The following is a 55666-nucleotide window of genomic DNA, read 5'->3' as shown; positions in this document are numbered from 1 at the left end:
GCACCCTCGGCGTGCGGCAGGCGGGGGCGAGCCATCGCTGGATCGCCGAGCGCTCCTTCGAGACCGCGACGCTCTCGATCGACGGGGTCGACCACGCGGTGTCGGTGAAGGTGGCCGCGACCGCCGACGGCGACGTCTACGACGTGAGCGCCGAGTACGACGAGGCGGCGGCGGTCGCCGCCGAGACGGACCTCCCGACCCGTGAGGTGCTCCGTCGGGCGGAGACGAGCGTTCACGACGGACTCGGCGACGGCGGCGACTGAAGCGGACGGGTCGACCGCGAGCCCCTCGTGGCCCGCGAGGGACGCCCCGGATCCACGAGTAGATCGGTTCATCGGCACGAAGAGCCGGGCCGCCGACGCGAAGACGACAGGCCTATGACCGACGCCCGGCCACTCGGAGGTAAGCTAACCTATGATCGAGCGTATCCACACGTCGGAGGTCGACCCGGACGCGGACGAGGTCGCGATCGCGGGCCACGTCCACGAGATCCGGGACCTCGGCGGGCTGGTGTTCCTCATCGTGCGCGACCGAGAGGGACTCATCCAGGTCGTCTTCAAGGAGGAGCGAGAGCCGGAGCTGTTCGAGGCCGTCGGGGACGCGAACTCCGAGGACGTCGTCCGGGTCGTCGGCGAGCCGCTCGAGAGCGACCAGGCCCCTGGCGGGGTCGAACTCGCGCCGACGGCCTACGAGGTGCTCGACGAGGCGGACTCGCCGCTCCCGCTCGAGATCTCGAAGGACGTCGACGTCGACCTCTCGACGCGTCTCGACAACCGGGCACTCGACCTCCGCAAGCCCGAGACGCTCGCGGTGTTCTCGCTGCGCTCGAAGCTGATGACCGCGATGGAGGAGTGGTTCGATGACGAGGGCTTCGTCGACATCAAGACGCCGCTGATCTCGAAGGGCGGTGCCGAGGGCGGCGCGGAGCTGTTCCCGATCCTCTACTACGACCGGGACGCGTTCCTCTCACAGAGCCCGCAGCTGTACAAACAGATCCTGATGGCGGCCGGCTACGAGGCCGTCTACGAGACCGGCACCGCGTTCCGCGCCGAGGACTTCGCGACCTCCCGACACGTCTCCGAGATCGCGATGTTCGACGTCGAGTTGGCCTACATCGAGGACCACCACGACGTGATGGACGTCCAGGAGGAGTCGCTTCGGCACGCGATCCGGACGGTCGCCGAGGAGGCCGAACGCGAGCTCGGCCTGCTCGACGTCGACCTGACGGTCCCCGAGGAGGACTTCCCGCGGATCACCTTCGAGGAGGCGCTCGACCTCCTCGAGACCGAGTTCGGCCACTTCCCGGAGGACCCGACGGACCTCGACACCAAAGGCGAGAAGCTGCTCGGCGAGCACTTCGCCGAGCAGGGCCACCCCGCGTTCTTCGTCGTCGGCTACCCCGACGAGAAGTTCTACTACATGCAGGACGTCGAGGGCGACGAGATCGCCTCCCGGAAGTTCGACCTCATCTACGAGGGTCAGGAACTCTCCTCGGGCGGCCAGCGCGAACACGACGTCGACCGCATGGTCGAGGTCATGGAGGCGGAGGGCGTCGAGCAGGCGAACTTCGAGTTCTACATCGAGGCGCTGAGCTTCGGGACGCCCCCGCACGGCGGGTACGGGCTCGGGATCGATCGGCTCGTCCAGCAGGTCGCCGACCTCGACAACATCAAGGAGGCGATCATGTTCCCGCGCGACCCGAACCGGCTGGAGCCGTAGGAGTCGGCCTCCCCGCGATCCGCGTTATTATTCAGTTCACACCGATACCGCGTCGAGGAGCGCCCCGTACGCCGGCTCGTATCGGTCCGCGACGAGCGTCGGGTCGCCGCGTTCCTCGCCGGACAGCGCGGGCAACCGCGTCGTCGAGAGCGGATCGATCATCTCCGTCATCCTCTCGGTGTGCTCCTCGAGGCTCCCCTCCCGAGGGCTCCCGGAGGCGACCGCGCGGGCCTTGCGGTAGCGGTCGCCGGCGTAGATCCGGGCTCTCCCCGGCTCGACGACGGCCACCGCGTCGTACTCGGCGGACAGCGGCGCGGCGACGTCCCCGTAGGACTCGACGACGACCGGGACGGTCGCGGCGTCGACGCGGTCCGCGAGCGCCTCGAACGCGGGAAGGTACGTCTCGGCGGTCACCTCGTCGAGTTCGCTCACGTCGTCGACGCGGACCGCGTCGGAGAGCGGAAGGTGATCGCGGAGCGCCTCCGGGACCAGCCCGGCGTCCGCGGCCGCGCCGTTGAGCACGAACCGCGAGCCGACCCCGTCGGCGACGGCCGGAGACGTGATACGGTCACAGAGGAAGGTTCGATCGGATTCCCCGAGCATACCGGTCCGGCCGGGCGTCGGTCGCCACAGCCGGTGGAGGGGGTTGATCGACTCCGGCGTGACCGCCCCGCGGGCTGTCGCAGGATCGTCGTCCGACGCGTCACCCGACGCGTCCAGCGGGCGCGTGCTCGCGGCCGCCAGTTTCCGGGCGTCCTTCCCGTACAGCCGTCCGGAACCGGCGGCGATCCGGAAGTCGTCGTGGTCGAACCAGTAGTCGTTGCCGGCGCGGGGTTTCACGCCGACCGCGTCGCCGGTCCGTCGAGCGAGCGTCGCGAGCAACCCCGTCGAGAACGTCGTCTTCCCGGCGTCGACGCGTGTGCCGCCGGCGACGAGCAGGGTCGGCGGATCCGACGGGCCCTCGCCGCGTGCGTTCGCGCTCACCGTTCGTCGGCGTCGGCGTCGTCGCCAGCGGCGGTATCGTCGACTGCGTCCTCCGCCAGTCCGTAGTAGCCGGGGCTGTCGTCGGTCGGCGGCTCGGCGACGACCATGTCGTCGGCGTGGACCATCACCCACGGGATCGCCCAGTCGATCAGCACGGCCTCGGTGTCGGCGTCGATCTCGGCGTCGGGCTCGAGCCCCTGGAGCAGCCGCCCGATCTCCGGGATCGTGTACAGCAGGTCGGGCTCGAACAGCTCGGCCGGCTCGTAGAAGTCACACGGGAACGTCTCCTCGAAGGCGGATCTCGGTTCGGGCATGTCAGTCGGCTACGCCCGCGGTTCCGTAAACGCTGGCGATTTCGGCGCAGTCGGCGATCGGGAGGTCGACCGGACGGTCGTCGCTGGCGGATGCGACGGTGCGAAAAACGTCGGGATTCGACGCGCGAACTTCGCGCGATCCGAGTCGTTACTCGAACAGCTCGACGGCCTGCTCGTAGCGGGTGGACGGCTCCTCCCAGTCGACGACCTCGAAGAAGTTGTCGACGAACTCGCCGCGGGCCGGGCCGTAGTCGTGGTAGTAGGAGTGCTCCCAGACGTCCAGCGCGAGGATCGGGTGGCCGCCCCAGATCGCTCCCTGGTCGTGTTTGTCGACCACGACGTTGCGGAGCTGGTTCGAGAACGTGTCGTAGACGAGGAGCGCCCAGCCGCCCGCCGCGGAGGCCGCGGCCTCGAACTCGCCCTTCCAGGCGTCATACGAGCCGAAGTCCTCCTCGATGCGGTCGGCGAGGTCGCCCTCGGGCTCGTCGCCGCCCTCCGGCGACATGTTCTGCCAGAACAGGTCGTGGAGGATGTGACCCGAGGAGTTGTGGGTCACGTTGCGGATCGCGCCGCCCGACGAGGAGAAGTCGCCCTCCTCGCGGTTGGCCTCGAGCGTCTCCTCGGCCGAGTTCCAGCCGTTTACGTAGCCCTGGTGGTGGGTGTCGTGGTGCCATTCGAGCACCTGTTCGGAGATGTGGGGTTCAAGCGCGTCGTAGTCGTACGGAAGCGGATCGAGTTCGTAGCTCATGACTGTATCACCTATCACGGTAATGGGTCGGATTCCTGTTAAAGATAATGCGGCACGTGATACCACGGGCCACCGGACCCGAGCGTCACCGAACTCGGCCGAACGGAAACGGTGTGTTCGCGGTTCAGGTCGAAACGGCCGATCGACGGACGATGGCGGGTCGGCAGGTTCACCCCGACGGAAGTAATCACGATCGGTTACGCCGGATCTCCACGACGACGGTACCGCGGAACGACACCGCGCGCTCACGGTGGGGCTGGGATTCGAACCACGGTCGCTCCCGTTCGCTCGCCGAGGCTCGCTCACCTCTCGCTCTCTGATTCGAATCCACGTCACGAGACGCGCACGACGCGAACTGCGTCGCGCGCTCACGGTGGGGCTGGGATTCGAACCCAGGAAGCCGTGAGGCTACCGGTTTTCAAGACCGGCGCAATGGGCCGCTCTGCCACCCCACCTCGAGTTCACGTGTCGTGACCCCCCGACTAAGGGATGTCGGTGTGGCTCGGTCCCGTCGGGACGTTCACCGGAAGAGCCGGAACGACCCCTGCCCGACGACGACCTCCGAGGAACCGTTCTCGGTCGTACTCGTCACCGACATCTCGCTGACGCCGATGGATCCCCCCGACCGGACGACGGTCGCCTCCGCCTCGAGGTCGCCGTTCGCGGGTCGGAGGTAGTTCGTGTTGAGGTTCACCGTCGCCACCCCGCCGGAGAGCGGGTCCTCGAAGGCGGTCCGCTGGGCGAGCCCGCCCGCCGTGTCGATGAGCGTCGCCGCGACGCCGCCGTGGATCGTCCGTCCGTCCGCGTTCGTCAGCTTCCGATCGAACGGGATCGACAGCACCATTCGCCCGCGCTCGACGACGTCGACCGACGTGTTCAGCCACGAGAGGTACTCGTGGTCCTCCTCTATCCGGCGTTCGATGAGCGACACCGCCTCCTCTGGAAGCGGTTCCATCTCCGAGATGTCCTCCTCGTCCATGTCCCGAGGTCGCCCCCGACCCGTTTGTATCCCGGGGATCCACGAGACCGATCCGTGGGTTCATACGCCATCCCGAAGCAGCCTCCCCGTGACCTGACGAGCCGCCCGCGGCGGTCGAGGCGGGTGCCCGGCACACCGCCGCGGAGCACGACTGCGCACGCCGGCTGTTCGCCAGACGCGTCCGATCGAAACCGCCCTACGTCACCGGACGCTCAGCCGACGCCGAGTCGGATCGGATCGTCGCTCGGTTCGACTCCGACGGAGACCACGTCCCCGACCGCGAGGTCGTGATCCGGGGTGACGATCTTCGCGCCGTAGTCGCCGTCGCGGGCCGCGAACAGCGACAGTCCGGTGACGCGCTCCCCGTTCGCGGTCACGTCGATCGGCTCCCACTCGATCCCTCGATCGCGAGCGATCCCGACGCGCGTTCCCCACAACGAAACGGTTTCACCGGCGTCGAGCGTCGCGAACGCGCCGCCGCCCGCGTAGTGCGCGAGCCCGCCGTCGATCGGGACGCCGTCGTCGCTCGCGATCGCCGCGAACCGCTCGCCCGGATCCGGATGGGTCGGTGCGTCCAGCGTGACGTGGCTCGGCCCGCACTCGATGACCGTCCCGGTGCCGTCCCAGGGAACGCTCGCGACGTTCACGTCCACGCCGACCGGAAGCGATCCGCTCGCTCGGAGCGCGTTCGTCCCGGACGACCGGAATCCGAGGTGGACGTGATCGTCGACCCACCGGCCGAAGAAGCCGGAGCGCGTCGTGGGTCCGAGGGAGTCCCCGACTGCGACCCGATCGCCCGGCTCCACGGTCGGGATCACGTGGAGCACCCGCGCGACCGTTCCCGGGGCCGCTCCCGCTCGGCGACACCACTCCTCGTCGAGTTCGACGACGATCAGGTGGTCCTCCGAGGCAGCGTACGGTCGGTTGGGACAGCCGACGGTGTGCGTCTCGCGCACGACCCCTGAGACGGGCGAGATCCCGTCTCCGTCGGACGGATAGAGATCGATCGCATGGCCGGCGTCGTGTGCGGGGTACGGGGAGTTGAATCGCGAGAACCGACGGTATCGCGAGACGATCTCGGAGGGGAGATCGACTGACACGGTCACTCCGCTACGACCTCGATCCCATCGATCTCGAAACACGCGCCGCCGTCCGGGCCGTCGACGGCCCGCACGGACCAGCCGTGCGCCTCGGCGACGTCGCCGACGATCGCGAGCCCGAGCCCGGTCCCGTCATCGAGTGAAACGCCGCGCTCGAAGACGCGGGCCCGCTCTTCCTCCGGGATCCCGGGACCGTCGTCGGCGATCCGAAGCGTGACTTCTCCGTCCGTCCGCTCGCTCTCGACGGTGACGGTCACGTCCGACCCGGCGTGTTCGACGCTGTCGTCGGCCGCGGGCCGACTGCTCGTGGAACCGTGTTCCACGCTGTTCCGGAACAGGTTCGCGACGAGCTGCTGGAGCCGGTCGCCGTCCGCCAACACCGTCTCGTCGGCGTCCTCGATGACCAGCGTCGCCGATCCGGTCTCGAGCCGGGACCAGACGGTCCGAACCGCCGCCTCGATCGAGACCGGTTCGACCGCGTCGACCGCCCGTCCCGCGGTGGCGAGCGAGAGGAGTCCCTCGATCAGCTCGTCCATCCGTTCGTGAGCGTCCGCGGCCCGATCCAACGCGTCGTCGTCGCCGTCGCCGTGACGCGCCAGCTCGACGGCCGCGGTCGCGGCCGCGAGGGGATTCCGGAGGTCGTGGCTGACGACGCCCGCGAAGTCCTCGAGCCGCTCGTTTTGCCGTTCGAGCTGCCTCTCCCGGCGCTGTAACGCCGCCCGTCGGCGCTCCCGTGCCGTGACGTCCCGGAGGAGGAAGACGTGGCCGCGGTCCGTCCCGCGGGGGTCGGTGATCGGGTCCTCCTGGATGTCGAACTGGCGACCGTCGATGGTGACCGGGTGCTCGTCGCCGGATTCCAAGCCGGGAAACGCCGTCGACAGCGACTCCCCGACCGCGTCGTCGGGGAGGATCCGCTCCGCCGCGGGGTTGAGGTCCCGGATCCGTCCGTCCGACCCTGCGACGATCACGGGGTCCTGCATGACCTCGACCGCCGTGTCCCTCGCGACGACCGCGGCGTCGAGGGTCCCGAGCCAGAACACCACGCCGTACAGGAACACGCCGTGGACGACGAACGCCGCCGGGGTCCAGTCGACCGCCGAGTAGCTTCCGAAGTCGACGACCGTCGCGACGCCCGCGAGAAGCGGGAACAGCGTTCCGAGGAGGGCGACGAACGTCTGGAGCCGATAGCGGTTCCCGGTCCGGCGATAGAGGTCGACGATCACGAGGAGTCCCGCGACGTACAGCCCGTAGGCGTACAGGAGGAACGCGATCCCCGCCGGTCCGATCCCGCCCTCGAGGAGCGTGAACGGTCCCTCGACCACGGGATCGAAGGACAGCCGCGCCAGTCCGTGCGTCCGGCTCGACCACGCCAGAAGGACCCAGAGGAACCCCGGCGTCGCGAGCGCGACGAGTCGTCGCTCGGTCCGCCACTCGTCTCGGCCGGCGTACGCGAACGCGAAGGCGATCCAGAGCACGGGCATGGCGGCGAGGAAGGGCGTCGCGGTCTGGAGCGCCCCGACCATCACGAGGGGGTCGGCGCTCGCGACTCTGACCGCGTACAGGATCGCGATGGCGCCCGCACAGACCAAGTAGAGCGAGACCTCGAGGCCGCCCGGCTCGTCGCGCTCCGTCCACGCGACGCGACCGAGCAGGAGCCCGACGGCTCCGGAGAGCAGGCAGGCGAGGAGATACGCCTGTACCGGCAGCGCGCTCGGGTCACTCATCGATACCGGAACCAACCGAAGGACCGGCAAAACCTTTGCGCCATTCCCACAGCGGCCGTCTCCGGGCACAAACCGTTTCTCCGTCCGCCCCGTCGCGAACCCATGCAGGTCCTCCGTGGACGGGGAAGTTCCCCGCGGCGCGATCACGATCACACTGCCCGTCTCCTCGCGGACGCGGCCGACGGTACCTCCGGCGTCCGGGTCTGGACTCCGCCTCGACAGGTCGCGTTCGGCCGGCGCGACACGCGGGAGCCGGGGTACGATCGGGCGCGCCGCGTCGCCGAGACGGCGGGATTCCCTCCGATCGCGCGCGACGTCGGCGGACGGGCGGTCGCGTACTCCGGGGACACCCTCGCGTTCGCGCTCGCGGTTCCGACGAGGGACCTCCGCGGGAGCATCGACGGACGCTACGCGACGGTCACTCGTGCGGTCCGATCGGCGCTCGAAGGGGTCGGGGCCGACGTCTCGGCCGGCGAACCGCACGGATCGTTCTGTCCGGGCGAACGCTCGCTCCGCGTCGTCGACGGCGGGAAGCTGGCGGGGATCGCCCAGCGGGTCCGTGCCGACGCCGCGCTCGTCGCGGGCTGTCTCGTGGTCTCCCGGAACGACGCGGCCGAGTTGGCGGCCGTCCTCGAAGGGGTGTACGACGCGCTCGACGTCCCGTTCGATCCGGACTCGGTCGGGAGCGTCGCTGCCGCCGGGGGCTCGAACGACGCCGGACGGATCGCTCGAGCCGTCGAGAACGCGCTCTCCGACGCCGGAGACGACGGCTCGTGGCGCATCGAGCGCGTCGGTCCCGAGTCGCGGTGACGCGCCGTGGTTGACGCGTGTCCGGTGACGTGGTATCGGAGGGAGCGCGGCGACGGCTCCCCGGGATCCGGCGTGTCGCGCTTTCGACGTGCTTTTTATTCGCGGGCGTCTCGGTCCGCGCATGGCCGAATTCAAAGTCGTCGTCGCCGATCCCGAGACCGGCGAGACGTTCCAGCGAGAGATCGACGGACAGGACGCGAACCGATTCCTCGGTCGAGACGTGGGCGACGAGATCGGCGGCGACGCCGTCGGGCTCCCGGATCACACCGTCGAGGTCACCGGCGGCTCCGACGAGACCGGTCGCCCGATGCGGGAGGACGTCTCCGGCACGCGCCTGAAGGAGCTGCTCTTGGAGGGCGGCGTCGGCTTCAAGCCGTCCCGCGAGGGCGAGCGCAAGCGGATCACCGTCCGCGGTCGCGAGATCGCCGACGACGTGGCCCAGATCAACGTCTCCGTCGTCGACGGCGAGGGCGACGTCGCCGCCGCGTTCGAAGACGACGAGTAATCCGACCTTCATGCCTCGCGTTCCCTCCGACGACGAGAGCGTCGCGTCCGTCCGCGTCACGCTCGCCCGCAGCGGCGGTACCCGCCAGCCGTGCGTCCGGCTCCCCGACGACGCCGACCTCGAAGGGCGCGTCGAGTCGGGGTCGTGTGCGTCCCTCTCGCTCGCGGACGGGGACCTCGTCCGGGTCGTCATCGACCGCGAGGAGTACCACGCGCGAGTCGTCGCCGACGCGACCGGACGGCTGATCCGCGGGGCGTTCGACTCCCGCCGGTTAGCGCGGACGCCCGGCGAGGGGGAGAACCGACTGACCGAGTGGCTCGCCGAACACGACCGCGAGCCGGGCGACGGCGTCGTCCTCGACGTGGTGGTTCCCGGCGACCAGTACGGACTCCGGATCCCGGGCGAGCGCGCGGTCTACGACACCCGTCGCGGCCCCCGGTCCTCGCTCGCGGACATCGCCGAGGACCTCGACGGCTGAGTGCGGGCCGGATCCCTTATTCTCTCGCGACCCCGATCCTCCCGCATGAAGGAGGTCGACGCGGACCTGACGGCGCTCGACCGGGGGATCATCAACGCGTTCCAGGGGGGATTCCCCGTGACCGCGCGTCCGTTCGAGCCCGCCGCGGCCGCGCTCCGCGACCACGGGGTGGCGGTCACCGGCTCGGAGCTCTGTCGGCGCGTCCGGGAGCTCGACGAGTCGGGCGTGCTCTCGCGGTTCGGCGCGCTCGTCAACGCCGAGGAGATCGGCGGCGCGGCCTCGCTCGTCGCGATGCACGCCCCCGAGGACCGCTACGAGGAGGTCGCGGAGACGGTCAACGAGTTCACCGCGGTGGCACACAACTACGAGCGCGAGCACCCGCACCTCAACATGTGGTTCGTCGTGAGCGTCGCCGACCACCCCGACCCCGACAGGGACGGGGGAGACCGGGTCGAGGAGGTGCTCTCCGAGATCGAGGCGGCGACCGGCCAGGAGACGTACAACCTCCCCAAGCTGCGGGAGTTCCACGTCGGCGCGAAGTTCCTCGTCGACGGGCCGGTGCCCGACGGCGACGTGGACCTCTCGGATCTGGCTCCCACCGTCGAGCCGTCCGGGCGGTCGACGCTCTCGCCCGCCGAGCGCGACCTCGTCGTCGAGATACAGGGCGGACTGCCGGTCACGGAGACGCCGTACGCGGACGTGGCGGCCGCGATCGACGCCGACCTCGAGTGGGTTCTCGAGACGATCGAACGGTTCCGGCTCGAGGGGAAGGTGCGCCGGGTCGGCGTCATCCCGAACCACTACGCGCTCGGGTACACGGAGAACGGGATGACCGTCTGGGACGTGCCCGAGGACGTCCTCGAGGAGGTCGGTCCCGCCGTGGCGGACCTCGGGTTCGTCACCCACTGCTACCAGCGTCCCCGCCACGAGGGCGTCTGGGAGTACAACTTCTTCGCGATGACCCACGGGCGGACCGAGGCCGAAAGCGAGCGCCGGGTGCGGGAGGTGAAGGAGACGATGGCCGACTACTGGGACGTCGGCCCCGACGACTGGGACACGCTGTTCTCGACGCGGATCCTGAAGAAGACCGGCATCCGGCTCGCCGAGCGCGCCGACAGCAACACGGCGTGAGACGCGTGTTCGCGAGGCACACCGAATGATCCCGCTGTATCACGACCTCTCCGACGAGACCGTCCTCGTCGTCGGCGGCGGGGCGGTCGGCCGGCGGAAGGCCCTGAACTTCGCCGAGGAGGCGCGCGTCGTCGTCGTCAGTCCGGCGTTCGACGACGAGTTGTGCGAGGCGGCCGCCGCTCCGTCGTCGATCGAACTGGTCCGGGCGCTCCCGGATACGGAGACGATCCCGGAGTGGATCGACCGTGTCTCTCCCGCGCTCGTGGTCGCCGCGACCGACGACCGGGCGGTGAACGCGGCCGCGGAGGCCGCGGCGCTCGAGGCGGGGCTCTTAGTCAACCGGACGGACGTCTCCGGCGGCCGCGACCCGGGGAGCGTCGTCGTCCCGGCGACGGTCGCGGACGGTCCGGTCCGGGTGGCGATCTCCACGGGCGGGCGGAGCCCCGCGCTCTCGAAGACGCTCCGCGAGCGGATCGGCTCCGAGATCGAGGGGGCGGGCGCGATGGCCGAGCTCACCGGAACGCTGCGAGAGGAGCTGTCCGAGGCGGGCGTCGACCCGTCGACCCGCCGGGAGGCGATCCGTCGAGTCGTGCGATCCGAGGGGGTTTGGAAGGGTTTACAAAAGGGGAGATCCAAGGGCCGAAACGAGGCAAATAACGTGATCGAGGAGGTCGTCGACCGATGAGGGAGCCGGGTGCCATCACGGGCGTGAGCGTCGCCCACGGCGCCGCGACGATCGACGAGATCGACTCTGCGGGCGGCGAGAGCGTCCGGGGAACCGTCTCGGACCTCCTCGCGCGCGACGGGGTCGAGGAGGCGTTCGCGGTCCGGACGTGTAACCGCTCGGAGGCGTACGTCGTCACCGACCGGACCGTCGAGGGGCGCGAGGCGCTCGAGTCGTTCGCGCCGTCGGTTCGCGGCGCGGCGGTCCGCCGGCTCGACCACGAGGGGAGCCTGGAACACCTGATGCGGGTCGCCTCCGGTCTCGAATCGCTCGTGCTCGGCGAGGACCAGATCATCGGACAGATGCGGGAGGCCTACGAGGAGTCCCGGTCGGCCGGCGGGATCGGCCCGGTCCTGGAGGACGCCGTCACGAAGGCGCTTCACGTCGGCGAGCGCGCCCGCACGGAGACGTCGATAAACGAGGGCGTCGTCTCGCTCGGCTCCGCGGCCGTCCGGCTCGCGGCCGGCGAGATCGACCTGACCGACGGCACCGCGGTCGTCGTCGGGGCCGGCGAGATGGGCACGCTCGCGGCGCGGACGCTCGACGACACGGCGGTCTCGGAGATCGTCGTCGCGAACCGGACGGTGCCGAACGCGACGTACGTCGCCGAGGAGGTGGACACCGAGTCGTCGGTCGTCCACCTGAGCGACCTGCCGGCCGTGGTCCCCGAGGCGGACCTCGTGATCACGGCGACCGGCAGCCCGGAGCCGGTGCTCGACCCGACCGACTTCGCGGGCGCGGACCGGGTCGTCTGTATCGACATCGCCCAGCCGCGCGACGTCGACCCCGAAACCGGGGAGCTGTCGGGCGTCTCGCTGTACGACATCGACGCCCTGGAGGACGTCACCCGCCGGACGCGCGAGCGGCGGGAGGCGGAGGCCCGCGAGGTCGAGTCGATCATCGACGAGGAGCTCGACCGGATCCTCCGGTCCTACAAGCGAAAGCGCGCCGACGACGCCATCTCGGCGATGTACGCCGGCGCGGACCGGACGAAGGCCCGCGAGCTCGACCGCGCGCTCACGAAGCTCGAGGCGCAGGGCGGGCTGACCGACGACCAGCGCGAGACCGTCGAGGCGATGGCGGACGCGCTGGTCGGACAGCTGCTCGCGGCCCCGACCCGGTCGCTGCGGGACGCGGCCGGCGAGGACGACTGGGAGACGATCCGGACGGCCCTCCAGCTGTTCGACCCCGAGTTCGACGCGCCGCCGGAGTCGCCGGGAGGAAACGGGTCCGCCGACGAGCCCTCGGAGGCACCCTCCGGCGCGCCGTTCGGCGCGATCCCCGACTCGGCGGCCGAGGAGCTCGACGACTGACGGGAACGGCTCTCGTGACGGGAACGCTTTTTCTCCCGCGTCCGTACGGACGCGCATGGAGCTACGGACCTTCGTCGACCGGCTGGACGACCGGCTCGACACCGACGCGTACGCCGACGTCGACGCCAGCGCGAACGGCCTCCAGGTCGGACCGGAGAGCGGGACGGTCGAGCACGTCGCGTTCGCGGTCGACGCCGCGACGGCGACGATCGAGGAGGCGGCGGCCGCCGGGGCCGACGCCCTCGTCACTCACCACGGGATCTCCTGGGGCGGGATCGACCACGTGACCGGGAAGACGTACGACCGGATCGCCTCGCTCGTGGAGAACGACCTCGCGTTGTACGTCTCACACCTCCCGCTCGACGGACAGCAGGAACTGGGGAACGCCGCCGGCGTCGCCGAGGCGATAGGAGTCTCGGATCGGGAGCCGTTCGGGACGCTCGGACCGGTCACGATCGGGACGCTCGGCGGGACGGGCGAGCCGCTCCCGCCCGAGACGATCCGCGACCGGCTCGACGGGTTCGAGGGGAGCACGAACGGGACCCGCGTCCTCGAGTTCGGGCCGGACCGGATCGAACGGGTCGCGGTCGTCACCGGCTCCGGGGCCGACTGGCTCGAGGAGGCGGCCGCGGCGGGCGCGGACGCGCTCGTCACCGGCGAGGGGAAACAGCAGATCTACCACGACGCGCGGGAGGCGGGGATCACGGTCTTTCTCGCCGGCCACTACGCGACGGAGACGTTTGGGGTTCGGTCCCTCCAGTCGCTCGCCGAGGAGTGGGGACTGGAGACGACGTACGTGAGCCACCCGACGGGGCTCTAGCCGGGGGCGGCGGGATTCCGGCGGGCTGACGGGAAGTCGCGACCGCAGCCGTGACCGGATCGGACAAACGGCTCTTTGTGTATTCGCTACGTTATAGCCGTCTCCCGCCGTCTTCCGTGGTATGCCACGACAGAGACGACTCGTCGCCGGACTCGGGATCGCGCTTCTCGTCCTCCTCGCCGGCTGCTCGGGAGCGGCGGGAACGCTGGGTGACACCGGTTCGAGCGAACCGGAGACGACGGGGACGAACGACCTCGAACGGTCCATCGAGGTGTCAGCCGAGGGCGAGGCGTCCGCGGAGCCCGACCGCGCGACCGTGCTGGTCGCGGTCGAGTCGACCGCGGACGACGCGGGAACCGTCCGTAGCGACCTCGCTGAGAGCGACGACGCGCTCCGGAGCGCCCTCTACGACTGGGGGCTGAGCGAGGACGACGTCCGTACCGAGCGCTACGACATCCGCCAGACGCGCGAGACTCGCCCCGACGTGAACCGAAGCGAGTACGTCGGCGTCCACGTCTACGCGGTGAGCGTCGACGACGTGGACGCGGTCGGTGAGGTCATCGACGTCGCGGTCGACGCCGGCGCGGACGGCGTCCAGCAGGTCCGCTTCGGACTCAGCGACGAGCGCGCCGACGAGCTCCGGTCGGAGGCGCTCGGCGACGCGATGGGCAACGCCCACGCCGAGGCCGACACGCTCGCCGCCAACGCCGACCTCGACGTGACCGGCGTCTACACCGTCTCGACGACGAACGTCCGGACCAGCCCGTACACGAGCACGGCCCTCCGGGCCGAGGCAGACGACGCGGCGGGCGGGGCCGGAACCGGGATCGAGGTCGGCGACGTCGACGTGACCGTCTCGGTTCGGGTCGTGTTCGGAGCGGAGCAGGCGTAGACGGAGGCCGGACGCGTCGCCCGTCCCGGACGGCGACGGAATCGGTTCCCTCCCCGCCGGACGCAGCCCGTACGGCCGAACGCAGCCCTACGGCCGAACGCAACCCTTACCGCCCGGCTGCCCGCAGTCGGGGTATGCGCGACCACTTCGAGATCCGGGACCACGACGCCGCCGGGCGGATCGGTCGGCTCGAGGTCCCCCGCGCCGGCGTCACCGTCGAGACGCCGGCGCTCCTGCCCGTCGTCAACCCCAACGTGCTCACGGTCGAGCCCGAGCGGCTCCGGACCGAGTTCGGCGCGGAGATGCTGATCACGAACTCCTACATCATCCGGAGCACCGACCGGATCCGCGACCGCGTGCTCGAGGAGGGACTCCACGAGTTCCTCGGCTTCGACGGCGCGATCATGACCGACTCGGGATCGTTCCAGCTCGCCGAGTACGGCGACATCGACGTCACCACGGAGGAGATCCTCGAGTTCCAGCGCCGGATCGGCAGCGACGTGGCGACGCCCGTCGACGTTCCCACCCCGCCGGACGTCGACCGCGACCGCGCCGAGCGCGAGCTCGAGACGACCGAGCGGGCGCTCGCGGACGCGGAGGCCGTGGAGACCGGCGAGATGCTGCTCAACGCCCCCGTTCAGGGGTCGACGTACCCGGACCTCCGGGAGGCGGCCGGACGACACGCTGCGGGGACTACCCTCGACGTGTTCCCGGTCGGCGCGATGGTCCCCCTGATGAACGCCTATCGCTACGCCGACGTCGTCGAGGCGGTGACGGCCGCGAAACGCGGGCTCGACCCGGACTGTCCGGTCCACCTGTTCGGCGCGGGCCACCCGATGATGCTCGCGCTCGCGGTCGCCATGGGCTGTGACCTGTTCGACTCGGCCGCCTACGCGCTGATGGCGCGCGACGGCCGCTACCTCACGGTGTCGGGGACCGACCACCTCGAGGAGATGACGTACTTCCCGTGCTCGTGTCCCGTGTGTGCCGAACACGCGCCCGCGGACCTCCGCGAGGGCGACGACGACCGGGCCGAGTGGCTGCTCGCCGAGCACAACCTCCACGTCACCTTCGAGGAGATCCGTCGGATCAAAGCCGCCATCCGCGAGGGGACGCTCATGGAACTGGTCGACCGGCGCGCCCGGGGACACCCGGCGATGCTCGACGGCTACCGCGCCCTGCTGGACCACGCCGAGCAGCTCGAGGCGACCGACCCCGTCTCGAAGGACGCGTTCTTCTACACCTCCCACGAGTCCGCGCGCCGCCCCGAGGTCGGCCGCCACCACGACCGGCTCGCGCGGCTCGAGACGCCCGACGACCTGCTTCTCACGGAGTCGAAGCCGCCCTCGAGCCACGACCACGACGCCGTCTGGCGGGTCAAGCCGCCGTTCGGCCCCTTCCCGCGGGCGCTCTCGGAGACGTACCCGCTCACCGCCGAGGTCCCGGAGCGGGTCGATGCCGCGGCCCAGACCGCGGCCGCCGAGGGGGTTCGCCGGCTCGCCGAGGCCAACCCGGAGACCGCGATCACGCTCGGCCACGACGGGTGGGCGGAGACGGCGATCGACCGAGTTCCCGACCGCGTCGCCGTCGACGACCTCCGGGAACTCGGTCGGTAGGCGTTCTCACTCGGCCGGGTCCGGGTCGGCCGGATCCGGCTTGGCGGGCATCCGGCCCGTGAAGTCCCACGAGTGGAGCCGCTCCGGCTCGATCCGGACGTGTACCTCCTCGCGGTCCGGTCGCAGGAGCCGTTCCGAGAGCTCGTTGTCGGTCCCGCCGAGATATCGCTCGAGGAGCGACCGGAGGAGCCGTTTGTCCTCGTCCGCGGTCGTCGTCGCTCGACCACGTCCGCGGACGCCCATGTAGGGCGGGTCGTTCGTCGAGACCTCGAAGGAGACGCGATGGTCGGCCGCGAGGAAGTCGACCACGTCGGCGTCCGCGCCGGTCGCGCAGTGGACCGCCCCGTCCCACTGGAACCACAGCGACACCATCCAGGGGTCGTCCGCGGGCGTCCGACAGCCGATGCGGATCGGGATCGTCGCGTCCGCGAGGAACTCGTCGACGCGTGACCGGTCCCACGGGCCGGTGAGGTTCATGCGATCGATCCGGGCGGAATCGGCCTAAAACCACCGTCCGGTTCGCGGGGTCGACGCGGGGCGTTCGGCGGGAGATCGGTCGAACGTGGACACGGTCAGGGGTCGACCCGCGCGAGCCACGCGACCGGGTCGTCGATCTCCCGGTCCGTCGGGAGGTGCTCCGGGCGCTCCCACACCGCGCTCGCGGCGGCCAGCCCGCGCTCGTCCGCGACCCGCTCGAAGAAGGCGGCTCCGCGCTCGTACTGTCGACGTTTGAGTCCGAGCCCGAGGAGCCGGCGCGCGAGACGCGTCACCGGCCCGCCGCCGCCCCGCCGCTCGTCGATCTTCCGGCGCAGGTCGGCGTACTCGTCGTCGAACGCGCGGTCCATCAACAGCTCGGCGTATCCCTCGACCGCGGTCATCGCGGTCTGGAGCTCGGCGAACGCGTCGGGGTCGAGCCCGCCCGCTCCCAGTCCGTCGATCCCGCGCTCGACGCGCGACTCCAGGTACCCCGACAGCCACGGAGCCGCGCCGAACTCCGCGGCGTGGGTCACCTCGTGGAAGGCGATCCAGCGGCGGAACCGCGGGTACGCCACGTCGAGGTCGTCGGCGACCGCGACGACGTTCGGGTGGACGAAGTAGAGCCCGTGGTCGGCGTCGGGCTCGTCGGCGAGCAACAGCGGGTCGTACTGGCCGAGCACGTTCCGTGCGAGGAAGCCGAGCGCGAACGCCATCGAGCCGGTGTTGACGACCCGCGAGAGCTCCGGCATCGACGGGGTCGCCGCCGCCTCGATCGGCTCCATCACGTTCCGGAACGTCTCGAGGTTCGCGTCGATCCAGTGGTGGCGGTTCTGGACCTCGATCGCGTCGGGGACCGCGAAGTCGACGCCGGCGACCTCCCGGAGCCGGTCGCGCGCGTCCCGCACGTCCGTCGCGTAGCCCCGCCGGTCGGCGGGCGTCAGGTCGAGGCTCCCCGGCTCCGTGCTCGCCCTCGCGGCCTCGCCGGCCTTCGCCCAGTCGACGACGCCGGTCCCGGACGCCTCGGAGACCGCACGGAGGCTTCGGAGGATGTCCATACGAACCGGAGGCGTGCCGGCCTCAAGTCCCTTGTGTCGGTGCGGCGCGTGACGGTCGCGGTGCGTGATGGCGGCGGCGCGACCGGGTTACGCGCCGAGATCGTCGATCGCCTCGTCGTCCTCGAGGTCGCCGTCGCCGAGCAGGCGCGCGGCCGCGACGCCGAGGGCCGCGAGGAGCGCGACGACCGCCAGCCCTCCGAGGATCGACGTTCCCGAGAGCCCGCACCCGAGGGTCCCGGCGTCCGCGCCCGCCGAGTCGACCGATCCCGCCCCGTCAGGTACCGCTTCGTCCGCGTTTTCGTCGGAGTCTCCGCCTCCGAACAGCCCGTGTTCTCCGATCCGAACCGCTCCCTCCTCCAGGTGGAGTTCGAACAGCGTGAACGACGTGTCGGTCATGGTCGGTCGTTCGCGCGCCGACCGCTTAACCGTGGCGTCGACCCGGACGGGACCGCCCGGCCGCTTGTGCGACCCGTTCGACGCGCGGGCGGGACCGCGAGCTTCTTTTTCCCCGATACGAACGGGAACGCATGGACGAGTCTCGCCGTGCGTTCCTCGACGACCTGCTCGCGACTTCGAGCCCCTCCGGGTTCGAGACGGCGGCCCAGCGCGTGTGGATCGACCACGTCTCGGCGTTCGCCGACGACGTCACCACCGACGCGTACGGCAACGCCGTCGCCGTCCACGAGGGTGACCCGGAGGCGCCGACGGTCGCCGTGGCGGGTCACGCCGACGAGATCGGGTTCATCGTCCGGGACGTGCTCGAGGAGGGCTTCCTCCGGATCGCCCCGGTCGGCGGCTCCGACCGCACCGTCTCGAAGGGCCAACACGTGACGGTCCACGCCGACGAGCCCGTCCAGGGCGTCGTCGGACAGACCGCGATCCATCTCCGCGACCCCGACGCCGACGAGTACGAGGCGATCGAGGGGCAGTTCGTCGACGTGGGCGCGACCGACGCCGAGGAGGCCCGAGAACACGTCTCCGTGGGCGACCCGGTCACGTTCTCGACCGGGACCGAGGAGCTCGTCGGCTCCCGGATCGCCGCCCGGGGGATCGACGACCGGACCGGGATCTGGGTCGCCGCGGAGGCGCTGCGCCGCGCCGCCGCGGCCGACGTCGACGCCACCGTCTACGCGGTCTCGACCGTCCAGGAGGAGCTGGGTCTCCAGGGCGCGCGGATGGTCGGCCACGACCTCGAGGCGGTCGACGCGTTCGTCGCCGTCGACGTCACCCACGCGACCGACAACCCGGACGTCGACGCCGAGCGCCGCGGCCCCGTCGAGCTCGGCGGCGGGCCGGTCGTCGCACGCGGCAGCGCGAACCACCCCGTCCTCGTCGATCTCGCGCGCGACGCCGCGGCCGACGCCGGGATCGACGTCCAGTATCAGGCGGCCGGGACGCGAACCGGCACGGACGCCGACGCGTTCTACACCGCCCGCGGCGGGGTCCCGTCGCTCACCGTCTCGATCCCGAACCGGTACATGCACACGCCGGTCGAGGTCGTCGACCTCGAGGACTTGGATCGCGTCGCGGACCTGCTCGCGGCGGTCGCCGAGGCGGCCGCGGGCGTCGACTCGTTCGCGGTCGACCTCTGAGCGCGAGCGGGCGAAGCCGGGCGTGAGAACCCGCGCGGATCGCGACAAACCGAGACACGGCGCGGTCGAAACGGAACCGTTTTAGTGTGGAATGTCCTACCCGGAATTGCGACGGAACGCGGACGCACGCTCTGGTGGTGTAGTCCGGCCAATCATCTTGCCCTCTCACGGCAAGGACCAGGGTTCAAATCCCTGCCGGAGCATCCAACTCCGTCGCTTTCCTTCGACGTCCTCACGGCCAGCCGACGGCTCAGTGCGCCGCCGACGGCCGTTCACGCGGATGGAACGCTTCAGACGACGATCGGCACGCCACCCAAACGCGTCGACCGATCCACCGGCACGCACCGTTTTGATGCGGGGCGTCGAAAGGGGCAGCATGGACCGAGTCCGCATCGACGACGTGGAGAACGACGTACAGCCCGCCGCAGTGATGCGGAAGCTCACCGAGCCGCTCGGACTCACCGACGTCGCGATCAACTACTACGAGCTCGAACCGGGCGACAGCTTCGCGTTCGCGTACCACAGCCACGAGGTACAGGAGGAGGTCTTCTGCGTCCTCTCGGGCACGGCGACCTTCGAGACCGAGGACGGTCCGGTCGAGGTCGGTCCGAACGAACTCGTCCGGTTCGGACGCGAGGAGTTCCAGCGCGGCTGGAACCACGGCGACGAACGGGTTCGCGCCCTCGCGATCGGCGCGCCGCTGGCGTACGGAACCCAGCCGAAGCTCCGGTACTGCGAGGACTGCGACGCCGAGAACGACACGGATCTGAACCGGATCGATGACGTCGACGGCGAGGCCGTCGTCGCCAGATGCGTCGAGTGCGGCTCGGAGACCGGCCGCTGGTATCGCGGGTCGATGGACGGGAAGGTCCCCTGAGCGTCGGCTCGGCTCCGCCGGTCCGTCCTCGAGACGCACGGCGGAACTCGACGGCACGCCGCCGATCCGCCGGCGAAACGTCGGTATCACCGTCCGGCGGGGAGGCCGAACGACACGCGCGTTCCGACGACGTCCCTTCGGAGTGCGTCCGTCCACGAACCCGGGAATCCCCGCGTCGCAACCATTCGTTCCGTGTTTCTGCCTCGTCCGAGCGATTTAATGCGTATCTCGGTAACTCTCGATCAGTTGATGGATCGAACGTCCGTTTCTCGCCGGAAGGTACTTCAACTGGCGTCGACGGCTGCCGCGGGCGGTGCGTTGGCGTCCGCCGGGAGCGTGACGCCGGTCGCAGCCCAGGAATCGAGCGATCTCGACGAGTTCTCGTGGCCGATGTTACACGGGGGACGGCGACTCACCGGCACGACGGCCGTCGAGGGGATCGATTCGGTCTCCGGCTCGGCGTACTCGCTCGGCGGGAACGAGCGGACGACCGTGCCGGCCGTCGCCGACGGGACGGCGTACGCGGGCAGCGACGGCGATCTGATCGCCACCGATCTGGCGTCCGGTTCCGGACGATGGGCGTTCAGGGGCGAGGAACCGCTCACCGCTTCGCCGGCGGTCGGCGCGGCGGCCGTCATCGCGGTCACGACCGAGGGGACGGTTCTCGCGGTCGATCGGGACTCCGGAGAGGAGCGGTGGTCGGTGGGCGTGAGCGGGCGGCCGGGTGCGCCGACGATACACGACGGAACGGCGTACGTGGCGGATTCGGAGGGGACCGTGTACGCGTTCGCGGCGTCGTCCGGCGATCTGGAGTGGTCGACGCCGCTGGACGCGCGGTTCGAAACCGACGGAAACAACGCCGCGGGGCTGTTGCTCCCGACGGTCGCCGTGGGCGATGACTCGCTGTACGTCAACGTTCCCGACTCGCAGGCACCCCCGTCGCGCCTGGTCGCGCTCTCGTTCGACGGCGAGCCCGAGTGGGAGTACGCGATCGAGGCCGACGTCCTGTCCCCGCCGGCGGTCACGGACCACGGCGTCGTCGTGAAGACACAGCAACACCTCCGGCTCGTGTCGGCGACGGGTGGCGTCGAGCAGTGGGCCGTCGACCTCCGGGGGGAGGCGCATCACCCGCTGGCCGCCGGCAACGGGCTCGTCGCGGTCGTCGACGACGACCCGTTCGAGGCCCTTCGCTGTAACGCGTACGACCTCGAAACCGGGGAACTCGCGTGGCGGTACTCGCTGGAGGACGGCCGGCGAACCGGGGGCGCGACGATCGCCGGCGGAACGGTGTACTTCGTGGCGACGACGGGGTCGCGAAGCGGGAGGGTCGTCGGCGTCGGCTTGGAGGACGGCCTCGAGCGGCTCTCCATCGACGTCGACAACCCGGCTATCGGGTACGGACCCGTGCCGGTTCCCGGCGGGCTGTTCGTCCCCGACGGCGCGTCCTCGCGGCTGGTCACCGCCGAGACGTTCGACGGGGGATCGTCCGCGGAGTCGGACGCGACGGATTCGGATTCGACGGACTCGGACTCGACGGAGACGGGCACCGAGTCGGAGGACACGTCGCCGGAAGACGCGGAGTCCACGGAGGGATCGACCGCCGGAGACGACGGCGGCGGATCGACGACCGACGGGGACTCCTCGACCGCGGACGGGACGGAGGCGTCGTCCGACGACTCCGGGTGGGAGCTCCCGTCGCTGTCCGTGATCGAAAGCATCGTCGTGATCTCCACCTCGCTCGCGAGCGTCCTGTACGGTGCGGTCCGCGTGGCTGCGCGCTCCGCCGTGGACGAGTGACGACGACGGATCGATCGTCGGTGAATCGTCCACACTCGAACATCAGTCGGTCGTCACGGTCTCCTCGAGCACCGTCTCGTCGTCGTGTCGAACTTCGACCCGGTCGGGGACGGGAGCCTCCGTGAACGCGACCTCGACCTCGTAGGGGTGTGCCTCGCCGACGTCGTGACACGCGCCGCCCTCCCAGTCGGGATCGTCCTCGGTCGTCAGGCGGATCAGGAGGCGGGACTCGGTCAGGTCCGCCTCGACGAGGTCGACGCGGTAGCACTCGCGCGCGCCGGCGAGCAACTGTCCTCTGACCGTGAGACGCGACGGGTCGGCGTCGAGCGTGCGGAGCAGGACGGCGGCGTCCCGATACTCTGGTTCGGCCGGATCGAACGCGCCGGTGTGTTCGCGGCGGACCCTCACCTCGGCCCCGTCGACGTTCTCGGGTGTCTCGCCCCACGGGGGCGTCGGGCAGCCGGCGAGGGGGACGGTCGCCGCGACCGCGAGGAGGGCCCTGCGTCGCATGCGCGGAACACGGCGGGAACCGGACAAGTGTCTTGTGTGGAGTCGCCGGAACCGGGCCGGGTCTCAGTCGTCTCCGGAGCCGGCCACGTCGGTGCCGTCGTCCGATCGGAACTCGTCGTCGGGCTGGAAGGAGTCATCCGATCGGAACGTATCGTCGGGTCTGAACTCGTCGTCGGGCTGGAACGCGTCGTCGCCGCCGTCGGTTTCGACCGCGGAGCTCGGGGCGCTTCCGGAGGCCGGCGGCGCGTCCGATCTCGCCGGATCGCTTCCGGCGTCGGCCGGAGCGTCGTCGACCTCGGCAGCCGAATCGTCGATTTCGATCGGGTCGTCGTCGACCTCGACCGGCGAGTCCGCCCCGTCCGTCCCCGCGTCGACGTCGAACTCCGAGTCGACCTCCCGGTCCTCGCGCGCCTCGAACTCCGAGTCGACCTCCCGGTCCTCGCGCGCCTCGAACTCCCCGGCCAGCATGCGGAGCTCGTCGGCACGCGAGGAGAGCGACTCCGCGCTCGTCGAGATCTGCGCGAGCGCCGCGGTCTGTTCTTCGGCCGCCGCCGAGACGTTCTGTGCCTCGCTCGCGGTCTCGACGCTTACCTCGGAGACCTCGTCGATCATCGAGACCGCCTCCTGGGTGGAGTCCGCCTGGTCGTCGGTCGCGTCGTTGATCGACTGGATCCCGGCGTTGACGTCGGAGACGTCCTCCACTATCGTCTCCAGCGTGTCGACCGTCTCGTCGACCACGTCGCGACCCTGCTCGACGTCCGCCTCCATCGCGAACATGTCGTCGGCCACGGAGTGGGTCGACTCCTCGACGCCCTCGATGAGGGACTCGACCTCCGTCGTCGCCTCCGCGGTCTCCTCGGCGAGGTCTTTCACCTCGCGGGCGACGACCGCGAAGCCCGAACCGGCCTCGCCGGCCCGCGCGGCCTCGATCGACGCGTTGAGCGCGAGGATGTTGGTCTGTTCGGCGATGTCGTCGATCAGCCCGACCACCTCGCCGATCCGCTCGACCTCGTCGCGAAGGGCCGTCATCTCCTCGACGGTGCTCCCCATCTCCGATTCGATCCGGTCCATGTGCTCTATCGCCTCGCCCGCCCGTTCGCGACCCTCCTCGCCGTTCTCCGCGGTCGTCGCCGACCGCTGGGCCAGCTCGTCGGTCGAGGAGGCGATCTCCTCGACGGTCGCCGAGAGGTCGTTGAGCTCCGCGGCCGCACTCGAGAGGTGTTCCTCCTGCCGTTCGGTGCCGACGGAGATCTCCTCGACGCTCTCGGCGACGTCGACGCTCGTCGACTCCACCTCCTCGGAGGAGGCGGTCACCTCCGAGCTCTGCTCGCCGACCGTCTCCGCGGCGTCCTGGATGGCGACGACGAGCGCCTCCACGCGGTCGAGCATGTCGTTCAACGACTCCGCGATCTCCGTCATCGCCTCGCTCTCGCTCTCGGGATCGAGCCGCCGGGTGAGATCGCCCTCGGCGACCGCGTCGATCGTCTCGCCGTAGTCGTCCGCCTTCGTCTCGAGGTGCGTCGAGAGCGCCTCCGCCTCCTCGCGCGCGGTCGCGGCCTCCTCGGCGGCCTCCTCGGCGGTCGCGATCTGCTCGCGTAGCGTCAGCCGGATCCGGTCGATGAGCGCGGAGAGCTGGCCGAACTCGTCGACGCGTGACCGGTCGACGTCGACGTCGAGATCGCCCGACTCGATCGCCTCGGCGTACCCTCGGAGCTCGTCGACGGAACCGTTCACGTCCCGGGAGATCAGCAGTCCAACCGCCAGCAGTCCGAGGATCGCGATCCCGATCAGCAACAGGACGCTCCGGGTCACGTCGCCGACGGTCCCGTAGACCGCTTCCTCGGGCGCGGCGACGACGACCGCCCAGGGCTTGCCCTCGACGGGGACGGTGGCCGCGACGAGTCGGTCCGCGTCGACGACGGTCTGTTGTGAGTCGGACACCTCGTCGACGCGCGACCCGGTCACGTCGGAGCGCAGGTGTGAGAGCTCCTCGATGAGGAAGTACTGGTTCAGGATCGCCTCGTCGTCGGCGGCGAGCGCGACCCGGCCGGTCCGCGTCGAGACGATCTCCATGTTCGCGCCCTCGACCGGCGGCGTCAACAGGGTGCCGCGCTCCGAGAGGTCCGCCGTGACCACGATCGCCTTGTCGGTATCGGTGGTGACCGGGCTGACGAAGCCGAGTCGCTTCTCGCCCTCGACCGCGTACGGTTCGAACGAGCGAGCGGACTGGTGGCTTCCGAAGGCGCTGGCGCTGACCGCCCACGGCCGGTCGGAGATCGTGTGTATGGTTCCCTCCTTCATCGGCGAGGTGCTCACCAGGATCTCGTCGGTCGTGAGGTCGTAGTAGTGGACGTCGACGACGTACTCGGGGAGGGCGCGTTCGTTGCTGCGGAGCTCCTGTCGGATGGTGTGCTTGTTCGACGTCCGGATCTGCCGCGTGTCGGAGATCCGCGCCGCGTGACCCTCACCCTCCTCGATGAACCCCTCGATCCCCTGTGCCTCACGCTCGGCGGAGGAGATCAGCGTGTTCCGTGCGTCCGACTCGACGCTGGCTTGGACCTCGTCGAACGTCAGCGCGCCCGCGCCGAGCAGCACCGCCGAGACGACCAGTATCACGCCTGCGATCTTGAAGAAGTACCGGCCGCGGAGCCGGTCGTAGAGGCGCCGGGCGACGCCCGATTCGTCGTCAGTTGGCATTGCTATCGCGGTTCTCACAAGGGGGCTATAAACACACTCGGTGGGTTATCAAATCGAATAATCGAGTTGGTCACGGGCGTCTCGGCGAGGACGGGTGGGGCCGTGTCCGTAACCACCGATGGGGCCGTGTCCGTAACCACCGATGGGGCCGTGTCCGTAACCACTATGACCGCGCTCGGCGAACCGGCGGTATGGACTGGCCACACGACCCCGACGGCGAACAGGGGAGCGAGGGCATGCGACAGTACGGTCACGCGGTGCTCGCGAAGAAGATCGACGAGGAGGAGGACTTCCCGCTCTCGGCGGCCGACTACGTCGAGGAGTACGGCGACCACCCGATCCGGATCGACTACGAGACGGTCGTCTCCGTCGAGGAGATCTTCGAGGGCGTCGAGAAGGACGAGTTCGCGGACTTCGTCGAGTTCCACCAGGAGCTCGGGCGCGCGATGCGCGAGAACGGCTACTGGTTCTACGAGGGCGCGGAGCGCTTCGTCGGCGGCTCGGCGTAGCCGCGCGCTTCGTCGGCGGCTCGGCGCTCCCGACGACGCTCACGATCCGGCTCCGTCCCATTTAAGCCACCCCGCGATGACCGACCGAGCATGAGTAGCGAACGCATAGTCGTTCTCGCCCACGAGAAGTTTCCCGACGAAGCGAAGACCGCCCTCGGCGTGATGCGCTACGGCGACCAGACGATCGAGGCCGTCCTCGACCGCGACCGCGCCGGCGACCGCGTCGCCGACCACGACGCCAGCCTCCCGGACGCGCCGATCGTCGACTCCTTCGAGGAGGCGCTCGCCGCGGCCGAGGGCGGCGTCGACGCCCTCTACATCGGCATCGCGCCGATCGGCGGCGGCTTCGACGAGACCTGGCGCGACGACGTGCGCGCCGCGATCGCGGCGGGCTGTGACGTCGTGAGCGGGCTCCACTACTTCCTCAACGAGGACGAGGAGTTCGTCGAGCTGGCGGCCGAACACGGCGTCGAGCTGCGCGACGTTCGCAAGCCGCCGGAGGACCTCGGGGTCGCGACCGGCCACTCGGCCGACGTCGACGCCGACGTGGTGCTCACGGTCGGGACGGACTGCTCGGTGGGCAAGATGACGGCCTCGCTGGAGATCGTCGAGGCGGCCCGCGAGCGGGGGATCGACGCCGCGTTCGTCCCCACGGGGCAGACGGGCATCATGATCGCGGGCTGGGGGAACCCGATCGACCGCGTGATATCCGACTTCACCGCGGGCGCGGTCGAGGACCTGATCCTCGAGAAGGGCGACGAACACGACCTGCTCGTCGTCGAGGGACAGGGAACGATCATCCATCCGGCCTACTCGGCGGTCACCTGCGGGATCCTCCACGGCTCGATGGCCGACGGGCTCGTGCTCTGTCACGCCGCCGGCCGCGAGGCGATCCACGGCTACGAGTCCTTCGAGCTCCCGCCCTTTTCCGACTACGTCGACCTCTACGAGGACCTCGCGGAGCCGGTCCACGAGACCGAGGTCGTCGCCGGCGCGGTCAACACGAAGGACGTCGACGACGACGACGAGGCGGCGTCGATCGTCGACGCGTTCGGCGAGGAGGTGGACGTTCCGGCCGCGGATCCGGTCCGCCACGGGGCCGACCGGATCGTCGACGGCATCGTCGACGGGGTGCTCGAGGAATGAGCCTCGAGGCCTCCTTCGAGCGGGTCGCGATGGAGCTCGAGGAGCCGTTCACGATCTCGCGGGGGACCCAGACGGAAGCCGAGAACCTGATCGTCCGCGTGACCGACGACGAGGGGACGACCGGCGTGGGCGGCGCGGCCCCCGCGCGACACTACGGCGAGACCGCCGACACGGTGGAGGCGGTGTTGCCCGAACTCCTCTCGGTCGTCGAGGAGGTCGGCGACCCGCACGCGCTGACGACGATCGAAGCGCGGATGAAGGAGGTCGTCCGCGACAACCCGGCCGCCCGCTGTGCGGTCTCGATCGCGCTCCACGACCTGGCCGCCAAGCGGCTCGACGTCCCGCTGTACCGGCTGTGGGGACTCGACGCGACGGCGACGCCCGACACCTCCTTCACCGTCGGGATCGACACCACGGAGCGGATCCGCGAGAAGGCCGCGGACGCGGCCGACGCCGGCTACCCGATCCTGAAGGTGAAACTCGGCGGCGACCGCGACCGCGAGATCGTCGAGACGGTCCGGGAGGCCGCCCCCGAGGCGACGGTCCGCGTCGACGCCAACGAGGCGTGGACGCCCCACGAGACCGTCGAGAAGAGCGAGTGGCTCGCGGACCTGGGCGTGGAGTTCATCGAACAGCCGGTGCCGGCCGAGGACCCTGAGGGCCTGAAGTTCGCCTACGAGCGATCGGCGCTGCCGATCGCGGCCGACGAGTCGTGTGTGACCGCCTCCGACGTCCCCGCGATCGCCGACCGGTGTGACATCGCGAACCTGAAGCTGATGAAGACGGGCGGACTGTTGGAGGCGCGCCGGGCGATCGCGACCGCGCGCTCGCACGGCCTCGAGGTCATGCTCGGCTGTATGGTTGAGTCGAACGCCTCCATCGCGGCCGCGACGCACCTCGCGCCGCTTCTGGATTACGCCGACCTCGACGGCTCGCTGCTGCTCGCGGAGGACCCCTTCGAGGGGACGGATCTGACCGGCGGATCGATCCCGCTCGCCGACGCCGACCGCGCCGGAACCGGCGCGGTCGAGCGGTAGGCGATAAGCGGTACCGTCGGACGGGGCGGCGAGCTAACGCAGGAACTCGATCGCGGCTCCCTGCCCGAACCCGACACAGAGCGTCGCGAGCCCGCGCTCGGCGTCGCGTTTCTCCATCTCGTGGAGCAGCGTCACGGGGAGGCGCGCGCCGGAGGCCCCGAGCGGGTGGCCGAGCGCGATCGCGCCGCCGTTGACGTTGTAGACCGCCTCGTCGACGCCGAGCTCGCGGCGGGCGTACTCACACTGGGAGGCGAACGCCTCGTTGAGCTCGACGAGGTCGTAGTCGTCGACCGTCGTCCCCGCCCGCTCGAGCAGGCTGCGGGTCGCGGGAACCGGTCCGATCCCCATCACCGTGGGGTCAACGCCGGCGACCGCGTTCGTTCCCACCTCCGCGAGCACGTCCAGCCCGTGGTCCTCGGCGAACGCCCTGCTGGTGACGAGCGTCAGCGCCGCGCCGTCGGAGATCTGCGAGGCGTTCCCGGCGGTGACCGTCCCGTCGCCCGTGAACGCCGGGGACAGCTCCGCGAGCTTCTCCGAGGTCGTGTCCGGGCGGATCCCCTCGTCCTCGGTGACGGTCCCCTCCTCGGTCTCGACGGGAACGATCTCGTCGTCGAAGCGGCCCGACTCGGTCGCCGCCGCGGCCCGCTGATGGCTCCGGGCGGCGTACTCGTCCTGGGCCTCCCGGCTCACGTCGTACTCCTCGGCGACCTTCTCGGCGGTCATTCCCATCTGGAGCTGGAAGACGTTGTACCGCTCGGAGAGCTCCGGGTGGAGGTGCTGGTAGGAGTCGCCGTCCATCGGGACGCGGCTCATGTTCTCGACGCCGCCGGCGATCACGCAGTCGCGGTTGCCCGCGGCGACCGCGTCGGCCGCGGAGATGGTCGCCTGCATCGAGGAGGCGCACCACCGGTTGATCGAGGTCGCGGGCACCGACTCGCCGAGCTCGGAGAGGAGCGCGATCACCCGCGCCACGTTGTTGTCCTGTTCGGTCCGCTGCTGGGCGACCCCCCACATCAGGTCGTCGACGTGGTCGCTCGAGAGCCCCGTCTCCGCGAGCGCGTGGTCGATGAGCCGGATCGAGAGGTCCTCGCTCCGGACGTCGGCGAAGACGCCCCCGTCTCGTCCCTGTGGCGTTCGGTACGCGGCCGCGATCACTGGCGTCGTGTCGTCGCTCATGTCCGAACGGAGGCCCGTGACGGACATAAAACGGCGTGGAACCGGGAAGAATCCTCCCGCCGTTTATCGTTTCATTCCCCGGACTCTCCGAGCAGGCTCTCGCCGGTCATCTCCGCCGGCCGGTCGAGGCCCATGAGGTCCAACACGGTGGGTGCCACGTCACACAGCGAGCCGCCCGCCCGAACCGTGCGACCGCCGTCGTCGCCGTCGGGCGTCAGGTAGACGAACGGGACCGGGTTGTAGGTGTGTGCGGTGTGGGGGTCCTCGGGCGTGCCCATGTCGTCGGCGTTGCCGTGGTCGGCGGTGACGACCGCGTGGCCACCGGCGTCGGCGACCGCCTCGAGCAGCCGGGAGAGCTGCGTGTCGACCGCCTCGACCGCCGCGACGGCCGCCTCGAAGTCGCCGGTGTGACCCACCATGTCCGGGTTCGCGTAGTTCAACACGACGAGGTCCGGGTCGTCGGTCTCGACCACGCGGACCGCCTCGTCGGTGAGTTCGCGGGCCGACATCTCCGGTCGGAGGTCGTAGGTCGGCACGTCCGGGCTCTCGACGATCGAGCGCGACTCGCCGGGGAACTCGACCTCGCGGCCGCCGTTGAGGAAGTAGGTGACGTGCGGGTACTTCTCCGACTCGGCGATCCGGAGCTGGGTCCCGTCGGCCTCGGAGACGACCTCGCCGATCGTGTTCGTCGGGGTCTCGGGCGGGAACGCCACCGGGAACGCGAACGTCTCGTCGTACTCCGTCATCGTCACGAGTTCGATGTCCGGCTGGTCCAACTCGAATTCCCACGTCGGCTCGGTGTCGGTGAGCATCCGAACCAGCTGGCGCGCGCGGTCGGCACGGAAGTTGAAGAAGACGACCGCGTCGCCGTCGGCGAGGGCGGGCCCGCCGGCGACGAGCGTCGGCTCGACGAACTCGTCGGTCTCGCCGCGGGCGTGTGCCTCCCGGGCGGCCGCGACCGCCGACTCGGCCTCGTGATCCGCCTCGCGGTTCACGATCGCGTCGTAGGCGCGCCGGGTCCGCTCCCAGTTCTCGTCGCGGTCCATCGCGTGGTACCGCCCGGTCACGGTCGCGACGTGGCCGGTCCCGCGCGACTCGGCGCGCTCGGTGACCGCCGCGAGGAACTCGTCGGCGATCTCCGGGGCCGTGTCGCGGCCGTCGGTGAACGCGTGGGTCGTCGCCGGGACGTCCGCCTCGGCGGCCGCGTCGATCAGCGCCTCCAGATGTGAGACGTGCGAGTGGACGCCGCCGTCGGAGACGAGCCCCATGAAGTGGACCCGTCCGCCGGCGGCCGCGGCGTGCTCGAACGCCGACGCGAGCGCGTCGTTGTCGGCGAACGACCCCGCCGCGAGCGCGTCGGTGATCCGGGTGTACGCCTGCTTGACGACCCGGCCCGCGCCGATGTTGAGGTGGCCGACCTCGGAGTTGCCCATTTGCCCGTCGGGGAGCCCCACGCGCCGACCGTGAACGACGAGGGATCCGTACGCCCCCCGCTCGACCGCGGCGTCGAACGTCGGGGTGTCGGCGGTCGCGACCGCGTCGCGCCCCTGCGTGTCCGGAACGTGGGGGTCATCGGGTTCGAGGCCGGTCCGGTGTGGCGAGTCGCGGCCGAGGCCCCACCCGTCGAGGACGATGAGTGCCGTTCGCATACGTATCCCTGCCCGCGGCGGCGTAATTACCCTTCGCTCCGGTCCGAAGGGGCGACCGAATCGACCGGGCCGACCGAGCCGACCGATCGATCGCGGAGGCGGTTCGATCGTGTAACGGACGCCGGCGGATCGTCGGTGAGACCGGAGGCGTTATGTATCGATGTCGAGACACCCGGATACCGAATGGAGACCGAGGAGCGTCGCTTCGCGTTCGTGATCAGCGGAGCTCACGGGATGGATCACTTCCTGAAGCGGTCGTTCCCTCCGCTGATACCCGTATGGGCGGCCGCGTTCGGGTTTCCGCTGTGGCAACTCGGGGTGCTGCTCGGCGCGCAGACGTTCGGTTCCGCCGTCGGACAGGCACCGATGGGACACCTCTCGGACCGGTACGACCGTCGGCTCATGCTTCCGACGGGGATCGCCCTGATGGGCGCGAGCTTCGCCGTCTTCCCCGTGCTCCCGGCGATGGGCTTCCTCGGGTTCGAGACCTCGATCGCGGGGACGACGCTGAACGGCCAGTTCGTCGGCATGTTGGCCGTGATGCTCGTCGTCGGACTCGGGTCGAGCACGCTCCACCCGATCGGGTATCCACTCATCAGTCAGAACGTCCCCGAACGGCGCAAGGGGACGGTTCTCGGCATGTGGGGCTCCGCCCGGTCGTTCGGGGAGGGCGTCGCACCAGCGTTCGTCGGCGTCGGACTGCTCCTCACCGGATGGGAGACGATCCTCGTCGTCTTCGGGGTCGTCGGGGTGCTGTACGCCGCGTACCTCTTCGTCACGCTCGGCGCGTTCGAGACGCGCCCGCCGACGTCATCGGCTCCGGAGTCGTCGACCGGGACGGAACCCGCCGGCCGGTCCTCGATCCGGGACGCGGACCGTCGACTGTTCCTGTACCCGATCCTGGCCGTCTTCGTCGCGTTCGTCCTCCAGCTCGTGGCGACGGCCGGGACGACCGTGTTCCTCCCGGAGTTCGTCACCAGCGAGTACGGCTACTCCTTTTCGGTCGGCGGGTTCGCCGTGACCCCGGAGTCGACGGCGAGCTTCTACTACTCGGTGTTGCTGTTGACCGCGGGCGGCGTTCAGATCGGGACGGGCAAACTCATCGACCGGTACGACCCGCGGCACGTGCTGCTCGGGTTCCTCGCGGTCGGAGCGTCCACGTTGGCCGTTCTCTCCGAGACGGTCCTCTCTCCCCCGGTCCTGTTTCTCGTCCTCGTCGTCCTGGGCGGCAGCCTCTGGGGGCTCAACCCGGCGCGGGACGCGATCGTCTCGGAGATCGCGCCGGCCGAGAGCGAGGGTCGCACGTTCGGATACCTCTGGACCGGGGCGCTCGTCCTCTCGTCGGCCTCGCCCGCCGTCGTCGGCTGGATCGGGGATGCGGCGGGACTCCGTCGCGCGTTCCTGTTGATCTCGGGGCTCGTCGTCCTGTCCGCGGTCCCCATCGCGCTGTTGTTGTCGGACAGCGTCTACGTCGATCCCGCTGGGACCGAACGGGCCGACGCCGAGTGACCCGCGGAAGCCAACCTTTTGTCCGTCCGACGCTAACCACACGTTAATGGACTCCGCGGTACTGCTCGATCTCCTCGGGAACGAGAACCGGCGACGCATCCTCCGTCTGCTCGCCGAGAAACCCTGTTACGTCACGGAGATCTCGGAGTACCTCGGCGTGAGCCCCAAGGCGGTCATCGACCACCTCCGCAAGCTCGAGGAGGCCGGGCTGATCGAGTCGACCACCGACGACCAGCGACGGAAGTACTTCCGGATCACCCGGAGCCTGCGGCTCGAGGTGAGCGTCTCCCCCTACGGCTTCGGCGCGAAGAGCGCCTACCCCGCCAGCAACAGCCTCGACATGTCCGGCCGGTGTCCGCACCTCTCGATAGAGGTACCCGACGGGGGAGAGGGCGGGGACGAGATAGCCGACCTCGCCGCCGAGTACGGTCGGCTCCGCGAGCTCGACCGGGAGCTGTCGGTCGCCAAGCGGTGGGTCCACGGCCGCGTCGAGGACGCGCTCGCGGAGATCGACGAGCGGCTCGGCACCGAGGCCGACAGCCGGTTCTACGCCGCCGTGCTCGCAGCGCTGGCCGAGACCGACGGCTCCGTCGGGGCGATCGTCGACGAGGTCGGCGCGCCCGAGGACGCGGTCGTCGACGCCCTCCGACGGCTCGCGGACGTCGGGGTCGTCACTCGCGAGGGCGAACGGTTCCGGATCCGGTGAGGCCGTTCCTCCCCCGCGTCCGGCCCCACGAGCCGGCTCGCCGGCCGCAACGGCCCGTTCGAGCAGCCGGCGGCGTCGGCCGCTTTCGGAAGCTTTTGACCCTCGGCTGACCCAAGCACCGACGTGAGCCGTTATCGAAACCTCTCGTTGTTCTTGGTCCTCGCCGCGGTGTGGGGCTCGGCGTTCATGGCGATCAACGCCGGGTTGGCGTACTTCCCGCCGGTGCTGTTCGCCGCCCTCCGGTACGACATCGCGGGCGTGGTCGTGCTCGGGTACGCCGCCTACGTCGTCGACGACCCGATCCCCCGCGGCCGCGGCGAGTGGAAGCTCGTCGCCGTCGGCGCGGTGCTCCTCATCGCCGCCTACCACGCCTTCCTGTTCATCGGCCAGACCGATCCCGAGGTGACGAGCGCGGTCGCGTCGGTCACCGTCGGCCTCTCGCCGGTGTTGACGACGGTGTTCGCGCGGGCGTTCCTCCCCTCCGAGCGCCTGACGCTCCTCGGCGTCGTCGGCCTGCTCGTCGGGCTCGCCGGTGCCGGCGTGCTGGCCGCGCCCGACCCCGCGAACCTGACCGCCGGCGGGACCGTCGCGAAGTTCCTCGTGCTCCTCGCGGCCGCGGCGTTCGCGCTCGGGTCCGTCCTCACCCGCGCGCTCGACGTGGGCATGGAGATAGAGACCATGGAGGCGTGGTCGATGCTGTTCGGCGCGGCGATCATGCACGCGATCGCGTTCGGGCTCGGCGAGTCGATGGCGGAGGTCGTCTGGACGACCGACGCGGTCCTCGCGCTCGGCTACCTCGCGGTGTTCGCGAGCGGCCTCGGCTACCTCATCTACTTCGACCTCCTCGACCGGCTCGGACCGATCGAGATCAACCTCGTCTCCTACGTCGCGCCCGTGTTCGCGGCGCTCTCCGGCTGGCTCGTGTTGGACGAGGGGCTCACCCCGAACACGATCGCCGGCTTCCTCCTCATCTGTTGTGGGTTCGCGCTCGTCAAGCGAGCGACGATCCGCGAGGAACTCCGACGGAAGGGCGTGGTGGCGTAGGCCGGCGGGACCGATCCCGCCACGTCGACCCAGCAGGCCTTTGTCGCGTCCACACGAGTCGCCGATATGAACCGCAAGGAGCTCGCCGCCCGGATCGACCACACCGTGCTCGGCCCGACGACGACCTGGGACGACGTCGAGACGGTCCTCGAGGAGGCCGACACGCACGGGATGAACGCCTGTATCCCGCCGTGTTACCTCACGGAGGCGACCGACCACGACGCGGCACCGAACGCGATCGCGACCGTCGTGGGGTTCCCGCACGGGCAGTCGTCGATGGACGCCAAACGCGACGAGGCGGTGAACGCCTGGGACGACGGGGCCGACGAGATCGACCTCGTGATCAACGTCGGGCGGCTGAAGGCCGGCGAGGACGACGCCGTCGAAGCCGAGATCGCCGAGGTCGTCGCGGCCGTCCCGGTCCCGGTGAAGGTCATCATCGAGACCGCGCTCCTGACCGACGCCGAGAAGCATCGGGCGTGCGAGGCCGCGGTCGGCGCCGACGCCGACATGGTGAAGACGTCGACCGGCTTCGCCGACGGCGGCGCGACCGTCCCGGACGTGGAGCTGATGAGCGAGTACCTCCCGGTGAAGGCCTCCGGCGGGGTCGGCTCCTACGAGGAGGCGATGGCGATGTTCGAGGTCGGCGCGGAGCGGATCGGCGCGTCCTCGGGGGTCGCGATCGTCGAAGAGTCGCCGGAGTGAACGCGGAGAAGCGGGGCGGTTAGCGGTCGGCGTTGCGGTCGCCGTCGCGGTCGTCGTTGTCGGCGTCGTCGGATTCCACCACATCGCCGTCGGATCCCTCCTCCACCGCCGGGGTCGTCGGTTCGGTCTCGACGCCGACGTCCGCGTACGAGTCGTCTCGGTCGCGGGAGCCGGAGCCGAACAGTCGGTCGACGATACCGCGATCGTGGCGCTTCTCCGCCAGAAGCACGGAACACTCCACGTCGTAGAGCACGTCGAGCACGAGCGAGCCGCGGACCAGCCGCGAGAGCAGCCCCTTCTCCGTCGCGCCGATCACGAGCAGGGTCGCGTCGCGGGCCGCCTCGGCGATCCGCGACTCCACGTCGCCGGACTCGACGCGGAGTTCCGCGTCAGCGAGGCCGTTGTCCGCGGCCCACGACTCGAGGAACGCCTCCCCCTCGGCGCGGTCGTCGGCGACGTGGAGCAGCGTGATCTCGGAGCCGAACTCGACCTTGAGGGTCCGCGCGACCGCCGCCGACAGCTCGGAGTCGGGACCGCCCGCGGTCGGAATCAGGATCCGGGAGGCGTCGAAGCCGCGGTCCCGGAACACGAGGAAGTCACACGGCAGCGAGTGGGCGAGTTCGTCGACCGCCGACTCGGCCCGGCCGGGCGCGCCGTGGGAGTTCTCGCCCCAACCCATCACCGTCAGGTCCGCGCCGTAGGTCCGCGCGGCGTCGAAGACCTCCTCGAAGACGCGGTGTGAGAGGACGACGTGGGTCTCCACGTCGACGCCGAACGTCTCGGCGTCGTCCCGGGCCTGGTCCAACAGGCCGTGTGCCGCCTCGTGAGCCCCCCGGTCCCGCGCGGCCTCGAGGGAGGTCTGGTCGGGGACGTTCGCGATGTTGACCGCGACGACGGTCCCGTCCCGCTGTTTCGCGATCGCCGACGCCAGCGTGATCAGGTGCTCCTCGGTCGCCGGGTTCGCGAGCGGCACCATCACCCGGTAGTCGCCGCCGCTCGGCTGGACCGAGGTGGCCGCCGACACCGCGGGCTTGGGCAGCTCTTCCGAGCGGTCGAGGACCCACGTCCCCAGCACGCCGCGCGCCTCCACCCGCGAGCGGGCGTACAGCAGGTACCAGAGCACGGCGAAGGCGACGAGGCCGAACGAGATCAGGATGATCGTCGGCTCGATGTAGACGATCAGCGCGAACGACGACAGCGTCCCGATGATCGGGACGACCGGATAGAAGGGGACCTCGAAGTCGGGGTCGTACCCCTCGACGCCCGATTCGCGCATCACGATGAGCGCGAGGTTGAGCAGGCCGTAGACGATGAGGTGGAGCACGGACCCCATCGTCGACAGCGACTCGACGCCGCCGGCGACGAGGAACACGAGGATAAGCGCGCCGGTGAGCGCGATCGACTTGTACGGCGTGCCGAACCGCTCGTGGATCTCGTTGAGCTTCGGGGTGACGATCTTCTCGCGACCCATCGCGAAGTTGATCCGCGACGACGAGAGGATGGAGGCGTTCGCCGACGAGGCGGTCGCGAGGAGCCCGCCGATGAGCAGCATGCCGGCACCGACCGCGCCCAGCGAGTAGCCGAACACCTCGTAGTTGCCGAACAGCAACCTCGCGGCGTCGACGACCGCGGTCTCGTTGTTCGCGACCAGTTCGTTCGGCACCGCCGCGAGCAACACGACGAGGAACAGCGCGTACACGACCGTGACGATGACGACCGAGCCGAGGACCGCGAGCGGGAGGTTCCGCCCGGGGTTCTTGATCTCCTCGGCGACCGAGGTGATCTGGACGAATCCGAGATACGAGACGAAGATGATCCCGGTGACGGGAAGCACCTCGCCCGGCGTCCCCGGCGGCGCGATCGGCCGCAGGGAGTCCATGTCGGCGTTCAGCAGGCCGACGACGGTGAAGACGGCGAGGATGCCGAGAAGCGACATCACGATGACGATCTGGAGGCCGCCGGTCTCCTTCGCGCCGAAGTAGTTGACCGCGATGAAAAGCAGCGCGCCCGCGAGCCCGATCACCTGTGCGGCCTCCAGCGTGAGCGGCCCGAGGCCGACCGGGCCGAGCCCGACGAGCGCGTTGACGTACTCGCCGAAGCCGTACATGTAGAACGCGGAGGCGAACGCGAGCCCGAGCCAGTTGGCCCAGCCGGCGATCGAGCCGAACATCGGGCCGAGCGCCCGGTTGACGTAGAAGTACGCCCCGCCGGATTTGGGCATCGCCGTGCCGAGTTCCGAGGCGGATAGCGCCGTGAACAGCGCGATCACGCCGCCGAGGACGAACGTGGCCGCGGCGAGCGGGCCGGCCCGCGCGACCGCGGTCCCGGGAAGCACGAAGATCCCGGCACCGATCATGGTGCCGATACCGATCGTGAGCGCCGCGAGGGGGCCGAGGTCCTTCGCCAGTTCCTCGTCGCCGCTCACGAGCGGCCCTCCGTCGTGACGTCGTCGTCGACGATCGACACGACTCGCTTCGAACTACGCGGAGTCATGGAGCACACTCTCTCGGCAAGGGATTTAGGCGGTTCGTTCGTCGCTCGGGCGCTGGAACCGTCCGTCCGGTGCCCGTGGGATTCCCTCGAGCGTCCGTTTCGGGTCGGTTCCGTCCGCTCCCGGTCCGTTTTTGCCCGTCCGCGTCGGACGACCACCATGACCATCGACACGGCCACGATCGAGGAACTGATCGAGTCCGGGATCCCGGAGTCGGTCGCGCGGGTGAGCACGCCCCGGATCCACGACGACGAGGACGAGGACGCCCACTTCGCGGCGGTCGTCGTCTCGCCCGCATTCGAGGGTGAGTCGCTCGTCGACCAGCACCAGCGGGTGTACGACGCCGTCGGCGACCACATGACCCGGTCGGTCCACGCGCTGGAGATCAAGACGTACACCCCCGAGGCGTACGCCGAACACGGCGACGGGACCCTCGAGGACGACCTCCGGACGGCCGGGTTGCTTCCCGTCGAGTAGGGTCGAGCGGGGTCGTGCGCACCTCGTCCGGGAGCTTTTCGGTCCCCGCGGCCGTCGCCACGGACATGTCGCCGTCGCCCTCCGCGCTCGAGCGGCTCGGAGACGCCTCCCGGCCGGTTGTGGCGCTTTTCGCCCTCCTCTTTCTCGCCGGGGCGTACCTCCGGGCGAGCCGGGTCGACCCCGCGTTCGGCCTCGTCGTGGTCGCGTTCCTCGTGATGAACGGCGGGCTGATCGCGCTCGGCGGGTGGGCCGCGGGTCGGAAGCGGGACTGACGCCGCGGAGCGGACGCGACGCGGCCTCAGTGATCGTCGCCGTGGCCGTCACCGTCGCTGCCGTCACTGTCGTCGTCACCGCCGTCGCTGTCGTCGTCACCGTCGCTGCCGTCCGACGATTCCGAACCTCGGTCGGCCAACCCGGCGAGGTGGCCGATCTCGGGCAGGACGATCTCCTCGACGCCGAGCCGAACCGCGTTCTCCGAGCCGGGGAGACAACAGACGATGGTTCCGTCGATCACCCCCGCCGTCGCGCGGGAGCCGATCGTTCGCGTGCCGACCTCCTCGGCGGAGAGCCGGCGGAACAGCTCGCCGAAGCCGGGTAGTTCCTTCTGGAAGAGGGGGTCGACCGCCTCGGGCGTGACGTCGTCGGGAGTCACGCCCGTGCCGCCGGTCGTCACGATCGCGTCGGTGTCCTCGCGTCGCGCGAGCTGGTCCACGGCGCCCTGAACCCCGTCGAACTCGTCGTCGACGAGTTCGCGGACGACGACCTCGTGGCCCGCGTCCTCGAACGTCTCGACGAGCCGGTCGCCGGAGGCGTCCTCCTCCAGGGACCGGGACGAGGAGACCGTGACGACCGCGACGGCGATCGTCTCGGCGTCGTGGGCGTGATGGTGGTCGTGGCCGTGGTGGTCGTGGTGGCGGTCATGGTCGTGGTCGTCCTGACCGTCGTGGTCGTGCTCGTGATCCTCGTGACCGTGACTGTCGTGGTCGTCGTGGTGACCCTCGTCGCGGTGACCTTCGTCGTGGGCGTCGTCGCTCATGGTCGCCCGTTCGTCCGGACGAGTGAAAACACCACTCGTCGCGAGCGGATCTCTCTCGAGGAAAAGGCGGGATCAGGGCCAATCGTCGCGGGACGGCTCCTCGACTTCCTCGGCCTCCTCCGGCGCCGCGAGAGTCCAGCCGGCGGCCTCGGCGGCGTCCTCGATATCGAGGAACTCCCAGCCGGTCGCCTCGGCGACCGCCGCGTCGTCGTCGTCGACGCCGACGAAGACGTGCCGGTCGGTGTCGAACTGGCTCTTGATGTTCTCCAGGCTCTCCTCGACGCCGCGCGGCCCGGAGAAGAAGTCCTGGCGCACGCGGTGTTTCCGGGTGAAGTTCGTGACGACGTACGTGGGCTTCTCGCTTACGACCCCGACGTACTCCGTCCACTGTCGAGCGCCGCTGAACACGGCGTTCGGATCGGCGAGTGTCTTCAGTGCCTCGAGTTCGAACGCCAGCGTCATGTCGCTTGATCCGCCGCTGTCCATGCGTAGCGTTTCGCGCCGCGGGCGAAAACGACTTCGCTTCTCGCGTGAACCGCCGACGGTGAGTCCGGACGGGAGACGGGGTCGAACGGCCGGCGACGGTCGCCGCCGGGTCAGCGGGCCCGGATCCGGTAGTAGTCGGTGAACTTCACGACGTCGCCGTCCTCGAGGTCCGCGGACTCCGGAGCGGTCCGCGGTCGCCCCGCCAGCTCGGCGACGGCCGCCTGCGTCGCCTCCTCGAGCTCGTCGTAGTGGCGGACCCGCGCGTCGGGCGGTACCCTCCCGGTGCGACGCAGTCGCATCCGTCGTCCCTCGTCTCGGAGCGCCATATGGTACTATTTACCATGGTATTTGTTAACTCTTTCGAGCGGATCGGACGGGTCGGTCGCGACGTCTCGAATCGGCCGATCGTCACCCTTCGAACGCGCGGTCGTCGCGGGACGGGTCGAGCGTCCGACCGTCGCGGCGCGGCAGCGTGACGGTCACGACGGTACCGCGGGGCTCGACGTCCGCGACGGTCGCCGACCCGCCCGACTGCTGGAGCACCCAGTACACGAGCCACAGCCCGAGCCCGCTGCCGTGATACAGCGCGTCGACCGCCCGGCCGGTCTCCAACACGTCGCGGTTCATGCCGTTCAGTCCGGGGCCGTCGTCCGTGACCTCGATCGTCACCGTCTCCGCCGTCGTCTCCACGGCGACCTCGACCGAGGGTCGGTCCCGGTCGTGATGGACGATCGCGTTGTGAAGCAGCTCCTCGATCGCCCGATCGATCCAGCCGGTCGCCGACGCGACCGCCTCGCCCGCGGCCGGCGTCGACGCCGAGATCGACGCCTCCGGAAACCCCTCGGCGGTCGCCTCGACGAGCTGGTCGACCGTCCGACCGACGTCGACCGGCTCCGTGTTCGGCGGGTCGCTCAGGACCTCGGTGATGTGGTGGGCCTTCTCGCTCGTCGTCAGGAGTTCGTCGGCGCGCGAGACGATGTAGGACGCCGCGTCGGCGGGGTCGGCGGGGGCCGCGGAACCGCCCTCCGGAGCGTCGAACCCCTCCACGTTTCCGTCGGCGATCTGTTCCGCCCGGCCGCGGATCACGGTCATGGCGTTCCGGAGGTTGTGCTGGAGCACCCGGTCGACCACCCGGAGCTGGGTGGCCCGGTTCTCGCTGTCGGTCACGTCCCGGAGGACGCCCACGACGCCCGCCACTCCGTCCTCCTCGTCCGAGGCCTCGAGCGGGTAGTAGCGCACGTCGAACGTTCGGGTTCCCCGATCCGGATGGGTCCGCGTCGTCCGGTACTCGATCGAGTGTCCCCGGAGCGCGCGGTCGACGTGGCGTTTCACGTCCGGGTACTGCTCGTCGTCGACGACGTCGTCGAGCGTGAGTCCGCGCACGTCCGCCTCTTCGATGCCGTGATACGTCCGATACTGCCGGTTGGCGAACAGGAACTGCCCCTCGCGGTCGACGGCGGCTATCAGGTCCGTCGCGCCGTCGATGGCGCGCTCGAACCGCTCCAACTCCCGCTCGCGGGCCTTGATGTCGGTCACGTCCCGGCAGATCGCGAAGGTCCCCGACAGCTCGCCGTCGGCGTCGTAGTACGGGTACCGACGCGTGCTGAAGGTCGCCTCTCGCTCGCTCCGCTCGAACGTCGGAGAGACCTCGTATTCGGCGATCTCACCCGTCTCGAGCACTTCCTCCCGCCGCTCGTCGATCGTCGCGGCCGTCTCCGGGTCCATGAACGCGAACTCGTCGTCGCCGTACAGTTCCTCGCGCGGCACGCCCGCGAACTCGCTCACGGCCTCGTTGAGCAGTTCGAACTCGCCGTCGCGGTTCTGTAACAGGATGGGTTCGTCCAGCTGCTCGACGATGTCGCGGTACTGCTTCAACCGCCCTACCGCCGCCTTCCGCTCGGTGATGTCCGTCTGGATGGCGACGAACCGCGAGACGGTCCCGGCGTCGTCCAGCACCGGCGCGATCGTCTGGTGGGCGTGGTACGATTCGCCGTCCTTGTGACGGTCGACGATCTCCTCCTCCCACACCTCGCCCGCGCGGATCGTCTCCCACAGCGACGCGAAGTACTCCTCGGGCATCTCTCCGGAGTTGAGTATCGCCGGCGTCTCGCCGATGGCCTCCTCGGCCTCGTAGCCGGTGTGTTCGGTGAACGCCGGGTTGACGTACTCGATCGTCCCGTCGGTGTCCGTGACGTAGATCGCGTGACCGGCCTGCTCGATCAGGTTCCGGAACGTCCGGAGCTCCCGGCCCCTGTCGCCCTCGGTACGCTCCCGGAAGCTGCCGGTGTAGACGCGTCTCCCCTCGCTCTCGTGGTCGTGAAACCGGACCGAGAAGGTGTGAACGTCGCCGTCGGCGGACGCGAGCGGGATCGTGACGTTCCCCTCGCCGACGAGTCGCTCGGGGTCCCCGAGGCGTGCGCGGAGGGACCGGGCGCGCTTCTCGGCGGTCGCCTCCGGGACCAGCGACGCGATTCGCCGACCGAGGAGGTCGCTCGCGGCGTACCCGAGGACCGATTCGACCGCCGGGTTCGCGTAGACGACCGTGCCGTCGCCGTCGAGCGAGACCACCGGGTCGGAACTCCCCTCGACGAACGACGCGAGGAACCCGTCGTCGGACGAGTCCGGCCGGTCACCGGGGGTGTGACGCGTCATTACTGATACGTCAAGCGAGGGCGACGTGAAAAGGTACTGGCTCCCCTCGGAGACCGGGAACGCGCTCCGGGACGAAACCCGGCGCGCCGGCCGATCAGTGTTCGGTCGACGCGGCGAGGTCGTCGACGGCGAAGCCGGGCTCCATCAGGAGCTCCTTCTGACCGCTCACGTCCCGTTTCTCGCGCATCAGCTGTTTGAACGCGGACTGCGGCGAGAGGTCGCCGATGAGCACGCCGCCGACGACCCGGCCGTCCTTCAACGCGACGCGACGCCACTCGCCCTCGTCGGTGGTGGCCTCGACCGAGTCGTCGCCGAGCGTCGGGTGCCCGAACGAGAGGAACGGGAAGTCGAAGTGCGTGATGGAGTACGAGGAGACCCACTCGAAGGGCTCGCTGCCGTACTCGATCATGTTGTGTGCGGCGATCGTCCCCTGCTCTTTGGCCGACCCCCACGCGCCGTTCTGCGCGCGCTCGCCGAGGACGACGTCGTGGAACTCCGTGATGTCGCCGGCGGCGAACACGTTGTCGACGTTCGTCCGCATGTGCTCGTCGACGACGATCCCGGAGTCGGTCTCGATCGGCGTGTCCTCGACGATCTCCGTGTTGAAGTCCAGCCCGATGGCCACGCCCGCGAAGTCGCACTCGTATCGCTCGCCGTTCGGGTCGACGGCCGCCTCCACGTGGCCGTCGTCGTCGACCTCGAAGCGATCCACGCCGGAGTCGAAGACGGGCTCGACGCCGCGTTCGCGCATCGCCTCGTGCATGATCTCGGCGCCCTCGTTCGAGAGGGCGTATCGCCACCAGGAGTCGCCGCGCATCAGGTACTTCGCCTCCACGTCCTGCTCGCCGCAGATCGCCGCGAAGTCGATGCCGAGCAGCCCCGCGCCGACGATGACGCCCCGTTCGGCGTCCTCCACGCTCTCCTTGATCTTCCGGGCGTCCTGGAACGTCCAGAAGTGGTGGACCCCTTCGGCGTCGGCGTTCTCCACCGGCAGCTGCTGGGGGGTCCCGCCGATCGCCAAGAGCAGCGAGTCGTACTCGATCGTCTCGCCCTCGTGGGTCCGGATCGCGTCGTTTTCGACGTCGATGTCGACGACCAGCGTGTTCAATCGGAGGTCGACGTCGTGGTCGTCGTACCACGACTCGTCGTGGATCGAGATCGGCGCTTCCGGGAGCTTCCCCTTCGCGAACTCCTTTATCAGGATCCGGTTGTAGAGGGACTCCCCCTCCTCGGTGATGACCGTGATCTCGGCGTCAGGCGCTTCCTCCCGGAGGGTTTCGGCCGCAGAGGCCCCCGCGATCCCGTCCCCGACGATCACGTACGAATCGCTCATGAGCGGCCCTTCGGATTCGGGGTTAATGTGGATTGTCATCCGCGTTCAGAATCGTGATAGTCCCTCGCTCGCCCGGTCGTTCCCGCGTCCGCGGGGCGTTCGGCCGGTCGTAAGGAGAGCGATCGCCCCTGTCACGGGGGACGCGAGCCCGATCGACCGGGTCGTCGTCGCCGTCGTCGCCACAGATTCAAGGTCGTCCCGGCCCAACACGGCGTATGAAGATCCGGCAGAACATCCGCCACTGGGCCGCCAAGAAGGCGCTCACGACCCCGGTGGTCGGCGACGTCGCCAACGACAAGCTCGTCGACCTCCACACGAGCATCTTCCTCAACAAGGCCGACGAGGAGCGTCGCGAGGAGCGCAGAGCGCACCTCGACGACTTCTTCGACGCGACGATGGACGCGTACGTCGCCGCCCTCGAGGCCGGCTTCCCGGAGGCCGAGGCCCGCGAGATCACCCACATTCAGGCCAACTTCGACTTCTTCAACCACGGCTGGACGGAGATGATGGAGATCCCGGGCGACGAACTCGAGGAGCACTACCGCCGGTACGACTCGTTCTTCTCGGAACACGGGATCACGATCGACGACCCGCTCGGCGAGTTCCGCCCGGCGGCCGGGGTCGCGGACGCGCCGGAGACTCCGGAGCGGCTCGAGACGGCGGAGTACGAGAACGCCCTCGCCGGCTTCGCCGACGACGTGTACGTCGAGACCGACGACGGCGAGACCGTCGTCGGCGGCGACACCGAGGAGCCCGAGGAGGTCGACCCCGCGGCAGCGCCCGGGCTCGACGAGGACGAAGCGAGCGCCTGAGGGGCCACGACCCTCCGCCCCTTCCCTTACTCCCACTCGAAGCCTGCCCCGTCCGGATCGCTCGCCGGGTCCGCCGTCGTTCCGTCGTCGGTCGCTCCCGAACCCGTCGTTCCGACGCCCGCCACTGCCTCCGCGGCCGCGACTCCCGCGGCGACCCGTGCGTCGAGCGACCCGCCGAAGCGGTCGAGGCGGCTCCCCGGACCGGCGTACGCGACGCCCGGAACCCCGACTTCACCGAGGTCGACCGACAGGACCTCGCCGGGCGGAGCCGCCACGGCCGCGGCGGGATCGCGAGCGACGCGGACCGACCGAACGTCCTCCCGTGAGACCGACGGGAACAGGTCCGCGAGCGCCGACAGCCAGCGATCCCGGAGGCGCTCGTCGTCCACGTCGTCTCCGTCGCTTCCATCGTCCTCGTCTCCGTCACTCCCGCCGGCGAGCGATCCGCCGCGGCCGACCAGATACGTCAGGTGGTCGCTGCCGTACCGCTCGGGCGGGACCAGGTTCGTGTGTCCGAACAGCGTTCCGAACGGGGCGTCCTCGCCGCCGGAGAGCGCCCCCGGCTCGACCGTCACCCGCCACGAGTCGACGATCGGGTCGTCCGTCGTGACGAGCGCGGACGCCCCGGGGATCGCCTCGACGCCGGGATCGATTCCCGTCAGGTCCTCGAGGACGGCCGGGCCTTCGGCGACGACGACGCCCGCACACTCGACGACTCGGCGGCCGGTCGGCGTCTCGACGGCCAGCGAGACCGGCCCGCCGGAACCGGCGTCGTCGCCGACGCCGAGACCGATCCCGGCGACGCGGCTCCCGGTCCGAACCGCCTCCTCGCCGATCGACTCGACGAGCGCGTCCACGAGACGGGCCGTCGAGCCGTCGACGTGGCCGACCGACGTTCCGCTCCGGCCGCGCGCCTCGCGCGATCGGAGCCACTCCGCGAGCCATGCTGCGGAGACGTCGCCGGCGCGGTCGCCGAACTCGGCTCGAAGGACCGGCTCGACGTACCCCTCGTAGGTCGCCCGCGACGCCCGGTCGGCGACGAACGCCTCGACCGTCGTCGCGTCGAGGTCGGCGGGGGCGCCGCCGAGGCTCCGAACCGCGCGGGCGAGCCGCCTCGCTCGTGCGGCGTCGACGAGGCCGGTCCCCGGATACGCCAGCCGCTCCCACGGGGCGTCGATCCGGTGGACGACCCCGTCGCGGTATCGAGCGGTTCGGCCGCGCCCCCGGACGATCCGCTCGCCGAGTCCGAGGTCGGTCGCGAGCGACTGGAGGGCGTCGTCCGTCGGCGAGAGGTAGTGCGGGAACCGCGCCACCGGGTCGCCGGCGGTGTCGACCGTACGCGCGCGGCCGCCGACCGCGTCGCTCGCCTCGAACACCCGGACCGCGTGGCCCGCCTCCCGGAGCCTGACGGCCGCCGAGAGCCCGGCGAGCCCGCCGCCGACGACGCCGTACATACCGTCTAGGACGGGCCGTCGTCGGTAAGTGTGTTGCGGGGATCGGACTGGCTGGGTGGGTCGGACGGGCCGGGCGGACCGGCGGGGTCGGCGGGCTCGCCTCCCTCGTCGCCGAGACGGTCCGCGAGGAACCGTCGGACCGCTTCCGGGGGGTCGTCGTCGCGGTCGCGGAAGACGGCCAGCCCGGAGCGGTATCGCTCGGCGTCGTCGCGGGCCGATGCGGGTGCGTCGGCGGGCCGCTCCAGTTCCAGTTCCGCGAGGCCCGTCTCCTCCCCGGTGTAGGCGAACCCGCACTTGTAGAGCGCCTCGTAGGCGAACGGGTTGTTGACCGCGATCCGAACGCGATCGTATCCCGTGTCCGCGAGCCACGAGACGGTCCGACGGACCAGTTCGGGACCGAGCCCCTCGCCGCGGCGCGCGGCGTGGACGGTGACGTAGCGGAGCCGACAGCACGCGGGGTCGGTGCGGTCCGGCGAAAAGGAGACCGCCGCGAGGACGTCGTCCTCGAACTCGGCCGGGTCGACGCTCTCGGGGAGCGGCTCCTCGGGTTCCCACTCGGGGACCGCGGCGGAGCCGTCGTCGGTTCGCAGAAACGCCTTCCCGGTGTCGCCGACGACGAACTTCCCGGCGTACGCGAACGCCCGGTAGTCGAGCCGGCACGTCGCTCCCTCGCCCGGCGCGCCCGCGACCGTGAACTCCATGCGAGCCGATACGGGCGGAAACGAATAAACGGTCCCGGTGATCCTGGCGTCGACCGGGGTTATAACTCCGCGCCGACCGCAGCGGACGCCATGTACGGCCTCGGCGACGTTCGCTTCTTCGACCGGATCGCGCCGCTTTACGACCTCGTCATGCCGTCCGCGAACGGCGCGGCGCTCTCGGCGGGGTTCGACCGCGCGGAGCGGCCGATCGACCGGCTGCTCGACGTCGGCGGCGGCTCCGGGCGCGCGTCGGCCGCGCTGACCGGACCCGAGATCACCGTCGTCGACGTCTCGTCCGGGATGCTCCGTCGGGCGCGGACCGCCCGCGGGCTGTCGGCGGTCGTCGGCGACGCGGGGCGGCTCCCGTTCCGCGACGACGGCGTCGACGCCGCCATGGTCGTCGACGCGTTCCACCACCTGCCGGACCGCGAGGCCGCGCTCCGGGAGGCCGCGCGCGTGATCGCGCCCGGCGGCGTTCTCGTCGTTCGCGAGTTCGATCCCACGCATCCGCTCGGCCGGCTCCTCGTCGCCGGCGAGCACGCGATCGGCATGGGGTCGCGGTTCTCGACGCCCGACGCGCTCGCGGACGACATGGAGGCCGCCGGGTTCGACCCGGCGGTCGTCGACCGGGGATTCGGCTACACCGTCGCGGGGGTGCGCCTCGATCGGGACGGGACGGCCTAGTCCTGCGGGTGGCCGTGCGCGTGGGCGTCGTCGCCGTCGTGATCGTGACCGTCTCCGTGGTCGTGACCCTCGCCGTGGTCGTGGCCGCCCCCGTGATCGGGTCCGCTGTCGTCGGTCTGGCCGAGTACCTCCGCGCCCTCGCCGTCGATCATATCCATGTTCTTGAGGTTATCCCGCTCCTCGAAGTCGGCGACGGCCTCCATCACGTCCTCCTGGGTGATGGTCATGCGGTCCTCGGTCAGCGCGCCGAGCACCGCCTCCCGAAGCACCATCCGGAGGTCCGATCCCGTGAGTCCGGTGGTCCGGTCGGCGACCTCCTCGGGGTCGAAGTCGGCGATCTTCATCTCGCGGGTGACGACCCGGAGGATGTCCGCGCGCATGTCGCGGTCGGGTTTGGGGAAGTTGACGATCTCGTCGAAGCGTCGCCACGCGGCCGCGTCGAGCTGGTCCGGGTGGTTCGTCGCGCCGATGAGGAGCACCTCGTCGCGGACGAGCGACACCTCGTCGATCGACTTGAGCAGGGTGTTGACGGCGCGCTTCAGGGCGGCGTGTTCGTCCGACCGGCGCGTCTTCGCGACCGAGTCGAACTCGTCGATGAAGAGGATACACGGCGAGAGCCGCTTCGCGACCTCGAAGGTCTTCTCGACGTTCTTCGCCGTCTCGCCGAGGTACTGGCTCGTGATCATCGACATCTTCACCTCGACGAGCGGGATCCCGAGCTGGTGGGCGAGCGCCCGCGAGACCGTGGTCTTCCCGGTGCCCGGCGGGCCGACGAAGAGCAGCTTCCCGATCTCGCGGAGCCCGATGCTCGCGAGGTACTCGCGGTGTTCGATCGCCTTGACGATCTTCTGGATCTCCTCCTCCTGGTCGCCGGTCAACACGAGGTCGGCGAGCGTGGTCTCGATCTCCTCGGGCGCGCGGACGTTGACGAGGTCGAGCATCTCGCCGTCCTCGTCCTCGTCGAAGTACTCCTCGAGGAGCGCGTCGATCCAGACGCGGTCCGCCTGGATCGGCCGGACGCTGTCGCGCGCCTCTTCGTGGGAGACGGGTGCCTCGAGGCCGTCGGCGGCCGCGAGCGCCGCGACGAGCGTCGGGTTCGAGGCGATCCGGTCGTCGTCGGCGTGATCGCGGTACCACTCCAGGCCCATCTCGGGTTGGGTGAGCGTGATCTCGCCGGAGAACTCGGTGTGTTGGGTGAATAGCAGGTCCGAGACCGCGTCCCAGGGCCGCTCGACGCCGGTCGCCGTGCGGGTGCTGGCGTCCGTCGCCTTCAGCGGACGCTCGACGCCGCCGGGGGCGTCCTCGGCGGCGTCGTCCGACCAGAACACCCGCCGGAACCGGGGCGGGAGGTCGTTCTCGTCGAGGTCGCGGTTCTCGCTGTAGAAGTGCGTGGTCAGAACGAACTCGACAACGTCGAGCGCCGGGTCACTCATCCCCGTTAGGTAGCCGTGGCACGCGTTTAAGCGCGTCGAAGCGCGGGTCGTCTTCGTCCCCCTCGCGCCGTATCGAACCCTTATTAGTCTCGGTGTGAGACGGTGACGTATGAGTTCCGAGGACGCCGAGGCCCCCGATCCCGACGGCGGGGGCGCTGACGCCGACATCGACCACGAGAACGCCGCCCAGGACGTCGTCGCCGTCGATCCCGACGACGCCCCGCAGGGCACCGTCAACCGGCTCGACGCCCACACCGGCGACGGGATCCGCCACCGGGCGTTCACCTGTCTCGTCTTCGACGGCGACGGCCGGATCCTGCTGGCCCAGCGCGCCCCGACCAAGCGGCTGTGGGACGGCCACTGGGACGGCACCGTCGCCTCCCATCCCGTCGAGGGACAGTCACAGGAGGACGCGACCGAGACGCGGCTCGAGGAGGAACTCGGGATCTCGCCCGATCAGTACGACGACCTCCGGGTCACCGACCGCTTCGAGTACAAGCGTTACTACCCCAACGCGGGCGTCGAGTGGGAGGTGTGTGCGGTCCTGAAGGTCACCCTGTCCGACACCGACCTCGATCCCGACCCGGCGGAGATCGGCGGCCGGATGTGGGTCGACTACGACCACCTCCACGAGAACCCCGCGCTGTACCGACAGCTCCGGCTCTGTCCCTGGTTCGAGATCGCGATGCGGCGCGACTTCTCGTAGCAGTCGGCTTTTCGGCTTCCTCCCGCTCCCGTTCCGCCGGCGAGAAACCGCGAGTTGAAGTCGGAGCCGCGACTGGGTCCGATATGACCGTCGTCGTCGTGTTTGCGAACCCGCCCCGCGAGGGGCTCGTCGCGACCGGGCTGGCGGAGTCGACGCCGCTGTCGACCGCCGAGGCCGCCGAACTGTACGAGGCCGCCCTCCGCGACGCCGTGCTCGCGGTCGACCGCTCCGGCGGCGACCTGCTCGTCAACTACCCCGACGAGGAGGCCCTTCCCGAACCTCATCGAACCGACACGCCGCCGGAGGCCGAACTCCGCACGGTCGTCGCCGACACGCTCGGCGGGACCGGCGACGTCCGCTTCGAGCGGCAGGTCGGGTCGACGTTCGGCGCACGCGCGGGCAACACCGTCACGCACCTGCTCCGCGAGGAGGACGCGGACTCGGTCGCGGTCGTGAGGCCGACCGCGCCGCTGTTCTCGCGGACGGTCGTCGACTCCGCGGCGATGAAGCTCCGGACCAACGAGGTCGTGATCGGCCCGTCGACCCGCGGGCGGGCGTACTACGCGGGCTTCACCGAGCCGATCGACTTCGAGGGCGCGTTCGATTCCCCCGCGCTTCCGACGCTCGCCGCCCGCGGCCGCGACGCCGGGCTCGACGTGGAGTTCGTCCAGTCGCTCCCCTCCCTCGAGACGCGCGCCGACCTCCTCGACACGATCCCGCTGCTCCGGGCGCGCTTCGCCGCCGAGCGGATCGTTCCCGACTACACCGCCGCGTTCGTCCACGAGCACGGCCTCGACGTCGTCGTCGAGGACGGCGAGGAGCGGATCGTCCGGGATTGAGGCGGGACCCGGGAGCCCTTCACCGCCCCGTCAGGCCGAGTAGCCCGCGAGCCCCGCGAGCAGCCGCTCTGTCCCGTCGTCGTCGAGTTCCGCCGCGAGCGACGCCACCGCCTCGCGGTCGGCCCGGTCGGTCGCCGCGCGGACGACGACCCGCTGTTCGCCGAGCGGAACGAACCCGCAGCCGAGCCGCTCGGCGGTCTCGCGGAGCCCCAGTCCGGCGTCGGCGTCGCCCGCGAGCACCCGACGGACCGGGCTCTCGAACGCGCGGAGCGTCAGCCCGTAGCCGTCGATGCGGTCGGTCAGGTCGGCCCGGGAGCCCCCGCGCTCCGTCGCGAGGTCCCCGATATCGTCGTCGAGGCTCCGGCGGAGCCCCGTCTCCGTCGGTCGGTTGACGAACCGGAGGTCCCGGTCGACGAGGTCCGCGACCCCCTCGACGCCCTCGGGGTTTCCGTCGGGTACGACGAGGCCCCACTCGCGGCTCCACTCGCCGAGGACGACGCTGTCGACGTCGCGGTCGGTCGGGCCGGCGACCACGGCGACGTCCGGGACGCCGTCGCGGAGCCGCCGCAGCCCCTCGCGCGAGCCGACCGGGAGGTACCGCGGGTTCTCGAGCCGGTCGAGGAGGCGGTTGACCGCGGGGTCGTCCTCGCCGACGCCGAGCAGGGTCGGCGGACGGACGTCCGGCGAGAACAACTGGACCGTGACGGGCTCGCCCGCCTCCAGGTACTCCGTGTCCGGGTCGACGGCGACGACGCCGTCGGCCTCGACGAGGCTCGTCGTCGCACCGGACCCCTTGTCGACGGGGTAGACGAGCGGGAGGTCCCGGTCGCCCGCGGGGCCGTCCGCGGCCGCGCCGTCAGCCGCCCCGCCGCCAGTCGTCCCGCCGTCTCCCAGATCGAGCAGGCCGACCGGCATCAACCGGAGCCGCCCCTCGCCGTAGCGCTCGCGGACGGCCATCCGCCCCTCGACGGTCGCGGTCCGCGGTTCCGGGAGGCCGGCTGCCTCGCGGACCGCCGGCGCGACGAACGTCCGGAAGATCGTGAGCGCGGAGACGGGATAGCCGGGGAGCCCGACGTAGGCGGACTCGCCCCCGTCGGCGCGGTCGAGCCGCCCGATCAGCATCGGCTTGCCCGGCTTGACGGCGACGCCGTGGAGGAGGAGCTCGCCGCGCTCCTCGATCACCCGGTAGATCACGTCGACCGCGCTCGCGGAGGTCGACCCCGACGAGAGGACCAGGTCGCACTCGTCGGCGGCCTCCCGGAGCAGCCGCTCCATCTCCGCGTAGTCGTCGCCGGCGTGCGGGTAGAGGACGGGCTCGCCGCCCGCCTCGGTGACCCCCGCGGCGATCGTCGTCGAGTTCACGTCGTAGATCTCCCCGCGGGAGGGGTCGAGGTCGTCGCCGGGGCGGACCAGCTCGTCGCCCGTGGAGACGATCCCCACCGTGGGCCGGCCGCGGACCGGGACCTCGTCGACGCCGAGCGCCGAGAGCAGCCCGATCTCGCGGGGGGTCAGCCGGGTTCCGGGGCCGAGCGCGCGGGCCCCGGCGGCGATGTCCGCGCCCGCGGCCATCACGTGGTCGCCCGGCGCGACCGACGTGCGGAACGCGATCCGGGCCGGTCGGTCGTCGCCTCCATCGTCGCCTCCGTCGTTTCCGCCAGTCCCGCTTCCGTCCGCCGGCCGCTCGTCCGTGCGCTCGACCATCACCACCGCGTCCGCGCCGTCCGGCATCACCGCCCCGGTCGACACCTCCGCGCAGGTCCCGGGCTCGACGGTCACCTCGGGGGTCGCCCCCGCGTGGACCGCGCCGACGAGGTCGAGTTCGACGGGGTCGGCCTCGTCGGCCCCGAACGTGTCGCGGGCGCGGACCGCGTACCCGTCCATCGACGCCCGGTCGAACCCCGGCACGTCGATCGCGGCGTCGACGCGCTCGGCGAGCACCCGCCCGCGGGCCTCCTCGAGCGGGACCGACTCCGGTTCGGGCACGAGGTCCAACGACGCGATCGCCTCGCGGGCGGCGTCGGGCTCGGCGAGGTCGCGGAACTCCTTGCGCTCCGTCATTCGGTCACCTCCCAGAGCTCGACGTCGACGACGTCGCCGGCGTCGAGGCCCTCGCGCGGCTCCGGCACGACGACCCAGCCGTCCGCGAGCGCGACGCTCGAGAGGACGCCCGACCCGCTCGCGCGGGTGGGAGTCGCGACGTACGGGGCGTCGTCCGGGTCGTGGTGGGGGTCGTCCCCCCCGTTCTCGCCGTCCTCGGCGTCTGATCCCTCATGCGACAGTTTCACCCGGGCGAACGTCCGCGTTCCGGGCTCGCTCGCCACCTTGCGGTCGAGTCGCGCACGCCGGGTCGGGAACGGGTCGGCGATCGTTCCCGCCACGCGCTTCTGGACGGGACGGAGGAACTGGACCGCGTTCACGATACACGCCACCGGGTAGCCCGGAAGCGAGACCACGGGGGTCCCGTCAACCCGGCCGAGACACACCGGGTGGCCGGGTTTGAGCGCGACGCCGTGGACCAACACCTCGCCGAGGCCGTCGACGACCTCCGGGAGGAGGTCGCGCTCGCCGACGGAGGAGCCGCCGGTCGTGACGACGACGTCCGCGTCGAGGTCCGCCTCGATGGCGGCCGCGAGCGCGTCCTCGTCGTCGGTGACGACCTCGCGGTATCGCGGCTCGCCGCCCCAGCGCTCGACCAGTCTGGAGACCGTCAGGCCGTTCGTCTCGATCACCTCGCCGGGGTCCGGATCGGACTGGACCAGCTCCTCGCCGGTCGGGATCACGGCGACGGTGGGACGATCGCGGACGGCGACCTCCTCGAGGCCGACCGACTTACACAGCCCCAGATCGGACGGACGAAGCGTCTCGCCCGCCTCGTAGAGCCGCTGTCCGTCCGCCACGTCCTCGCCGGCCGCGCCGACGTTCTCGCCGCTGGCGACCGCGTCGAACGTCTCGACCTCGTCGCCGACCGTCTCGACGTGCTCGATCATCACGACCGCGTCCGCGCCCTCCGGGAGCGCGCTCCCCGTGTGGACTCGGGCGGCTTCGCCGGGGGCGATCGATCCGTCCTCGTGGTCCCGTTCCCGGAGGACGGCGGGCGACCGGTCGGACGCGCCGAAGGTGTCCTCGGCGCGGACCGCGTACCCGTCCATCGCCGCCCGGTCGTAGCCCGGAACCGGCGCGGGCGCGTCGATCGGCTCGGCGAGGACCCGGCCGTCGGCGTCGGCGAGGGGGACCGTCTCGGTCCGGCCGTGGGGCTCGGCGGAATCGAGCAGCGTCGCCCGCGCCTCCGCGACGCGGGTCCGCCGTTTGAACCCGGCCTCGTGTCTGTCGTGGCTCATGCTCGCCCGTTTCGCCTCCGCGGGCAAAAACCCCGCTTCCCCGGAGGCTCCGTCGGATCGATCGCCCTCCCGCCCTCCCGATCGGTGGGCCTACCTGAACCACGAGAGTGCCCGTCCGAACCGATGAGCGCCCTGTGAGAGGCCGACCCGCGCCATCGTGACGGCCTCGACCGCCCCGCGAACCGTGGTGGCGACCCCTCGTCTCGCTCCCGTCCGGGCGTAGTATCCGGACTTGCGTCCGGCGGCGATCAGGTAGTGTCTCGCCGCCATCGGGACGGGCGCGCGCTTCCCGCTCGCGCTCGTCGTCCCCTCGCGGATCGCCGCGAGCACGTCCGCTGCGGTCACGTCGTCGACCGACGCCCGGTCCCGGACCGTCAGCTCCGTGAACGCGCGGCCGACGTAGTTCAGGTGGTGGGCGTCGCTGGCGGCGACGCCGGGGTAGCCGTGGATCGCCGCGAAGCGCCTGGCGCGCCGGTTGCGGTAGCCGGTGAACAGCCAGGCGTTGAACACCTCGATCGCGTCGACCTCGTCGACCGTGTCGCTCCCGATGACCCCGTCGCCATCGTCGGCTTCGTCGCTCCCGTCATCATCGTCGGCGTTCGACCCGGGAACGGGGATGTCGCGCCTTCGGACGCCGTGTCGCGACCGCTGGAAGGGGTGCGGAACGACTGCGACCCCGCCGCTGTCGTGGATCCACGACACGGTCGTCGCGTACGACTCCCCGCGCGGCGGCATCCGGTCGACGCCGATCGCGAGGAGGTGACCGTCGGCGGTCGACACCTCGACGCCGGGGATCCCGATCAGTCCGTACTCGGGGGCGATCTCGGCCGCCCGCTTCGACTCGCCCATCGTGTCGTGGTCGGTGATCACCACCGCGTCGAGGCCGATGTCCGCGGCGTGTTCCAGGATCAGCTCGACCGGCTCGTGACCGTCGTAGCTGTCCTCGGAGTGGACGTGCGGGTCGATCCGAACGGTGACGCTGGACACGCCCCGAATAGGCGGGCGACGGTATATAAGGCACCGATGTGTGGGTCGGGAGCGAGCGCGACCGCCGCTACTCGAAGATCCCGCGGATCCGGTCGACGACCGAGGACTCCTCGGCTTCCGCCTGCTCCTCCGCGCGCTGCTGCTCGCGGAGTTCGCGCAGCGCGGCGGCCTGGTCGTCGGTTCCCTCGCCGCTCGCGGTCTTCTTCTCGCCTCCCTGGAGCCCCTTGAGCTGGGAGACCGCGTCGTTGACGGTGCCTGAGGTGGTCCGGGTCTCGGTGGCCGACCCCGAGAGCGCGTCGCTGTCGATGTCCGCGTCGTCGACGGCGGTGGTGTTCAATTCCAGCCGGCGACCCTTCGATCGCTCGACGCCGCCCCAGGTGAGCTCGGCGTCGTCGAGCTCGCGTTCGATGTCGGCGCGGACCTCCGCGTCGGTGACGGTCTCGCCCCCTGTGCCACCTTCCCCGGCCGCCCCGGCGTCGCCGGCCGATCCCCCCGCGGCCGCGGATCCGGCCCCGCCGGCCGCCCCCGCAGCCGACGCCTGTTCGACGCGGTGGGCGACGAGCGCCGCCCCGGTCGCGCCGATGACGGCGACGAGTCCGACGCTGTACAGCGCCACGACCTGCGCGCTGTAGTCCGGCGGCTCGGCGACGTTCCAGTCGTGGGGGTACACCCGGACGAACCACGCGACCGCGACGAGACAGACCGCCGCGCCGCCGCTCCCGAGATACAGCATGCGGCGGTCGACGGGGAGGAGGACGACGACGCCGAGGAGGAGCCCCGGGAGTCCGAGCGCGGCGGCGACCGCGGCCACCTGTCGGACCGAGTACGTCGAGAGGGTGTTCGCCGGCAACGTCGCGCTGTAGAGGAACACGGCGACCCCGACGATCCCCAGGCCGAGCCCCGCGAAGAAGAGCCCGAACCCGGCGTACACGTCGACGGCCCGGTCCGGGTCGCCGATGTACCGTCGGTAGTAGCCGAAAAGCGGGTTCGTCTCGCTCGGATCGCTCATGTCTCGACGTTTCCGCCGAGTCTAATGATTGTTGCCCCCGCGTTCCGAACTCAGCTCGCCGGCTCCATCTCCTCCCAGCCGGCCGCGTCGCCCCGCAACAGCGATCCGACGATCCAGACCACCGAGTCGACGCCGCGGTCCGCCTCGAGGTCCCCCCGATCGACGCTCTCCACGAACCGATCCAGGTCGTCGAGGTCGATCCGCCCCGAAGTCACCGCGTCAGTGATCGTGTCCGTGTCGCTTTCCAGCACGCCAAGAAGGTCGGCCCCGTTCGCTCCCATTTCAAATAGTACTACAGAACGAGTTAATATATTAGTATCGGTTCATGCGGCTGAAACGTTCCGGAGGGATCCCTCGGCGCGTTCCCCGTGACCCCCGTATTTTTCACGGCCGGCGTCCACCGTCCACCCGAGAGACCGTGTCGACCGAGTGCCCGCGCTGTGGATCCGCGCTGACGACGTTCACGCTCGGCGGGGCCGAGGCCGTCGGCTGTGACGCCTGCGGCTACGCCGGCGTCGAGGTCGACCACTCCGGCGAGCCCCGCCTCGTCGAGAGCTGGGAGGAGGCGCTCGAACGGTTCGGCAGGGAAGAAGAGAAGGACGAGGAAGCGGACGGAGAGGAGAAGGACGAGGAAGCGGACGGAGAGGAGAAGGACGAGGAAGCGGACGGAGAGGAGAAGGACGAGGAAGCGGACGGAGAGGAGTAACGAATGCCACCGCTTGAGATCACCGACGACCACCGAGAACGCATCGAGCGCCTGCGCGAGGAACTGGCGGACCGACACGCCGGCCCGTACGCGACGGTCGGCACCGAGGAGGTCCTCTCGTACCTGCTCGACCTCGCCGAGGCCGTCGACGACCCGGACCGCTCGGCCGACCCCGATCG

General features: G+C 70.6%; 55 protein-coding genes and 2 tRNA genes (1 of these 57 cut by a window edge). 29 read left to right on the top strand and 28 right to left on the bottom strand.

Annotation, left to right across the window (positions count from 1 at the left end):
• On the top strand, positions 1 to 263 hold the 3' end of the coding sequence (larC, locus tag F3H10_RS11230; RefSeq protein WP_149784862.1) for a nickel pincer cofactor biosynthesis protein LarC. 1171 nt of this gene lie to the left of the window's left edge; only the last 263 of its 1434 coding nucleotides appear in the window; the start codon falls outside the window, past its left edge; its stop codon occupies positions 261 to 263.
• Positions 264 to 414: 151 nt separating this feature from the next.
• Positions 415 to 1719 (top strand): aspartate--tRNA(Asn) ligase, encoded by a 1305-nt coding sequence (aspS, locus tag F3H10_RS11225; protein WP_149784861.1) that lies wholly within the window; start codon positions 415 to 417, stop codon positions 1717 to 1719.
• A 36-nt stretch (positions 1720 to 1755) separates the two neighbouring features.
• On the opposite strand, the gene F3H10_RS11220 is transcribed toward aspS, so the two are convergent.
• The 7 genes from F3H10_RS11220 to F3H10_RS11190 form a co-directional block, all read right to left on the bottom strand.
• Positions 1756 to 2703, bottom strand: coding sequence for an ATPase (locus tag F3H10_RS11220; protein WP_149784860.1), 948 nt, complete (start codon positions 2701 to 2703; stop codon positions 1756 to 1758).
• On the bottom strand, positions 2700 to 3017 hold the full coding sequence (locus F3H10_RS11215) for a DUF5827 family protein (RefSeq protein ID WP_149784859.1): 318 nt from the start codon (positions 3015 to 3017) through the stop codon (positions 2700 to 2702). The genes F3H10_RS11220 and F3H10_RS11215 overlap by 4 nt, the downstream gene beginning before the upstream one ends.
• A gap of 148 nt (positions 3018 to 3165) precedes the next feature.
• On the bottom strand, positions 3166 to 3765 hold the full coding sequence (sod, locus tag F3H10_RS11210; protein ID WP_149784858.1) for a superoxide dismutase: 600 nt from the start codon (positions 3763 to 3765) through the stop codon (positions 3166 to 3168).
• Between the two features lie 371 nt (positions 3766 to 4136).
• Positions 4137 to 4220, bottom strand: a tRNA-Ser gene (locus F3H10_RS11205).
• A gap of 65 nt (positions 4221 to 4285) precedes the next feature.
• Complete coding sequence (locus F3H10_RS11200) at positions 4286 to 4744, bottom strand: PaaI family thioesterase (protein ID WP_149784857.1); 459 nt, start codon at positions 4742 to 4744, stop codon at positions 4286 to 4288.
• Between the two features lie 212 nt (positions 4745 to 4956).
• Positions 4957 to 5844: a hypothetical protein gene (locus F3H10_RS11195; RefSeq protein WP_149784856.1), complete on the bottom strand. Its 888-nt coding sequence runs from the start codon at positions 5842 to 5844 to the stop codon at positions 4957 to 4959.
• Between the two features lie 2 nt (positions 5845 to 5846).
• Positions 5847 to 7568: a sensor histidine kinase gene (locus F3H10_RS11190; RefSeq protein WP_149784855.1), complete on the bottom strand. Its 1722-nt coding sequence runs from the start codon at positions 7566 to 7568 to the stop codon at positions 5847 to 5849.
• A gap of 102 nt (positions 7569 to 7670) precedes the next feature.
• Here F3H10_RS11190 and F3H10_RS11185 point away from each other — a divergent pair, with 102 nt between their 5' ends.
• The 9 genes from F3H10_RS11185 (at position 7671) to tgtA (ending at position 15857) form a co-directional block, all read left to right on the top strand.
• A complete protein-coding gene (locus F3H10_RS11185) occupies positions 7671 to 8378 on the top strand; it encodes a lipoate--protein ligase family protein (protein ID WP_149784854.1) in 708 nt (235 codons plus the stop codon).
• Positions 8379 to 8499: 121 nt separating this feature from the next.
• Positions 8500 to 8883 carry a 30S ribosomal protein S6e gene (locus F3H10_RS11180; RefSeq protein ID WP_149784853.1) on the top strand — a complete coding sequence of 128 codons (384 nt, stop codon included), beginning with the start codon at positions 8500 to 8502 and terminating at the stop codon, positions 8881 to 8883.
• A gap of 10 nt (positions 8884 to 8893) precedes the next feature.
• On the top strand, positions 8894 to 9361 hold the full coding sequence (locus F3H10_RS11175; protein ID WP_149784852.1) for a DUF7112 family protein: 468 nt from the start codon (positions 8894 to 8896) through the stop codon (positions 9359 to 9361).
• 45 nt (positions 9362 to 9406) lie between these two features.
• Positions 9407 to 10492 (top strand): siroheme decarboxylase subunit beta, encoded by a 1086-nt coding sequence (gene ahbB / locus F3H10_RS11170; protein ID WP_149784851.1) that lies wholly within the window; start codon positions 9407 to 9409, stop codon positions 10490 to 10492.
• 25 nt (positions 10493 to 10517) lie between these two features.
• Entirely contained in the window at positions 10518 to 11177 is a 660-nt protein-coding gene (locus F3H10_RS11165) for a precorrin-2 dehydrogenase/sirohydrochlorin ferrochelatase family protein (RefSeq protein ID WP_149784850.1), read from the top strand.
• On the top strand, positions 11174 to 12529 hold the full coding sequence (hemA, locus tag F3H10_RS11160) for a glutamyl-tRNA reductase (protein ID WP_149784849.1): 1356 nt from the start codon (positions 11174 to 11176) through the stop codon (positions 12527 to 12529). The genes F3H10_RS11165 and hemA overlap by 4 nt, the downstream gene beginning before the upstream one ends.
• Positions 12530 to 12584: 55 nt before the next feature.
• A complete protein-coding gene (locus F3H10_RS11155) occupies positions 12585 to 13349 on the top strand; it encodes a Nif3-like dinuclear metal center hexameric protein (RefSeq protein WP_149784848.1) in 765 nt (254 codons plus the stop codon).
• Positions 13350 to 13470: 121 nt separating this feature from the next.
• Positions 13471 to 14241, top strand: a complete 771-nt coding sequence (locus tag F3H10_RS11150) for an SIMPL domain-containing protein (RefSeq protein WP_149784847.1) — start codon at positions 13471 to 13473, stop codon at positions 14239 to 14241.
• 134 nt (positions 14242 to 14375) lie between these two features.
• Complete coding sequence (gene tgtA / locus F3H10_RS11145; protein ID WP_149784846.1) at positions 14376 to 15857, top strand: tRNA guanosine(15) transglycosylase TgtA; 1482 nt, start codon at positions 14376 to 14378, stop codon at positions 15855 to 15857.
• A gap of 6 nt (positions 15858 to 15863) precedes the next feature.
• On the opposite strand, the gene F3H10_RS11140 is transcribed toward tgtA, so the two are convergent.
• From F3H10_RS11140 to F3H10_RS11130, 3 genes are all read right to left on the bottom strand, one after another.
• The gene (locus F3H10_RS11140) at positions 15864 to 16334 is read right to left on the bottom strand and encodes a pyridoxamine 5'-phosphate oxidase family protein (RefSeq protein WP_149784845.1); all 471 of its coding nucleotides are present in this window, start codon (positions 16332 to 16334) and stop codon (positions 15864 to 15866) included.
• Positions 16335 to 16429: 95 nt separating this feature from the next.
• Positions 16430 to 17389 (bottom strand): zinc-dependent metalloprotease, encoded by a 960-nt coding sequence (locus F3H10_RS11135; RefSeq protein WP_149784844.1) that lies wholly within the window; start codon positions 17387 to 17389, stop codon positions 16430 to 16432.
• 87 nt (positions 17390 to 17476) lie between these two features.
• Positions 17477 to 17785 (bottom strand): hypothetical protein, encoded by a 309-nt coding sequence (locus tag F3H10_RS11130; protein WP_149784843.1) that lies wholly within the window; start codon positions 17783 to 17785, stop codon positions 17477 to 17479.
• A gap of 131 nt (positions 17786 to 17916) precedes the next feature.
• Here F3H10_RS11130 and F3H10_RS11125 point away from each other — a divergent pair, with 131 nt between their 5' ends.
• From F3H10_RS11125 to F3H10_RS11110, 4 genes are all read left to right on the top strand, one after another.
• Positions 17917 to 18981 (top strand): M20/M25/M40 family metallo-hydrolase, encoded by a 1065-nt coding sequence (locus tag F3H10_RS11125; RefSeq protein WP_149784842.1) that lies wholly within the window; start codon positions 17917 to 17919, stop codon positions 18979 to 18981.
• Between the two features lie 128 nt (positions 18982 to 19109).
• Positions 19110 to 19184 (top strand) — tRNA-Glu (locus F3H10_RS11120).
• A 173-nt stretch (positions 19185 to 19357) separates the two neighbouring features.
• Positions 19358 to 19858: a cupin domain-containing protein gene (locus tag F3H10_RS11115; protein ID WP_149784841.1), complete on the top strand. Its 501-nt coding sequence runs from the start codon at positions 19358 to 19360 to the stop codon at positions 19856 to 19858.
• A 249-nt stretch (positions 19859 to 20107) separates the two neighbouring features.
• Positions 20108 to 21655 (top strand): outer membrane protein assembly factor BamB family protein, encoded by a 1548-nt coding sequence (locus F3H10_RS11110; protein ID WP_188127929.1) that lies wholly within the window; start codon positions 20108 to 20110, stop codon positions 21653 to 21655.
• Between the two features lie 42 nt (positions 21656 to 21697).
• Here the strand turns inward: F3H10_RS11110 and F3H10_RS11105 are convergent, their stop codons facing one another.
• Entirely contained in the window at positions 21698 to 22165 is a 468-nt protein-coding gene (locus tag F3H10_RS11105; protein ID WP_149784839.1) for a hypothetical protein, read from the bottom strand.
• A gap of 63 nt (positions 22166 to 22228) precedes the next feature.
• Positions 22229 to 24862 (bottom strand): methyl-accepting chemotaxis protein, encoded by a 2634-nt coding sequence (locus tag F3H10_RS11100; RefSeq protein WP_149784838.1) that lies wholly within the window; start codon positions 24860 to 24862, stop codon positions 22229 to 22231.
• 191 nt (positions 24863 to 25053) lie between these two features.
• Here F3H10_RS11100 and F3H10_RS11095 point away from each other — a divergent pair, with 191 nt between their 5' ends.
• From F3H10_RS11095 to F3H10_RS11085, 3 genes are all read left to right on the top strand, one after another.
• Positions 25054 to 25371, top strand: a complete 318-nt coding sequence (locus tag F3H10_RS11095; RefSeq protein ID WP_149784837.1) for a DUF5785 family protein — start codon at positions 25054 to 25056, stop codon at positions 25369 to 25371.
• Positions 25372 to 25461: 90 nt separating this feature from the next.
• On the top strand, positions 25462 to 26517 hold the full coding sequence (locus tag F3H10_RS11090; protein WP_149784836.1) for a DUF1611 domain-containing protein: 1056 nt from the start codon (positions 25462 to 25464) through the stop codon (positions 26515 to 26517).
• The gene (locus F3H10_RS11085; RefSeq protein ID WP_149784835.1) at positions 26514 to 27554 is read left to right on the top strand and encodes a dipeptide epimerase; all 1041 of its coding nucleotides are present in this window, start codon (positions 26514 to 26516) and stop codon (positions 27552 to 27554) included. The genes F3H10_RS11090 and F3H10_RS11085 overlap by 4 nt, the downstream gene beginning before the upstream one ends.
• Before the next feature lie 33 nt (positions 27555 to 27587).
• Here F3H10_RS11085 and F3H10_RS11080 read toward each other — a convergent pair whose 3' ends face one another.
• Positions 27588 to 28730, bottom strand: a complete 1143-nt coding sequence (locus tag F3H10_RS11080; protein WP_149784834.1) for a thiolase family protein — start codon at positions 28728 to 28730, stop codon at positions 27588 to 27590.
• Positions 28731 to 28801: 71 nt separating this feature from the next.
• On the bottom strand, positions 28802 to 30379 hold the full coding sequence (gpmI, locus tag F3H10_RS11075) for a 2,3-bisphosphoglycerate-independent phosphoglycerate mutase (RefSeq protein WP_149784833.1): 1578 nt from the start codon (positions 30377 to 30379) through the stop codon (positions 28802 to 28804).
• A gap of 183 nt (positions 30380 to 30562) precedes the next feature.
• On the opposite strand from gpmI, the gene F3H10_RS11070 reads away from it, so the two are divergent.
• The 4 genes from F3H10_RS11070 to deoC all read left to right on the top strand — a co-directional run bounded on the left by F3H10_RS11070 (position 30563) and on the right by deoC (position 34343).
• Positions 30563 to 31888, top strand: coding sequence for an MFS transporter (locus tag F3H10_RS11070; protein WP_149784832.1), 1326 nt, complete (start codon positions 30563 to 30565; stop codon positions 31886 to 31888).
• 46 nt (positions 31889 to 31934) lie between these two features.
• On the top strand, positions 31935 to 32594 hold the full coding sequence (locus tag F3H10_RS11065) for an ArsR/SmtB family transcription factor (RefSeq protein WP_149784831.1): 660 nt from the start codon (positions 31935 to 31937) through the stop codon (positions 32592 to 32594).
• Between the two features lie 123 nt (positions 32595 to 32717).
• On the top strand, positions 32718 to 33638 hold the full coding sequence (locus tag F3H10_RS11060; protein WP_149784830.1) for a DMT family transporter: 921 nt from the start codon (positions 32718 to 32720) through the stop codon (positions 33636 to 33638).
• A 66-nt stretch (positions 33639 to 33704) separates the two neighbouring features.
• Complete coding sequence (deoC, locus tag F3H10_RS11055) at positions 33705 to 34343, top strand: deoxyribose-phosphate aldolase (protein WP_149784829.1); 639 nt, start codon at positions 33705 to 33707, stop codon at positions 34341 to 34343.
• Between the two features lie 19 nt (positions 34344 to 34362).
• Here deoC and F3H10_RS11050 read toward each other — a convergent pair whose 3' ends face one another.
• On the bottom strand, positions 34363 to 36768 hold the full coding sequence (locus F3H10_RS11050; RefSeq protein WP_149784828.1) for an amino acid permease: 2406 nt from the start codon (positions 36766 to 36768) through the stop codon (positions 34363 to 34365).
• A 225-nt stretch (positions 36769 to 36993) separates the two neighbouring features.
• Here F3H10_RS11050 and F3H10_RS11045 point away from each other — a divergent pair, with 225 nt between their 5' ends.
• Both F3H10_RS11045 and F3H10_RS11040 read left to right on the top strand, forming a co-directional pair.
• A complete protein-coding gene (locus tag F3H10_RS11045) occupies positions 36994 to 37311 on the top strand; it encodes a BolA family protein (protein WP_149784827.1) in 318 nt (105 codons plus the stop codon).
• A 65-nt stretch (positions 37312 to 37376) separates the two neighbouring features.
• A complete protein-coding gene (locus tag F3H10_RS11040; RefSeq protein WP_149784826.1) occupies positions 37377 to 37583 on the top strand; it encodes a hypothetical protein in 207 nt (68 codons plus the stop codon).
• Positions 37584 to 37609: 26 nt separating this feature from the next.
• Here the strand turns inward: F3H10_RS11040 and F3H10_RS11035 are convergent, their stop codons facing one another.
• The 5 genes from F3H10_RS11035 to F3H10_RS11015 all read right to left on the bottom strand — a co-directional run bounded on the left by F3H10_RS11035 (position 37610) and on the right by F3H10_RS11015 (position 42818).
• Positions 37610 to 38347, bottom strand: coding sequence for a MogA/MoaB family molybdenum cofactor biosynthesis protein (locus F3H10_RS11035; RefSeq protein WP_149784825.1), 738 nt, complete (start codon positions 38345 to 38347; stop codon positions 37610 to 37612).
• Between the two features lie 72 nt (positions 38348 to 38419).
• A complete protein-coding gene (locus tag F3H10_RS11030) occupies positions 38420 to 38833 on the bottom strand; it encodes a DUF7124 domain-containing protein (RefSeq protein ID WP_149784824.1) in 414 nt (137 codons plus the stop codon).
• 110 nt (positions 38834 to 38943) lie between these two features.
• Positions 38944 to 39132: a hypothetical protein gene (locus tag F3H10_RS11025; RefSeq protein WP_149784894.1), complete on the bottom strand. Its 189-nt coding sequence runs from the start codon at positions 39130 to 39132 to the stop codon at positions 38944 to 38946.
• A gap of 109 nt (positions 39133 to 39241) precedes the next feature.
• On the bottom strand, positions 39242 to 41485 hold the full coding sequence (locus tag F3H10_RS11020) for a PAS domain S-box protein (RefSeq protein ID WP_149784823.1): 2244 nt from the start codon (positions 41483 to 41485) through the stop codon (positions 39242 to 39244).
• A 94-nt stretch (positions 41486 to 41579) separates the two neighbouring features.
• Complete coding sequence (locus F3H10_RS11015) at positions 41580 to 42818, bottom strand: NAD(P)/FAD-dependent oxidoreductase (RefSeq protein ID WP_149784822.1); 1239 nt, start codon at positions 42816 to 42818, stop codon at positions 41580 to 41582.
• Positions 42819 to 43033: 215 nt separating this feature from the next.
• On the opposite strand from F3H10_RS11015, the gene F3H10_RS11010 reads away from it, so the two are divergent.
• Positions 43034 to 43630 (top strand): DUF6149 family protein, encoded by a 597-nt coding sequence (locus F3H10_RS11010; protein ID WP_149784821.1) that lies wholly within the window; start codon positions 43034 to 43036, stop codon positions 43628 to 43630.
• Positions 43631 to 43656: 26 nt separating this feature from the next.
• On the opposite strand, the gene F3H10_RS11005 is transcribed toward F3H10_RS11010, so the two are convergent.
• Positions 43657 to 45084, bottom strand: coding sequence for an FAD-dependent oxidoreductase (locus F3H10_RS11005; protein ID WP_149784820.1), 1428 nt, complete (start codon positions 45082 to 45084; stop codon positions 43657 to 43659).
• Between the two features lie 5 nt (positions 45085 to 45089).
• The gene (locus F3H10_RS11000; protein WP_149784819.1) at positions 45090 to 45785 is read right to left on the bottom strand and encodes a GNAT family N-acetyltransferase; all 696 of its coding nucleotides are present in this window, start codon (positions 45783 to 45785) and stop codon (positions 45090 to 45092) included.
• Positions 45786 to 45875: 90 nt separating this feature from the next.
• Here F3H10_RS11000 and F3H10_RS10995 point away from each other — a divergent pair, with 90 nt between their 5' ends.
• The gene (locus tag F3H10_RS10995) at positions 45876 to 46469 is read left to right on the top strand and encodes a class I SAM-dependent methyltransferase (RefSeq protein WP_149784818.1); all 594 of its coding nucleotides are present in this window, start codon (positions 45876 to 45878) and stop codon (positions 46467 to 46469) included.
• On the opposite strand, the gene F3H10_RS10990 is transcribed toward F3H10_RS10995, so the two are convergent.
• Positions 46466 to 47902, bottom strand: coding sequence for an ATP-binding protein (locus F3H10_RS10990; protein WP_149784817.1), 1437 nt, complete (start codon positions 47900 to 47902; stop codon positions 46466 to 46468). The genes F3H10_RS10995 and F3H10_RS10990 overlap by 4 nt on opposite strands.
• 109 nt (positions 47903 to 48011) lie before the next feature.
• On the opposite strand from F3H10_RS10990, the gene idi reads away from it, so the two are divergent.
• Entirely contained in the window at positions 48012 to 48608 is a 597-nt protein-coding gene (idi, locus tag F3H10_RS10985) for an isopentenyl-diphosphate Delta-isomerase (RefSeq protein ID WP_149784816.1), read from the top strand.
• Positions 48609 to 48691: 83 nt separating this feature from the next.
• Complete coding sequence (locus F3H10_RS10980) at positions 48692 to 49447, top strand: glycosyltransferase family protein (RefSeq protein WP_149784815.1); 756 nt, start codon at positions 48692 to 48694, stop codon at positions 49445 to 49447.
• A 30-nt stretch (positions 49448 to 49477) separates the two neighbouring features.
• On the opposite strand, the gene F3H10_RS10975 is transcribed toward F3H10_RS10980, so the two are convergent.
• The 5 genes from F3H10_RS10975 to F3H10_RS10955 form a co-directional block, all read right to left on the bottom strand.
• Positions 49478 to 51505, bottom strand: coding sequence for a molybdopterin biosynthesis protein (locus tag F3H10_RS10975; protein ID WP_149784814.1), 2028 nt, complete (start codon positions 51503 to 51505; stop codon positions 49478 to 49480).
• On the bottom strand, positions 51502 to 52785 hold the full coding sequence (locus F3H10_RS10970; protein WP_149784813.1) for a molybdopterin molybdotransferase MoeA: 1284 nt from the start codon (positions 52783 to 52785) through the stop codon (positions 51502 to 51504). The genes F3H10_RS10975 and F3H10_RS10970 overlap by 4 nt, the downstream gene beginning before the upstream one ends.
• 90 nt (positions 52786 to 52875) lie before the next feature.
• A complete protein-coding gene (locus tag F3H10_RS10965; RefSeq protein WP_149784812.1) occupies positions 52876 to 53772 on the bottom strand; it encodes a CehA/McbA family metallohydrolase in 897 nt (298 codons plus the stop codon).
• 67 nt (positions 53773 to 53839) lie between these two features.
• Positions 53840 to 54781 (bottom strand): DUF7139 domain-containing protein, encoded by a 942-nt coding sequence (locus F3H10_RS10960; protein ID WP_149784811.1) that lies wholly within the window; start codon positions 54779 to 54781, stop codon positions 53840 to 53842.
• A 50-nt stretch (positions 54782 to 54831) separates the two neighbouring features.
• Positions 54832 to 55062, bottom strand: a complete 231-nt coding sequence (locus F3H10_RS10955; RefSeq protein ID WP_149784810.1) for a hypothetical protein — start codon at positions 55060 to 55062, stop codon at positions 54832 to 54834.
• A 137-nt stretch (positions 55063 to 55199) separates the two neighbouring features.
• On the opposite strand from F3H10_RS10955, the gene F3H10_RS16375 reads away from it, so the two are divergent.
• Complete coding sequence (locus F3H10_RS16375; protein WP_149784809.1) at positions 55200 to 55487, top strand: zf-TFIIB domain-containing protein; 288 nt, start codon at positions 55200 to 55202, stop codon at positions 55485 to 55487.
• The last annotated feature ends 179 nt before the right edge of the window (positions 55488 to 55666 follow it).

The organism is Halorubrum aquaticum (assembly GCF_900113615.1).
GTDB classification, from domain to species: Archaea; Halobacteriota; Halobacteria; order Halobacteriales; family Haloferacaceae; genus Halorubrum; species Halorubrum aquaticum.
This window is presented reverse-complemented; position numbering and strand designations above follow the sequence as displayed.

Excerpts from the sequence above, each read along its gene's own strand:
- aspS (WP_149784861.1), top strand. The coding sequence starts at position 415 with ATGATCGAGCGTATCCACACGTCGGAGGTCGACCCGGACGCGGACGAG.
- F3H10_RS11215 (WP_149784859.1), bottom strand. The coding sequence starts at position 3,017 with ATGCCCGAACCGAGATCCGCCTTCGAGGAGACGTTCCCGTGTGACTTC.
- sod (WP_149784858.1), bottom strand. The coding sequence starts at position 3,765 with ATGAGCTACGAACTCGATCCGCTTCCGTACGACTACGACGCGCTTGAA.
- F3H10_RS11200 (WP_149784857.1), bottom strand. The coding sequence starts at position 4,744 with ATGGACGAGGAGGACATCTCGGAGATGGAACCGCTTCCAGAGGAGGCG.
- F3H10_RS11190 (WP_149784855.1), bottom strand. The coding sequence starts at position 7,568 with ATGAGTGACCCGAGCGCGCTGCCGGTACAGGCGTATCTCCTCGCCTGC.
- F3H10_RS11185 (WP_149784854.1), top strand. The coding sequence starts at position 7,671 with ATGCAGGTCCTCCGTGGACGGGGAAGTTCCCCGCGGCGCGATCACGAT.
- F3H10_RS11180 (WP_149784853.1), top strand. The coding sequence starts at position 8,500 with ATGGCCGAATTCAAAGTCGTCGTCGCCGATCCCGAGACCGGCGAGACG.
- F3H10_RS11175 (WP_149784852.1), top strand. The coding sequence starts at position 8,894 with ATGCCTCGCGTTCCCTCCGACGACGAGAGCGTCGCGTCCGTCCGCGTC.
- ahbB (WP_149784851.1), top strand. The coding sequence starts at position 9,407 with ATGAAGGAGGTCGACGCGGACCTGACGGCGCTCGACCGGGGGATCATC.
- F3H10_RS11165 (WP_149784850.1), top strand. The coding sequence starts at position 10,518 with ATGATCCCGCTGTATCACGACCTCTCCGACGAGACCGTCCTCGTCGTC.
- hemA (WP_149784849.1), top strand. The coding sequence starts at position 11,174 with ATGAGGGAGCCGGGTGCCATCACGGGCGTGAGCGTCGCCCACGGCGCC.
- F3H10_RS11155 (WP_149784848.1), top strand. The coding sequence starts at position 12,585 with ATGGAGCTACGGACCTTCGTCGACCGGCTGGACGACCGGCTCGACACC.
- F3H10_RS11150 (WP_149784847.1), top strand. The coding sequence starts at position 13,471 with ATGCCACGACAGAGACGACTCGTCGCCGGACTCGGGATCGCGCTTCTC.
- tgtA (WP_149784846.1), top strand. The coding sequence starts at position 14,376 with ATGCGCGACCACTTCGAGATCCGGGACCACGACGCCGCCGGGCGGATC.
- F3H10_RS11140 (WP_149784845.1), bottom strand. The coding sequence starts at position 16,334 with ATGAACCTCACCGGCCCGTGGGACCGGTCACGCGTCGACGAGTTCCTC.
- F3H10_RS11135 (WP_149784844.1), bottom strand. The coding sequence starts at position 17,389 with ATGGACATCCTCCGAAGCCTCCGTGCGGTCTCCGAGGCGTCCGGGACC.
- F3H10_RS11130 (WP_149784843.1), bottom strand. The coding sequence starts at position 17,785 with ATGACCGACACGTCGTTCACGCTGTTCGAACTCCACCTGGAGGAGGGA.
- F3H10_RS11125 (WP_149784842.1), top strand. The coding sequence starts at position 17,917 with ATGGACGAGTCTCGCCGTGCGTTCCTCGACGACCTGCTCGCGACTTCG.
- F3H10_RS11115 (WP_149784841.1), top strand. The coding sequence starts at position 19,358 with ATGGACCGAGTCCGCATCGACGACGTGGAGAACGACGTACAGCCCGCC.
- F3H10_RS11110 (WP_188127929.1), top strand. The coding sequence starts at position 20,108 with ATGGATCGAACGTCCGTTTCTCGCCGGAAGGTACTTCAACTGGCGTCG.
- F3H10_RS11105 (WP_149784839.1), bottom strand. The coding sequence starts at position 22,165 with ATGCGACGCAGGGCCCTCCTCGCGGTCGCGGCGACCGTCCCCCTCGCC.
- F3H10_RS11100 (WP_149784838.1), bottom strand. The coding sequence starts at position 24,862 with ATGCCAACTGACGACGAATCGGGCGTCGCCCGGCGCCTCTACGACCGG.
- F3H10_RS11095 (WP_149784837.1), top strand. The coding sequence starts at position 25,054 with ATGGACTGGCCACACGACCCCGACGGCGAACAGGGGAGCGAGGGCATG.
- F3H10_RS11090 (WP_149784836.1), top strand. The coding sequence starts at position 25,462 with ATGAGTAGCGAACGCATAGTCGTTCTCGCCCACGAGAAGTTTCCCGAC.
- F3H10_RS11085 (WP_149784835.1), top strand. The coding sequence starts at position 26,514 with ATGAGCCTCGAGGCCTCCTTCGAGCGGGTCGCGATGGAGCTCGAGGAG.
- F3H10_RS11080 (WP_149784834.1), bottom strand. The coding sequence starts at position 28,730 with ATGAGCGACGACACGACGCCAGTGATCGCGGCCGCGTACCGAACGCCA.
- gpmI (WP_149784833.1), bottom strand. The coding sequence starts at position 30,379 with ATGCGAACGGCACTCATCGTCCTCGACGGGTGGGGCCTCGGCCGCGAC.
- F3H10_RS11070 (WP_149784832.1), top strand. The coding sequence starts at position 30,563 with ATGGAGACCGAGGAGCGTCGCTTCGCGTTCGTGATCAGCGGAGCTCAC.
- F3H10_RS11065 (WP_149784831.1), top strand. The coding sequence starts at position 31,935 with ATGGACTCCGCGGTACTGCTCGATCTCCTCGGGAACGAGAACCGGCGA.
- deoC (WP_149784829.1), top strand. The coding sequence starts at position 33,705 with ATGAACCGCAAGGAGCTCGCCGCCCGGATCGACCACACCGTGCTCGGC.
- F3H10_RS11045 (WP_149784827.1), top strand. The coding sequence starts at position 36,994 with ATGACCATCGACACGGCCACGATCGAGGAACTGATCGAGTCCGGGATC.
- F3H10_RS11040 (WP_149784826.1), top strand. The coding sequence starts at position 37,377 with ATGTCGCCGTCGCCCTCCGCGCTCGAGCGGCTCGGAGACGCCTCCCGG.
- F3H10_RS11035 (WP_149784825.1), bottom strand. The coding sequence starts at position 38,347 with ATGAGCGACGACGCCCACGACGAAGGTCACCGCGACGAGGGTCACCAC.
- F3H10_RS11030 (WP_149784824.1), bottom strand. The coding sequence starts at position 38,833 with ATGGACAGCGGCGGATCAAGCGACATGACGCTGGCGTTCGAACTCGAG.
- F3H10_RS11025 (WP_149784894.1), bottom strand. The coding sequence starts at position 39,132 with ATGCGACTGCGTCGCACCGGGAGGGTACCGCCCGACGCGCGGGTCCGC.
- F3H10_RS11020 (WP_149784823.1), bottom strand. The coding sequence starts at position 41,485 with ATGACGCGTCACACCCCCGGTGACCGGCCGGACTCGTCCGACGACGGG.
- F3H10_RS11015 (WP_149784822.1), bottom strand. The coding sequence starts at position 42,818 with ATGAGCGATTCGTACGTGATCGTCGGGGACGGGATCGCGGGGGCCTCT.
- F3H10_RS11010 (WP_149784821.1), top strand. The coding sequence starts at position 43,034 with ATGAAGATCCGGCAGAACATCCGCCACTGGGCCGCCAAGAAGGCGCTC.
- F3H10_RS11005 (WP_149784820.1), bottom strand. The coding sequence starts at position 45,084 with ATGTACGGCGTCGTCGGCGGCGGGCTCGCCGGGCTCTCGGCGGCCGTC.
- F3H10_RS11000 (WP_149784819.1), bottom strand. The coding sequence starts at position 45,785 with ATGGAGTTCACGGTCGCGGGCGCGCCGGGCGAGGGAGCGACGTGCCGG.
- F3H10_RS10995 (WP_149784818.1), top strand. The coding sequence starts at position 45,876 with ATGTACGGCCTCGGCGACGTTCGCTTCTTCGACCGGATCGCGCCGCTT.
- F3H10_RS10990 (WP_149784817.1), bottom strand. The coding sequence starts at position 47,902 with ATGAGTGACCCGGCGCTCGACGTTGTCGAGTTCGTTCTGACCACGCAC.
- idi (WP_149784816.1), top strand. The coding sequence starts at position 48,012 with ATGAGTTCCGAGGACGCCGAGGCCCCCGATCCCGACGGCGGGGGCGCT.
- F3H10_RS10980 (WP_149784815.1), top strand. The coding sequence starts at position 48,692 with ATGACCGTCGTCGTCGTGTTTGCGAACCCGCCCCGCGAGGGGCTCGTC.
- F3H10_RS10975 (WP_149784814.1), bottom strand. The coding sequence starts at position 51,505 with ATGACGGAGCGCAAGGAGTTCCGCGACCTCGCCGAGCCCGACGCCGCC.
- F3H10_RS10970 (WP_149784813.1), bottom strand. The coding sequence starts at position 52,785 with ATGAGCCACGACAGACACGAGGCCGGGTTCAAACGGCGGACCCGCGTC.
- F3H10_RS10960 (WP_149784811.1), bottom strand. The coding sequence starts at position 54,781 with ATGAGCGATCCGAGCGAGACGAACCCGCTTTTCGGCTACTACCGACGG.
- F3H10_RS10955 (WP_149784810.1), bottom strand. The coding sequence starts at position 55,062 with ATGGGAGCGAACGGGGCCGACCTTCTTGGCGTGCTGGAAAGCGACACG.